Origin of the sequence: Streptomyces sp. NPDC058637 (assembly GCF_042717325.1) — a bacterium.
GTDB lineage: Bacteria > Actinomycetota > Actinomycetes > Streptomycetales > Streptomycetaceae > Streptomyces.
In genome coordinates this window covers 1-57,671 of record NZ_JBHXRD010000028.1, presented here as the reverse complement: position 1 = coordinate 57,671, position 57,671 = coordinate 1, and the positions used below count along the sequence as shown (strand labels likewise).

The following is a 57,671-nucleotide window of genomic DNA, read 5'->3' as shown; positions in this document are numbered from 1 at the left end:
GAGTTCGTGCAGGTTCCAGGCGGCGTCGACCTTGGGCCGGAAGACCGTGTCGACACGTTCGGGGGTGAGGGAGGCGAGCACGCCGTCGGCGAGGACGCCGGCCGCGTGGATCACTGCGGTCAGCGGCCGGTCGGCGGGGATCCCGGCCAGCACCCCGGCGAGGGCCTCGCGGTCGGCTGCGTCGCAGGCGACGCCGGTGACCTCGGCGCCCAGCTCGGTCAGCTCGGTGATCAGGCCGTCGTCGGCGCCGCTCCTGCTGAGCAGCAGCAGGCTGCGCACGCCGAGGCGGCCGGCCAGATGGCGGGCGATGATCCCGCCGAGGGCGCCGGTCGCGCCGGTGAGCAGGACGGTGCCGGATCCCAGGCCGACCCCGGCACCGGTGCCGGCGTCCGGGGCGACGGCCTCGGCTGCGGCGTCGGTGCGCGTGTCCGGGACACGGGCCAGCCGCGGCACGTACCAGGTGCCGTCGCGCAGCGCGAGGTGCGGTTCGCCGCTCGCGACGGCCTCGGCGAGACGGTCCGGGCCGGGGTCCGTCCCGCTCTCGACCAGGACGATGCGGCCGGGGTTCTCGGACTGGGCCGAGCGGACCAGCCCGCCTACCGCGGCGCCGGCCGGATCGGGCCCGGTGAGGACGACGAGAGCGCTGTCGCCGCCCTGGTCGTCGGCGAGCCGGTCGCGCAGCTCGTCGAGGACGGTGGCTACGGCCTCGCGCGTCTCGGCGGCGCCGACGCCCGCGGGGGCGCGCAGCACCTCTCCGTCCTGCGAGGTGTGCGCGGTCACCGCCGGGGCAGGTGCGGGGATCCAGTCGACGCGGTGCAGCGCGCCGGACCGGGGGGTCCTGGCTGCCGCGTCCACCAGGTCGGTGCGCAACGGGCGCAGGGTGAGGGAGTCGACCGTGGCGACGGCGGCGCCGGCCGGGTCGGCGAGGGTGAGGGCGACGGTGCCCTCGCCGGTGGAGCGGACCTTCACGCGCAGCGCGGTGGCCCCGCTTGCGTGCAGTCGAACCCCGGACCATGCGAACGGCAGCAGCGCCCGGTCACCGGCGGCGTCGGTGAGGCCGACGGTGTGCAGGGCGGCGTCGGAGAGGGCCGGGTGCAGTCCGAAGCCGTCGACCGGCGCGTCGGTCGCCACCTCGGCGTACACGGCGTCCTTGGTGCGCCAGGCGGCGCGCAGGCCCTGGAACAGCGGCCCGTAACCGAGTCCGAGGGCGGCGAGTTCGTCGTAGAGGCCGTCGAGAGGAATCGGTTCGGCATCGCGCGGCGGCCAGGACGTGAGGGGTTCCACGACGGCCGGGAGGGATCCGGTCGGAGCGAGCAGCCCGTCGGCGTGCCGGGTCCAGGGCAGTTCCTCGTCCGCGCTCTCGGGACGGGACCACAGGGTGAGCGGGCGGGTCGAGCCGTCGGGCGGGCCGACGACGGCCTGGAGCTGGACGGCTCCGTGGTCGGGCAGGACCAGTGGGGCGTGGAGGGTGAGTTCGACCAGGTCGCCGCAGCCGACCTGGTCGCCCGCGCGCAGGGCGAGTTCGAGGTGTCCGGTGCCGGGGAACAGCAGCCGGCCCCCGACCCGGTGGTCGTTCAGCCAGGGGTGCGTGCTCGCCGAGAGCCGGCCGGTGAGGACGGCCTCCTCGCTGCCGGCCCGTGCCATGGCGGCGCCGAGCAGGGAGTGGTCGGTGGCCGCCAGTCCGGCGGCCGTGACGTCGGCGCCGGTGGTGGTGCTGTCGAGCCAGTACCACTCGCGCTGGAAGGCGTACGCGGGCAGGGGGACCAGGCGGGTGCGGCGGCCTTCGGCGACCGCGGCCCAGTCGACGCCGGCGCCGTGGGTGAAAGCCTCGCCCAGGGCGACGAGCAGCCGGTCCCGGCCGCCTTCGTCGCGGCGCAGCGAGCCGACCGCGACGACCGCGTCGTCGGTCTCCTGGATACCGACGGTCAGCACCGGGTGCGGGCTGGACTCCACGAACAGGGTGTGTCCGCCGGCGACGGCGCCGCGCACCGCCTGCTCGAACAGCACGGTACTGCGGAGGTTGGTGTACCAGTAGTCGGCTCCGAGTTCGGCCGTGTCGATCGGGGCACCGGTGACGGTGGAGTAGAACGGCACGTCGGTGCTGCGCGACTCGATGCCGGCCAGGTCCTCGGCGAGGCGTTCGCGCAGGGACTCCACGTGGGCGCTGTGGGAGGCGTAGTCCACGGGCAGCCGCTTGGCGCGGACCTTCTCGGCGCGCAGCCCGACGATGAATTCGTCGAGGGCGTCGGAGTCCCCGGAGACGACCGTGGAGGCGGTGCCGTTGACCGCGGCGACCGACAGCCGGCCGTCCCAGGCGGCGAGCCGGGCGCGGACCGTGTCGGCGCCCTCGCCCACGGACATCATGCCGCCGGAGCCGGACAACAGCTCGGCGATGGCCTGGGAGCGCAGGGCGACCACGCGCGCGCCGTCCTCCAGGGAGAGCGCCCCGACCGCGCAGGCGGCGGCGATCTCGCCCTGGGAGTGGCCGATGACCGCAGCCGGGGTGACGCCGTAACCGCTCCAGGTGTGCGCCAGGGACACCATCACCGCCCACAGCAGGGGCTGGACGACGTCGACCCGGTCGAGCCCGCCGCGCAGCTCGGTGGCGAAGTCCCAGTCGACGTAGGGTCCCAGGGCGGCGGCGCACTCGGCCATGCGGGCCGCGAACACAGGTGATGCGTCGAGGAGTTCCGTGGCCATGCCGGACCACTGCGAGCCCTGGCCGGGGAAGACGAAGACGGGCCGGGCCCGGCCGGTGGTGGTGCCCTCGGCGAGGTTACGGGCCGTACCGCCTTCGGCCAGCGCGGTGAGAGCCGCGCGCAGTTCGGCGGGGTCGCTGCCGGTGACGGCGGCACGGTGCGCGAAGTGCGCGCGGCCGGTGGCCAGCGACCAGCCGATCTCGTCGGGGCCGAGTTCGGGGTGCGCGTCGAGGTGGCCCAGCAGCGCGGCGGCCTGTCCGGCGAGCGCTGCAGGCGACTTCGCCGACAACAGCCACGGGACCGGTGTCCCCGGGGTGACGCCGTCGTCCGGCGCCGCGGCGGACTCCGGGGCCGAGGGGACCTGTTCGAGGATGACGTGGGCGTTGGTACCGCTGATCCCGAAGGACGACACCCCGGCGCGGCGCGGTCGGCCCGTCTTGGGCCAGGACCGCTCCTCGGTCAGCAGGCGCACCTGCCCCGCCTCCCAGTCGACCTTGCCGGACGGCTCGTCGACGTGCAGGGTCCTGGGCAGGCTGCCGTGCCGCATCGCCATGACCATCTTGATCACACCGGCGACACCGGCCGCGGCCTGGGTGTGCCCGATGTTGGACTTGACCGACCCCAGCCACAGCGGCCGGTCCTCGGGCCGGTCCTGCCCGTAGGTGGCCAGCAGGGCCTGCGCCTCGATCGGGTCGCCGAGGGTCGTTCCGGTCCCGTGCGCCTCCACCACGTCGACGTCGGCGGTGGTGAGGCGGGCGTTCTCCAGGGCCTGGAGTATGACGCGTTCCTGGGACGGGCCGTTGGGCGCGGTCAGGCCGTTGGAGGCACCGTCCTGGTTGACGGCGGTGCCTCGGACGACCGCGAGGACCGGGTGGCCGTTGCGGCGGGCGTCCGAGAGACGCTCGACCACGAGGACGCCGACTCCCTCACCCCACACGGTGCCGCCTGCCGCGTCGGCGAACGCGCGGGTGCGGGCGTCGGGGGCGAGGGCGCCCTGCCGGCTGAACTCGATGAAGGTCTCCGGCGTGGCCATGACGGCGACGCCGCCGACCAGCGCGAGTGAGGACTCGCCCTGGCGCAGTGACTGCCCGGCCAGGTGCAGCGCCACCAGCGACGAGGAGCAGGCGGTGTCGACGGACAGCGAGGGGCCCTCCAGGCCGAGGGTGTAGGCGACCCGGCCGGAGATGATGCTGCCGGAGCCGAAGCTGCCGAAGTAGTCGTGGTACTGCACACCCGCGAACACGCCCGTCGGGCTGCCCTTGAGGGAGTGCGGGTCGATGCCGGCGTGCTCCAGGGCCTCCCAGGAGGCCTCAAGCAGCAGCCGCTGCTGCGGGTCGGTGACGAGCGCCTCCTTGGGGCTGATGCCGAAGAACGCCGCGTCGAACTCGCCCGCGTCGTAGAGGAACCCGCCCTCGCCGACGTAGGAGGTGTCAGGGCGCTGCCGCGTGGGGTCGACGACGCGGTCGACGTCCCAGCCACGGTTGGCGGGGAACGGGGCGATGGCGTCCGTCCCGTCGGCGACCAGCCGCCAGAGGTCCTGCGGCGTGCGTACGCCGCCCGGGTAGCGGCAGGCCATGCCGACGATCGCCAGCGGCTCGTCGGCGCGGACGCGCCCGGTGCGGCGGGTGCGGCGTACCGCGCCGCCGGATCCGGCGACCAGGGTGCCGAGGTGGAGGGCGAGCGCCTCGGGCGAGGGGTGGTCGAAGACGAGGGTGGCGGGCAGCCGCTGCCCCGTCTCGGCGGACAGGGAGTTGCGCAGTTCGATCGCGGCGAGCGAGTCGAAGCCGAGTTCCTTGAAGGCCCGGTCGGTCTCCACGGCGTACGGTCCGGCGTGTCCGAGTACGGCGGCCACATGGGCGCGGACGGTCTGCAGCAGCGCCTCCGCCCGCTCCGTCCCGCCGAGGGCGGCCATGCGCTCCGCGAAACCGGACCCGGTGCCCTCGGTGGCGGCCTCCCGGCGTGCCGGGCGCCCGGCCAGGGCACGCAGAACGGGGGCGAGTTCGCCCCCCTGGGCGCGCAGCGCGGACAGGTCGAGCCGTACGGGGGCCAGCACGGGGCGGCCGATGCGCAGTGCCCGGTCGAAGAGGGCGGTGCCCTCCTCGGCGGACAGGGGGATCATGCCGCCGCGGGACATGCGGGCGAGGTCGGCCTCGTCCAGGGCGCCGGTCATGCCGCCGGTCGGGGCCCAGGGCCCCCAGGCCAGGGCGAGGGCGGGCGATCCGTTCGCGCTGCGGTGCGAGGCGAGCGCGTCGAGGAAGGCGTTGGCGGCGGCGTAGTTGCCCTGTCCGGGCGCGCCGACGGTGCCGGCGACGGAGGAGAACAGCACGAACGCGGAGAGGCCGTGATCCCGGGTCAGTTCGTGCAGGTGCAGGGCGCCGAGTGCCTTGGGGGCGAGGACGGCGTCGAGGCGCTCGGGCGTCAGGGAGGACACCACTCCGTCGTCGAGGACACCCGCGGCGTGCACGACCGCGGTGAGCGGACGGTCCTGTCCGATGCCGTCGAGGAGGGTGGCGAGGGCGTCGCGGTCGGCGACGTCGCAGGCGTGCGCGGTGGCGTTCGCGCCGAGCGCGGCGAGTTCGGCGACCAGTTCGTCGGCGTGGCCGCGGCGGCTGACCAGGGCGAGGTGGCGTACGCCGTGGGCGGTGACCAGATGCCGGGCGAGTACGGGGCCGAGCCCGCCGGTGGCACCGGTCAGCAGCACGGTGCCCTCCGGGTCGAGGACTGGGGCCGCCGCGTCGTCGAGCGGCTCGGCGCGTACCAGCCGGGCCGCGCGGGCGGCGCCGGAGCGGACGGCGACCTGCGGTTCGCCGGAGGCGAGAACGGCGGGCAGCAGGGTGCCGGGGTCGGTGCCGGGTTCGAGGTCGAGCAGGACGCACCGGCCGGGGTTCTCCGACTGCGCGGAGCGCGCCAGTCCCCACACTGCGGCGCCGGCCAGGCCGGGCACGTCCTCACCGCCGGTGGAGACGGCGCCCCGGGTGACGACGGCCAGCGGCCGGGGGTCGTCGTCCTGGAGGGCGGTGAGGGCGGTGTGGAGCGCCGCGCGTACCGCCTCGGCATCGGAGCCGGACGGGATCTCCAGCAGGCGGTGGTCGGCGGCGGGGGCGTCGGTGTCGAGCGCCAGCGGCTGCCAGTCGAGGGCGAACAGGGCCGCGCCCGCGATGTCCTGCCCGGTCGTCAGCCGGGTCAGCGGACGGGAGGCCAGCGAGTCGACGGTGGCGACGGGGGCACCCGTGGCGTCGGCCAGGTCGACGGCGAAGGTGTGGTCGCCGGTGGGCGTCATGCGGGCCCGCAGGACCGAGGCGCCCACGGCGTGCAGGGTGACGCCGGCGAACATGAACGGCAGCCGGGCGGTGTCGTCTCCGGAGCCGTCGCCGAGCAGGGCCAGGGAGTGCAGGGCGGCGTCGAAGGCGGCGGGATGGAGGCCGAAGCGGGGGGCGTCCGCGGCAGGCCCCTCCGGAAGGCGCACCTCGGCGAGGACCGCGTCTCCGTCCCGCCAGGCGGCGGTCAGGGCGCGGAAGGCGGGCCCGTAGTCCAGGCCTGCGGCGGCGTGCCGCTCGTACAGGCCGGTGAGGTCGAGCTCCTCGGCGTCCTGCGGCGGCCAGACGTCCAGCCGGGCGCCGGGGGGCGGTGTGCCGTCGGTGAGCAGACCGGAGGCGTGCAGGGTCCAGGGTCCGTCGGCGGGCGTGCTCTCGGCGCGCGCGTAGATCTGGACCGTGCGGGCCCCGGCCGGGTCGGGGGTGCCTACGGCGACCTGGACACGGACGCCGTCGGCGGGCGGCAGCACCAGCGGTACCTCCAGGGCCAGTTCCTCCAGCCGGCCGCAGCCGACCTGGTCGCCTGCGCGGACCGCGAGTTCCACCATGGCGGTGCCGGGCACGACGACGGAGCCGCCGACGGCGTGGTCGGCGAGCCAGGGGTGGGTGCGCACGGACAGCCGGCCGGTCAGGACCGCGCCGTCGGAGTGGGCGAGTACGGTGGCGGCACCGAGCAACGGGTGGTCGGCGGAGTCCAGTCCGACGGAGCCGACGTCGCCGGCCGGGGCGGCCGTCTCGGGCCAGAACCGCTCGCGCTGGAAGGCCGTGGTGGGCAGGTCGACGGTGCGGGCCCCGGTGAACAGCGCCTCCCAACGCGGTCCGGCGCCGCCGGCGTGCAGCTGGGCCAAGGCGGTGAGCAGGGTCTCGGTCTCGTCCCGTCCGCGGCGGGTGGCGGCGGCCAGGACGGCGCCGTCGCCGGCGGTCTCGTCCTCCGTGGCGGCCAGGCACTCGCGGGCCATGGCGGTCAGTACCGCGTCGGGGCCGATCTCCAGGAACCGGGTCACGCCCTCGGCGGCGAGGGTGCGGATACCGTCGTGGAAGCGGACGGCCTCGCGCGCGTGCCGGACCCAGTACCCGGGGGTGCTGATCTCCTGGGTGGCGAGCCGGCCCGTGACGCCGGACACCAGGGGCACGGTCGCCCGCCGGAAGGTCAGAGACGACACCACCGACCGGAACTCGGCCAGCATCGGTTCCATCAGCGGCGAGTGGAATGCGTGCGACACCGTCAGCCGGCGGCTCTTCTCGAAGTGCGCGGCGACCGCCTCGGCCTCGGCGGCGTCGCCGGAGATCACGACGGAGTCCGGCCCGTTGACGGCGGCGACGTCGACCCCAGAGGTGAGCAGGGGGCGGACAGCCTCCTCGGAGGCGCGCAGGGCGATCATGGCCCCGCCCTCGCGGAGTGCCTGCATGAGCCGGCCGCGCGCGGCCACCAGCGTGGTGGCGTCCGCCAGGTCCAGTACGCCCGCGACGTGGGCGGCGGCGATCTCGCCGATGGAGTGGCCCGCGAGGTAGTCGGGCGCAAGGCCCCAGGACTCCACCAGCCGGTACAGCGCCACCTCGAAGGCGAACAGCGCGGTCTGGGTACGGCCGGTACGGTTCAGCGGCTCGGGATCGTCGCCGAGGACCAGCTCCCGCAGGCCGCCGTCGCCGGACAGCTCGCAGATCTCGTCGAAGGACCGGGCGAAAACCGGGAAGTGGGCGCCCAGTTCGCGGCCCATGCCGGGGCGCTGGGAGCCCTGGCCGGTGAACAGGAAGGCGGTCTGCCCCTTGCGGACGCGGCCGAGCGCGGTGGCCCGGCCGCCCTCGGCGACCCGGGTCACGGCGTCGAGCAGTGTGTCCCGGTCGGCGCCGAGGACCACGGCCCGGTACGGATGGGCGGTGCGGGTGACGGCCAGCGAGTGCGCCACGTCCACGGGATCGGCGTCGGTCACGGCCGCGGCCAGGCGGGCGGCCTGCTCGCGCAGGGCCCGCTCGCTGCGGCCGGAGAGCACCCACGGCACCAGCGGCGGCGCGGTGCGCGGCGCGGGTTCCTCCGCGGGTTCGTCCGCGGGCGCCTCTTCCAGGATGGTGTGGGCGTTGGTTCCGCTGGCGCCGAAGGAGGAGACCGCGGCCCGACGCGGGCGCCCGGGATCCGTCCAGGGGCGGTTGGCGGTGAGCAGGCGGACGTTGCCCTGGCTCCAGTCGACCTTGGCGGACGGCTCCTCGGCGTGCAGGCTCCGCGGCAGCACGCCGTGCCGCATCGCCATGACGACCTTGATGATGCCTGCGACGCCCGCGGCGGCCTGGGTGTGGCCGATGTTGGACTTCACCGATCCCAGCCACAGCGGTGCGTCCTGCGGCCGGTCCTGCCCGTAGGTGGCGAGCAGGGCCTGCGCCTCGATGGGGTCACCGAGCGTGGTGCCGGTGCCGTGCGCCTCCAGCAGGTCGACATCGGCCGCGGTGAGTTGCGCGCCCGCCAGCGCGGCGCGCACGACCCGCTGCTGGGACGGGCCGTTGGGGGCGGTCAGGCCGTTGGAGGCGCCGTCCTGGTTGACGGCCGAGCCCCGGATGACGGCGAGGACCTCGTGGCCGTTGCGGCGGGCGTCGCTCAGCCGCTCCAGCAGCAGCATGCCCACGCCCTCGCCCCAGCCGGTGCCGTCGGCCGAGTCCGCGAAGGACTTGCACCGGCCGTCAGGGGCGAGGCCCCTCTGGCGGGAGAAGGCGACGAACGAGTTGGGGGTGGACATGACCGTGGCGCCGCCCGCCAGGGCGAGGGTGCACTCCTTGCCGCGCAGGGCCTGGACGGCGAGGTGCACCGCCACGAGCGCCGACGAGCAGGCGGTGTCGATGGTGACGGCCGGGCCCTCCAGCCCGAGGGCGTAGGAGATCCGGCCGGAGATCACGGCTGCCAGGGCGCCGGTGCCGAGCGCCGCCTCGGAGTCCTGCGGCATCCGGGCCAGCAGGTCCCGGTAGTCCTGGCCGTTGGTGCCGGCGAACACCCCGACCCGGGCGCCGTGCACCGAGTCGGGGGCGATACGGGCGCGTTCCAGCGCCTCCCACGACACCTCCAGCAGCAAGCGCTGCTGGGGGTCCATCGCGACGGCCTCCCGCGGGCTTATGCCGAAGAAGTCCGGCTCGAACCCCGCGGCGTCGCGCAGGAAGCCGCCGCGCGTGGAGTACGTCTTCCCTGTGGCGTCCGGGTCCGGGTCGTACAGCGCGTCGACGTCCCAGCCGCGGTCACCGGGGAAGTCCCCGATGGCGTCGGTGCCCTCGTGGACCAGCCGCCAGAACTCCTCGGGGGTGGTGACCCCGCCGGGGAAGCGGCAGCTCATTCCGACGATGGCGACGGGTTCCCGGTCCTGCGTCTCCACCTCGCGCAGCCGCTGGCGGGTCTGGTGCAGATCGGCGGAGACCCGCTTGAGGTAGGAGAGCAGCTTTTCGTCGTTGGTCATCGGGTGTCGCCACTCCTGTGCGAAGAGGTGGGCCGCGGGCAGGCCGGGGTGTCGTGGGAGTGCGGGGTCACGCCGAGCCGAGTTCGTTGTCGATGAACGCGAAGACGTCGTCGGCGGAGGCTTCTTCCAGGCGGCCGGTGACGGCTGCCGCATCCTGGCCGAGGGTTTTGTCCAGGTCGTTGAGCAGGGTCTGCAGGCGGGTGGTGACCCTGCTCCGTTCCAGGTCCTCGGCGGTGAGGTCGCCGAGCCGGGCGGCGACCCGTTCGAATTCGGCGACCACGGCGTCCACGGAGGTGTCCGCGCCGGCGAGTTCGGTGCCCAGGTACTTGGCGAGGGCGGCTGGGGTGGCGTAGTCGAAGATGAGTGTGGCGGGCAGCGGCACCCCGGCGGCGCCGCTGATCCGGTTGCGCAGGTCGACCGAGGTGAGCGAGTCGAAGCCCAGGTCGCGGAAGGCGCTGGTCGGTTCGACGGCTCCGGCGTCGCCGTATCCGAGGACGGTGGCCGCCTGGCCGCAGACCAGGTCCTGCAGGGCGCGCTCGCGTTCCCCTCCGGTGAGTCCCGCGAGCTTCTCCGCGAAGCCGTCGGTCGCGTTCGCGCCGTCCGTCCCGGCGGTGCGCCGGGCCTCCGGGAGTGCGGAGAAGAGCGGGCTGGGCCGTGTCGCGGTGAACGCGGGGGCGAACACCGACCAGTCGACGTCGGCGACGGTGACCGTGGTGTCGCCGCCGTCCAGGGCGCGGCGCAGCGCGGTGAGGGCGGTGTCCGGGTCGAGCAGGGACATGCCCATCGCACGGGCCGAGGAGCGCACCGTGTCGTGCGCCGCCATGCCGTCGCCGCCCCAGGGTCCCCAGGCCACGGAGGTGGCGGGGAGTCCGGCCGCGTTCCGGTGTTCGGCCAGGGCGTCCAGGTAGGCGTTGGCGGCGGCGTAGTTGGCCTGGCCGGCGCCGCCGACGGTGGCGGTCAGGGAGGAGAACAGCACGAACGCCGAGAGGCCGAGGCCGGCCGTCAGTTCGTGCAGATGACGGGCGGCGTCCGCCTTGGGGCCGAGGACGCGGGCGAACCGGCCTGCGTCCAGGGCGTCCAGGACGCCGTCGTCGAGGGCGCCGGCCAGGTGCACGACGGCCGTCAGGGGGTGCTGCGCCGGTACGGAGTCCAGCAGGCCGGCCAGTGCCGACCGGTCGGCGACGTCGCAGGCGGTCAGGGTGACGCCGGTACCGGTGGCGGTGAGTTCACGGACCAGGTCGGCGGCGCCGGGCGCGTCCGGACCGCGGCGGGAGGCGAGCAGCAGGTGTTCGGCGCCCTCGGCGGCGAGCCGGCGGGTGACGGCTGCGCCGACCGCGCCGGTGGCGCCGGTGACCAGCACGGTGCCGGACGGCTGCCAGGGGGTGCCCGCGCGGGCCGGGGCACGCTCCAGCCGGCGTCCGTAGGCGCCGGATTCCCGGATCACGACCTGGTCCTCGCCTCCAGCGTCGCCGAGCAGCCCGGCGAGGCGGGCCACGGTCCGCGGACCGACCTCGGCGGGCAGGTCGACGAGGCCGCCCCACCGATCGGGGTGCTCCAGGGCGGCGACCCTGCCGAGGCCCCACAGGGCGGCCTGGGCGAAGCCGGTGACGGTGGCTCCGGCGCCGTGTGCGACGGCGTCCCGGGTGGCACACCACAGCGGGGCGTCGGCGCCGGTGTCCCCGAGGGCCTGGACGAGGGCGGCGAGGGCGTCGGGCCGTGTCGCCGGGGCGGACAGATACAGGATGCCGTCGGCCGTGCCCCGGCCGGTGAGTGCGGCGGCCAGTGCGGCACGGTCGGCGGTGTCCTGCACGGTCAGGGTGTCGACGTTCAGCCCGTGGCCGGCCAGGCCCCTGATCAGGCCGGTGGCCCACGGCGCGTCGGCGACGGACTCGGGGACGACGGCCAGCCAGGTCCCGCCGAGCGCCGGGGTGGCGGAAGGCGCCAGCGGTTCCCAGGTGACGCGGTAGCGCAGTCCGTCCGCCGCGGCGGACGCCTGTCGCCGCCCGTGCCAGGTGGCGAGGGCGGGCACGACGGCGGCGACGGATCGCTCGTCGTCGAGACCGAGGGTGGCGGCGACGGCGCTCACGTCCTGCTCGCGCACCAGGTCCCAGAACGGGTCGCCGGCGTCGCCGCCGGAGCCGGCCGCGGCCTGACGCTCGGCCTGCAGGATGGGGGCGTCCTCCCAGTGCCGGTCCCGCCGGAACGGATAGGTCGGCAGGTCGACGGTGCGGCCGCCGGTGAAGACCGTGCGCCAGTCGGGCCCGGTGCCGGTGAGGTGGAGGCGGCAGAGGGCGTCGACGAGGGCGGCGTCCTCGGCACGGTCGCGGCGCTGGGTGCCGATGGCGTCGGGGACCACGTCCTGCGCCATGGTGCTGAGCACGGAGTCGGGACCGATCTCCAGGAAGCGGGTGGCACCCTCGGCGGCGAGTGTGGTGACCCCGTCGTGGAAGCGGACGGCCTCGCGGACGTGCCGCACCCAGTAGTCGGCGCCGGCCAGGTCGTCGGCGATCCGGCCGGTGACGTTCGAGACGACCGGGAGCGCGGGCTCGTGGAAGGTGAGGCCGGCCAGGACCTCGCGGAAGGATTCGAGCATCGGGTCCATGCGGTGCGAGTGGAAGGCGTGCGACACCTTCAGCCGGGTGCTCTTCCCCGCCCTGGCGGCGACGGCGAGGACGGCCTCCTCGTCGCCGGAGACCACGACGGAGCGCGGGCCGTTGACGGCGGCGATGTCGACACCGCCGGTGAGGAGCGCGGTGACGTCGGCCTCGGGGGCGCGCAGGGACACCATCGCTCCCCCGGCCGGCAGGTCCTGCATGAGACGGCCCCGGGCAGCGACCAGGGTGACCGCGTCCTTCAGATCGAGCACGCCGGCGACATGGGCCGCGACGATCTCGCCGATGGAGTGTCCGGCGAGCAGGTCGGGACGGACGCCCCAGTGCTCCAGCAGCCGGTAGAGGGCGGTCTCGAAGGTGAACAGCGCCGCCTGGGTGTAGACGGTGCGGTGCAGCGGCGCGTCGGCGCCGTCGGCGTCCTCGTCGAACATGACGTCGGCCAGCGGCCGGTCGAGATGCGTGTCGAACGCGGCGCAGATCTCGTCGAAGGCGGCGGCGAACACCGGGAAGGCGGCGTGCAGGGTGCGGCCCATGCCGGGGCGCTGCGAGCCCTGGCCGGAGAAGAGCACGGCGAGGCGGCCGGGTTCGGGGGCCACGACGGGCGTGCGGGTGCCCGCGGCGACCTCGCGCAGGGCGGCCAGCAGTTCGTCCCGGTCACGTCCGGTCACGGCGGCGCGGTGGCTGAACAGGGAGCGGGTGGTGGCCAGCGAGTGCCCCACGTCGTACGGGTCGAGGTCTCCGGCGACCGCCAGCAGCCGTTCCGCCTGCCGCTGCACGGCGTCGGCGCCCTTGCCGGAGAGCAGCCAGGGTACGACGGGCAGTCCGGCGCGGTCGGGGGTGCTCTCGCCCGTCTCGGCGGGCGGGGCCTCCTCCAGGACGGTGTGCGCGTTGGTGCCGGAGATGCCGAAGGAGGAGACGGCGGCGCGGCGCGGCCGGCCGTCACCGTCCCAGGGGCGGGGTTCGGTGAGGAGTTCGACGTCTCCGGCGTTCCAGTCGACAGCGGTGCTGGGGGTGCCGACGTGCAGCGTCCTGGGGAGGGTGCCGTGGCGCATCGCCATGACCATCTTGATGACGGCGCCGACTCCGGCGGCGGCCTGGGCGTGGCCCATGTTGGACTTGATGGAGCCCAGCCACAGCGGCCGGCCCTCGGGGCGGTCCTGCCCGTAGGCGGCGATGACGGCCTGGGCCTCGATGGGATCGCCGAGCGTGGTGCCGGTGCCGTGGGCCTCCACCGCGTCGATGTGGTGCGGGGCCAGCTGGGCGTCGGCGAGCGCCTGCCGGATGACACGTACCTGGGCCGGCCCGCTGGGCGCGGTGAGGCCGTTGGAGGCACCGTCCTGGTTGACGGCGCTGCCTCGGACGACGGCGAGCACCGGGTGGCCGTTGCGGCGGGCGTCGGACAGCCGCTCGACGAGGAGCATGCCCGCGCCCTCGGCCCAGGCGGCGCCGGCGGCGTCGTCGGAGAAGGAGTGGCAGCGGCCGTCGGGCGACAGCGCGCGGCGCTCGCTGAACTCGACGAACATCTCGGGGCTGGCCATGACAGCGGCTCCGCCCGCCAGCGCGAGGGAGCATTCGCCCTTGCGCAGCGACTGGATCGCGGAGTGGAGGGCGACCAGCGAGGAGGAGCAGGCGGTGTCCATCGTGACCGCCGGACCCTCCAGTCCGAGGGTGTAGGCGATCCGGCCGGAGACGATGCTGCCGGAGATGGTGCCGCCGAGGTAGTCGTGGTGCATCAGGCCGACGAAGACACCGGTCTGCGTGCCCTTCACGGCCGTGGGGTCGATGCCGGCCCGCTCGAAGGCCTCCCAGGTGACCTCCAGCAGCATGCGCTGCTGGGGGTCGGTGCCGGGCGCGTCCTTGGGGCTGATGCCGAAGAAGGCGGGGTCGCACTCGGCGGCGTCGTGCAGGAAACCGCCGTGGCGCACATAGGACTTGCCCGGGGCCCCGGGTTCGGGGTCGTAGAGGGCGTCGACGTCCCAGCCACGGTCGGTGGGGAAGTCGGAGACGACGTCGACGCCCTCGTCGACGATGCGCCACAGGTCCTCGGGGGTGCGTATCCCGCCGGGGTAGCGGCAGCCCATACCGATGATGGCGACGGGTTCGTGGTCCTGCTCCTCCAGCTCCCGTACGCGGCGCCGGCTGCGCTCCAGCTCGGTCGTGGCCCGCTTCAGGTAGTCGCGGAGCTTGTCGGCCGTTGCCGGGTCTTCCATCACAGGGCTCCCAGTTCGTTGTCGATCGTCGCGAAGAGTTCTGCGTCGCTGGCCTCGCCGAAGTCCTGCGGCGACGCGGGCGCGGCGCCACCGCCGCGGGCGTCCTGCCAGCCACGGAGCAGTGCTTCGAGGCGCGCGGTGACGCGGGCGTGGCTGCTGTCCTGGTCGGGCAGGCCGAGCAGGGCGGCCTCGAGCCGGTCCACGTCGGCCAGGGCGGACCGGGCGAGGTCGGCCGGTCCTGGGACGAGTGCGGTCTTGAGGTGGGCGGCGAGTGTGCGGGGCGAGGGCTGGTCGAAGACCAGTGTCGCCGGGAGGGTGAGGCCGGTCGCGCCCGCGAGGAGGTTCCGCAGCTCGACGGCGGCGAGCGAGTCGAAGCCCATCTCCTGGAAGGCGCGTCCGGGGTCCACCGACTGCGGTGAGGGGTGCCCGAGCACACCGGCGACATGGGTACGGACCAGGTCCAGCAGGACACGGTCGCGTTCGGTGTCGGGCAGGGCGGCGAGCCGCTCGCCCCAGGAGACGGACGAGGGACCGTCCGCGGTGTCGGCGCCGGGCCTTCGGGCCGCGGGGCGGACGAGTCCGCGCAGCAGCGCGGGGACGCCGTCCGGCCTGGCCCGTACGGCCGCCCCGTCCAGCCGGACGGGAACCACGAGGGCGTCCTCGGCACCGAGGGCCGCGTCGAACATGCGCAGTGCCTGGGCGGGGGCCAGGGGCGGCAGGCCGAGGCGGCGCAGCCGCTCCAGGTCGGCCGATTCGATGCCCGCGCTCATGCCGCCGCCCGATGCCCACAGGCCGTAGGCCAGCGAGACGGCGGGCAGGCCGAGGGAGCGGCGGTGGACCGCGAGGCCGTCGAGAAAGGTGTTGGCGGCCGCGTAGTTGGCCTGGCCGCCGCCGACGAGCAGACCCGCGGTGGAGGACAGCAGGACGAAGGCGGACAGGTCCGACTCCCGCGTCAGGTCGTGCAGGTGCCAGGCGGCGTCCACCTTGGGCCGCAGGACCCGTTCGACGCGGTCGGCGTCGAGCGTGGCCAGGACCCCGTTGTCGACGACGCCGGCGGCGTGCACCACAGCGCGGACCGGGTGCCGGCCGAGCAGTGCGGCGAGGTCGGCGCGGTCCGCGACGTCGCAACGGGCGAGGGTGACCTCGGCACCGAGCGCGGCGAGTTCGTCACGGAGGCCGGCCGCGCCGGGGGCGTCCGCGCCGCGCCGGCCGGCCAGCAGCAGGCGGCGTACGCCGTGCTCGGTGACCAGGTGGCGGGCGATCAGGGCGCCCAGGCCCCCGGTGCCGCCGGTGATGAGCACGGTGCCGTCAGGGTCCCAGGCGAGGGGGCCGCCGGGCTTGGCGCGGGCCAGGCGCGGCACGCGTACCTCGCCGTCCCGTACGGCGATCTCCGGCTCGTCGGAGGCCAGCGCGGTGGCGAGGGCGGAGTCCGGCGCGGCGCTGCCGTCGGTGCCGATCAGCAGGAAGCGGCCGGGGTTCTCTGCCGCCGCGGCGCGCACCAGGCCGAACAGCGGGCTGTGCGCGAGCTGGTCGCCGCGCAGCAGTACGGCGAGCCGGCGGCCGGTGAAGCGTTCGTCGTCGAGCCAGTGGCGCAGGGTGTCCAGGGTGGTGCCGACCAGGTCCCGTGCCCGCTCCGGCAGGCCGGTGCCGGCGGCGGGGTCGGCGGGTACGGCCAGGACGACCGTGCCGGGCACATCGCCCGCGTCCGCCAGTGCGGCGAGGTCGCGGTGCCGGGGCACGTCGAGGCCGGCGTCGGCGCCGCACACGGCCAGGGCGGACGGGACCGGGTGCGCCGTGCCCGGGGCCGGGACGAGGTCGACCCGGTACAGGGGGTCGTCGGCGTCCGCGGTGAGCTGGTCGGCCGTGACGGGGCGGGCCACGAGGCCGCGGACGGTGGCGACGGGTGTGCCGTCCCCGTCGGCCAGGTCGAGGCGTACGGAGTCGTTCCCGGCCGGGGACAGGCGCAGGCGCAGGCGGTCGGTGCCCGCCCGGTGCAGGGTGACGCCGCTCCAGGCGAAGGGCAGAACGGCCTGTCCGCCGGCCAGGTCCAGCAGGTTGACGTGCAGGGCGGCGTCCAGCAGGGCCGGGTGGATGCCGAACGCGCCGGCGGTGGTGCGTGCCCCCTCCGGCAGGGCGGCTTCGGCGTACAGCTCTGCGCCCCGGCGCCACATGGCGCGCAGGCCCTGGAAGACCTCGCCGTAGCCGTATCCGGTGCGGGCCAGTTGGGTGTAGAGCCCGTCCAGGCCGACGGGTTCCGCGCCGGCGGGGGGCCAGGTGGCGGGGTCGGCGGGCGGCGCCCCGTCGGTGGGCGCCGTGGTCAGGACACCCCCGGCGTTACGGGTCCACGGGGTGTCCGGGGTGTCGGTGCGGCGGGACCAGACGGTGAGTTCGCGGCGGCCGTCCCGTTCCGCGCCGACGGCGACCTGTACGGCAACGGAGCCGTGTTCCGGCAGGGTGAGGGGGGCGTGCAGGGTGAGTTCCCCGACGGTGTCGCAGCCGGTCTGCGCGGCGGCCCGCAGCGCCATCTCGACGAAGGCGGTGCCGGGCAGCAGAACGGTGCCGTGGACGGCGTGGTCGCCGAGCCAGGGGTGGGAGGACAGGGACAGCCGCCCGGTGAGGACCGCGCCCTGGGTGTCGGGCAGTTCGGTCGCGGCGGTCAGCAACGGATGGCCGGTGGCCTGCTGTCCGAGCCCGTCGGCGTCGCCGGTGCCGCCCGCTGCGGCCTCGAGCCACAGGCGGGTCCGCCGGAAGGCGTAGGTGGGGAGGTCGGCGACCCGGGCGTGGTGCGGGGCGTGGAACGCCTCCCAGTCGACGGTCCCCCCGGCGGCGTGGAGCCGGGCGATCGCGCTGACGAATCCGTGCGGTTCGTCACCGTCGCGGCGCATGACGGGCAGACACACGCTGTCCGGGGGGAGGCACTCGGCTGCCAGGGCGGTCAGCGCCGCGTCCGGGCCGACCTCGAGAAACGCCCGGACGCCCAGGTCGTGCAGGGTGTCGAGAGCGGGGGCGAAACGGACGGTGCGGCGGACATGGTCCACCCAGTAGCCGGGGGTGGTGAGCTCGCCGGGGCCGGCGAGGGCGCCGGAGAGGGCGGAGACCACCGGGATCCGGGGCTCCTGGTAGTCGCACCGGGAGGCGGCCTCGGCGAAGGCTTCCAGCATCGGGTTCATCAGCGGCGAGTGGAAGGCGTGGGAGACCTTGAGCCGCTTGCCGCCTCCGAAGCGGGCGGCGAGTGCGTCGACGGCCTCCTCGGTTCCCGAGACCACCACGGAGCGGGGGCCGTTGACGGCGGCGAGGCCGACCCGCCCGTCGAGGTACGGGGCGACCTCCTCCTCGGTCGCCCGCAGCGCGGCCATGGCACCGCCGGCCGGGAGGGAGGCCATCAGGCCGCCGCGGGCGAGGACGAGGGAGACCGCGTCCGGCAGCGAGAACACCCCGGCGACGTGGGCGGCCGCCAGTTCACCGACGGAGTGACCGGCCAGGTGGTCCGGCACCGCGCCCCAGGACTCCAGCAGCCGGTACATGGCCACCTCGGTGGCGAAGATCGCGATCTGCGCGTAATCGGTGCGGGTGAGCAGCGTGGAGTCACCGTCGATCACCTCGCCGAGCGGGCGCTCCAGACGGGGGTCGGCGAGCGCGCACACCGCGTCGAACGCCTCGGCGTAGACCGGGTAGGCGCGGTGCAGGGCGCGGCCCATGCCGGGGCGTTGGCTTCCCTGCCCGGTGAACAGGAACGCCGTCCTGCCGCCGACCGGGGTGAGCGGGCTCGCGGCGGCCAGGGCGTCGAGCAGTGCGCCGGTGTCGCTGCCGACGGCGACGGCTCGGTACGCGAAGTGGGTGCGGGTGGTGGCCAACGACAGCGCGATGTCCGCCGGAGCGGCGTCGTCGTGTCCGGTGAGGTGATCGCGCAGGCGGGCGATCTGGCCGGTGAGTGCCTCGGAGCTCCGGCCGGTGACGATCCAGGGCACGGGCGTGGCGGCGGGAACGCTCGCACGGGGTTCGGCCACCGCGGCGGTGGGTGTCTCCTGGGTGCCGGGGGCGGCCGCAGGTCCTTCTTCGAGGGGGGCCTGTTCCAGCACGACGTGGGCGTTGGTGCCGCTGATGCCGAAGGAGGAGACGGCCGCGCGGCGCGGACCGCCGGTGTCGGGCCAGGGGCACCGCTCCAGGGCCAGTTCGACGGCTCCCGCGTCCCAGTCCACCTGGTCCGTGGGGGCGTCGACATGGAGGGTGGGCGGCACCTCCCCGTTGCGCATGGCCATGACCATCTTGACGACCCCGGCGACGCCTGCGGCGGCCTGGGTGTGACCGAGGTTGGACTTGACGGAGCCCAGCAGCAACGGCCGGTCGGCGGGGTGCTCGCGGCCGTACGTCGCCAGCAGCGCCTGTGCCTCGATCGGGTCGCCGAGTGAGGTTCCGGTGCCGTGCGCCTCGACCACGTCGACGTCGGCGGCGGTGAGTCCGGCGCCGACCAGTGCCTGGCGGATGACCCGTTGCTGGGAGGGGCCGTTGGGCGCGGTCAGCCGGCTGCTGGCGCCGTCGGAGTTGACGGCGCTGCCACGGACCACGGCGAGCACCGGATGTCCGTTACGCCGGGCGTCGGCCAGACGTTCAACGAGCAGCATGCCGACACCCTCGCCCCAGCCGGTGCCGTCGGCGGCGGTCGAGAAGGCCTTGCACCGGCCGTCGGGGGCGAGGCCGCGCTGCCTGCTGAAGTCGACGAACGTCTCGGGGGTGGACATCACGGTGACCCCGCCCGCCAGCGCGAGGGAGCACTCGCCCGCCTGCAGCGCGCGCACCGCCCAGTGCAGGGCGACCAGCGAGGAGGAACAGGCGGTGTCGACGGTGACGACCGGGCCCTCCAGGCCGAAGGTGTAGGCGATGCGCCCGGAGGCGATACTCGCTGCGCTGCCGTTGGCGAGGTAGCCGTCGAGGTCGTCGGGGACGGTGTCGAGGCGGGTGGCGTAGTCGTTGTACATCACACCGGCGAAGACGCCGGTGCGGCTCCCGCGCAGGGATGCCGGGACGATGCCTGCCCGCTCGAAGGCCTCGAAGGACGTCTCCAGCAGCAGGCGTTGCTGCGGGTCCATGGCGAGGGCCTCACGGGGGCCGATGCCGAAGAAGTCGTAGTCGAAGTCGGCGGCGTCGTGCAGGAAGCCGCCCGTGCGTGCGTAGGTCGTCCCGGGCCGGTCCGGGTCGGGGTCGTACAGGGTGTCCACGTCCCAGCCGCGGTCGCCGGGGAACTCCGACACGGCGTCGGTTCCCGTCGCCACCAGGTTCCACAGGTCCTCGGGCGAAGAGACACCGCCCGGGTAGCGGCAGCCGATCCCGACGATGGCCACCGGGCCGTGTGCGCGTTGTTCGTTCTCGCGCAGCCGGCGTCGTGCCTCGCGCAGATCCGCCGTCGTACGCCTGAGGTAGTCGAGCAGCTGCTCTTCGTTGTTCACCAGCGCGCCATCCGATCGGGATCGAAAGTGGGCCTCGGTCCTGCGGACTGTCTCCGGACGGGATCCCGGTCCGCTTCCCCCTCCGTTGACGGAGGCTAGGTAGGGGACGGTGGCGCTTGATACCCCTACGGCCCCCAGGGCCCGGGAGCCGGTACAGGGGGCGGCCGGACGGAGTGCCCGAACGGGCAGGCGCGATACGGGAAACGTGACCGGTTTCATGCGCGTCGCGGCCCGATTCTTTTCTTCACTTTCCGGTAAATCAATCGACCGGGAAAGCCGTCCCGCCAGGCATCATGAACAGGAAGTAACTTCCGGAAGGGCTTGGTTGACAACGTTGACAACGACCTATAGCCTCGCCATTCATTTGATTGAGTAGCTCTTTTCTCTCCCTCCGGAAAGGATTGCCGAACCGATCGAATCGCGCCACACAAAAGAATGACGCTTTCCTACTGCTCTCACATTCGGAACCGTCGTAGGGTTGGACCGCAGCCCCGACAGGCCGCCACCGCAACGACGCAGTGGCGACCCTCGGCAGCAGAACGCGGGCAGAACAAGGGACTCCGACCGGTCCCATATCGCCGTATTTCATCCCAGACTGGCGCGAATCCATGTGAGTTACTGGACACAGGGGGACCCCGTGCGCCTTTTCGACCGCTCCAAAGAATTACAGATACTTAACGAGTCGTTTACCGAATGCACTCGAAGATCCGGGCGGCTGGTGATAGTCACGGGTGGCCCCGGTTCCGGGAAGACCCAGCTCCTGCACGAATTCCTGGCCGCTCCGGACCGATCGGACGCACGCATACTCCACGGCACGGCACACCCGGCCCAGCGGGACCGGCCGCTGAGTCTGCTGCGGCAATTACTGCGCAACGGTGAGGTGCAGCCCCTACCGTTGAACCCCACGCAAGGGGTCGGCATACACGCAGAGGCATTCTCCCGGCATTCGGAGTACCGAGCCGGAACGGAATGCGAAGTTCCGGAGCCGGACACGACAGAGGCGCTGCTGAGGCTCGCAGAGGGCGACGGCCCCCTGGTGGTGGCCGTGGACGACGCCCACCTCATGGACGAGGCATCCCTGTGCGCCGTCGTCCATCTGCTGAGCAGGAGCCGCTTCCGGCCCGTCCTCGTGGTGTGCACCACATCCGGCCATTCCGGCACCGGCCGGTGCTCGGCCGCTCACGCCGAGCTGATCCGCCGACCGCACCGCCGGGCCCGTCTCGGTCCCCTGTCGGAGCGGGGTGTCGGCGAACTCCTCGGCGCGCAATCGGGTGCCGCCCTGCCGGCCGGGGTGGGCCGCGCCTTCCACCGGGCCACAGCCGGCAACCCCCTGCTGGTGCACGCCCTGCTGGACGACAGCACCCGCTTCGGCCACGACACCGACCGGCCCATCGCCGGCACCGCCTACCGCCAGGCGGTGCTGTCGCTCGTGCACCGCGGTGAGCCGCACCACCTACGGGTGGTCCGGACGCTCGCCGCCCTCGGCGCACCCGCTTCCTCCGGCACTCTGAGCGATCTGGCCGACACCTCGCCCACCGGTGTCGAGGAGGCCGTCGAGGCCCTCAACTCCGTGGGGCTGCTCGACGGTCACGTCTTCCGGCTGCCGGCGGCGGCGACCGCGGTGCTCGACGACATGGACGCCCCCGCGCGCACCGCACTGCACGAACGCATCGCCGACCTGCTGTACCGCTCCGGCGCGCCCGCCGGTGACATGGCCCGGCACCTGCGCGCCGCGGACCGGGTCCCGAACCCGTGGGGCCCTGGCGTGCTGCGTGCCGCCGCCGAGCAGGCCCTGGCCGCGGACGACGTGGAGCTGTGCAGCAGTTACCTGGAGCTGGTGCTGCGCGACTGCACCGACCCGAAGGAGCGCAACGCCCTGTCGGCCGCCCTGGCCCGGGCGGAGTGGCGCGTGAACCCAGCCGCGGCGGGCGCCCACCTGGAGCCGCTGCGCCGGCCCGCGCTGGACGGTGCGCTGAACATGCGCGACACCGCCACCGTCATGAGGCACATGCTGTGGCAGGGCGACACCGAATTGGCCGCCGAGACCGTGGCCACGCTGGTGCCCGCGCACTCTCCGGGCGACGCGCAGATCCTCGTCGAGGTCGAGTTCGTGCGGCAGTGGTTCTACGGCGTCGGGCTGCCCGCCAGGAGCCCGCAGGGCGCCGGCGAAGACCTGCGTCGGCGGGCTCCCGACAGCGGACTGGCCGCGCAGGTGGCGATACTGGTCGGCGGTGTCGCCACGGACGACTCCGCGGCGGCCGTGGCCCAGGCACTGCAGGGCAGCAGACTCGACCACCTCAACCTGGAGCTGGTGGCGATGGCGCTCCTCGCGATCGCCCACGCCGACCGGCCCGCGGTCGCAGCCGAGGCGTGCGACGCCCTGCTGGAGTCCGCGGTCGAGCGCCGGGCGACCACATGGCAGGCGCTGCTCGGCAGCGTACGGGCGGAGATCGCGCTGCTGCGCGGGGACATGACGAAGGCGGCCGAAGGGGCCGACACGGCGCTGAGCAGCCTGCACGACGAGAGCTGGGGAGTCCTCGCCGGGCTTCCGCTGTCGACGGCGATCTTCGCCCACACCGCCATGGGCGCCTACGACGAGGCCGAGCGGGTGCTCAAGCGGGACGTGCCCGAGCCGATGTTCCGCACCGTCTTCGGCATCCAGTACCTGCGGGCCCGGGGGCACCACTACCTCGTCACCGACCGGCCGTTCGCCGCGCTCAACGACTTCGAGACGTGCAGTCGGCTGATGCGGCAGGGAAACTCCAGCCTGCAGAAGGGCATCCCCTGGCGGTCCGACCTGGCCCTGGCGAATCTGCGGATCGGCAAGGCCCGCACCGCCCGGGAGTGCGCCGAGGAGCAGCTGCGACTGCCCGGCGGTCACAGTTCCCGCGCGCGGGCGATGGCGTTGCGCATGCTCGCCGCCACCAGCAAGCCCCACCGCCAGGCCTCGCTGCTGCGTGAGGCGATCGACCTGCTCAAGCTCTGCGGCGACCAGCACACCCTTGCCCAGGCCTACGCCGACCTGTCAGCGGCCCACTACGAACTGGGCGAGTACGCCCGCGCCCGGCTGGTCGCCCGCCAGGCGGCCCGTGAGGCGGAGGCCTGCAGCGTCGCTTCGCCGGTCGACGCGCACCTGCTGGAGGATCCGGGGCAGTCCGAGGGGGCCGAGGCCGAGGGCACGGCCATCCTGAGCGACGCGGAGTGCCGGGTCGCGGGCCTGGCCGCGCTGGGGTACACCAACCGCGAGATCAGCGGGCGGCTGCATGTCACGATCAGCACGGTGGAACAGCACCTCACCAGGGTCTACCGCAAGCTGAACGTGGCCAGCCGGTCCGAGCTGCCGCCGAAGATGCTGGAGCACCGCATCCCGAAACTGTCCGACCGCTGGGCTGCCACCCACTCCTCCGCGGGCTGACCTCCGACCCGGCCCGCCCGGTTCACCCCGCTCCCGTGGCGACGGGATGCCACTTCTGCCTGCACCGCACGGCCCTCTCCCCGAGTCCCCAGAGGCTCCGGAGGGGGCCTTTCGACCGACCGGGCCAAGTCGCCGACGGCGGCCGTGCGGCCCGTGCGGCTCCTCGGCAGGCTCGGCGCAGCCAGGCCCGGGGGCACGAGACGGGTGAAGCCCGGCCTCACGGGAGGGGTGAGGCTGGGGTGTATCCCACACCCCAGCCTCACCCGTCCCACCGTCCCGCCCGTCGTCGGGTCAGCCGAAGCTGCCGAGTTCGTCGTCGAGGATGCCGAAGAGCTCGTCGGCCGTGGCCGCCTCCAGCCCCTTCTCTCCGGCGTCGTCGGCCTTTCCGGGTTCCCGCCAATGCCCCGAACCGTCCCAGTGGGCGGTGAGGGCCCGGAGGCGCACGGCCACCCGGGCACGCCGCTCGTCGTCGAGCCCGTCGGAGCCCAGCGCGGCACCCAGCAGCGTCTCCAGGCGTACCACCTCGGCCTCGACGTCGACGAGTTCCTCGTCGGCCCCGGCCCCGCCCATTTCCTCGAACAGGTGCTCGGCGAGGGCGTCGGACGTCGGGTAGTCGAAGGTCAGCGTGGTGGACAGCCGCAGCCCTGTCTCGGCGCCGAGGCGGTTGCGCAGCTCCAGCGCGGCGAGCGAGTCCACACCGAGGTCGCCCAGCGGGCGTTCGGGGTCGACGGCACTGCCGGAGCCGTGTCCGAGGACGTCGGCCACGTGGCCGCACACCAGGTCGACCAGCAGCCGCCTGCCGTCCACGGCTCCGAGTGCGGCCAACCGCCGCGACAACGGCTCCGCCGCCTCCGGGGCGGCCTCCACCGCCCGGGCTGCCCGGCGGGCCGGCGCCGGCGTCCGTGCCAGCGCACGGACGAGGGCCGGTGCGTCCTCGGTGACCTGGACGCGCATCGGCAGCAGCAGCGAACCCTCGGTGGTCAGGGCCTGGTCGAACAGGGACAGCGCCCGGTCGGCGGGCAGCGGCAGGATGCCGTCGCGGGCCAGCCTTCGCATCTCGGCCTCCCCGAGCCCGGCCGCCATGCCGTCGCCGGTGTCCCACAGACCCCAGCCCAGCGACAGGGCGGGCAGCCCCTCCGCCCGCCGCCGCGCGGCGAGGGCGTCGAGGAAGGCGTTGCCCGCCGCGTAGTTGGCCTGGCCCGCCGCTCCCAGGGTGCCGGCGGCGGAGGAGAAGAGGACGAAGGCGTCCAGGTCAAGGTGTCCGGTGAGCTCGTGCAGGTGCCAGGCCGCGTCGGTCTTGGGCCGCATCACCGTCTCCATGCGCGCGGCTGTGAGGTCGGTGAGCAGACCGTCGTCCAGGACGCCCGCGGCGTGCACGACAGCGGTCAGCGGATGGGCTTGCGGTACGGAGGCCAGCAGTTCGGCCAGGGCGGCGCGGTCGGTGGTGTCGCAGGAGGCGACCCTGATCCGCGCGCCTGGGGCGACGGGGTCCTCGTACCCCTCCGCGTCCGGTGTCCGGCCGCCGCGGCCGACCAGCAGCAGGTGCCGGGCGCCGTGGTGCTCGGCCAGGTGCCGGGCGAGCAGGCGGCCGAGGCTGCCGGTTCCGCCGGTGATGAGGACGGTGCCCTCCGGGTCCAGTGGGATGGCAGGCGTCGTCCCCGGCCGGCCGGCCGGAATCAGCTCCGGTGTGTACACCGTGCCGCCGCGCAGTGCGAGTTCGGGCGCGCCGGTCGCGACGGCGGCCGGCAGGACCGCGGCCGAGGCGGCGTCACCGTCGGTGTCGGCCAGCACGAACCGTCCGGGGTGCTCGACGGCGGCCGACCGCACCATGCCCCAGATGACGGCCTGGGCCGGGTCCGGCGCCCCGTCGGGGGTGACGGCGACCGCGGAACGGGTGACGACGACCAGGGGGGTGCCGTCCGCGGGTCCGGCCAGGTGCTCCTGGAGCGCGGCGAGGGTGCGCACGGCGGTCTCGCGGGCCCGGGCCGGCAGGTCGGCGTCCGAGGCGTCGTCCAGGGCCACGGTCAGGGTGCGGGGCTCGGCCGCCGCCCCGTCGGCGGTCACCTCCCCCGGGGTCCAGCGCACGGTGAACAGGTCACCGGGGGCGGAGGCGGAGGCATTCAGCTGCTCGGCCGTCACCTGGCGGATGCGCAGCGACGCCGCCTCGGCGACCGGTGCGCCCGAGGTGTCGTACAGGGCCAGGGTCATGTGGTCGGTGCCGTGCGGGGTGAGCCGCAGCCGCAGGGCGGTGGCGCCGGTGGCGTGCAGGGTGACGCCCTCCCAGGCGAAGGGCAGGGTCATGACGGCCGGGTCCTGGCCGTCGAGCAGGTCGATGGCGTGGAGCGCGGAGTCGAGGAGTGCCGGGTGCAGTCCGAAACCGTCGGCCGCGTCGGCGTCGGGGAGGGCGAGTTCGGCGAAGACCTCGTCCCCGAGCCGCCAGGCGGCGCGCAGGCAGCGGAACAGCGGGCCGTAGCCGTACCCCTGCTCGGCGAGGTGGCCGTACAGACCGCTCACCTCGACGGGGACGGCACCTTCGGGCGGCCACACGGCGACGGGGGCCGGTTCGGGAGCGGTCTGCGGGGCGAGGACTCCGGTGGCGTGCCGGGTCCAGTCGTCGTCGGTGCCCTCGGGCCGGGCGTGCACGGCCAGTTGCCTGCGTCCGTCGGTGCCGGGAGCCTCGGCGGTCACCTGGAGGTGCACGGAACCGTGCCGGGGAAGTACCAGCGGCCGCTCCAGGGTGAGTTCCTCCACGTGCGGGCAGCCTGCGCGGTCGCCGGCCTGGAGGGCGAGTTCCACGAAGGCGCTGCCGGGGAGCAGGACGACTCCCGCGACGGCGTGGTCGGCCAGCCAGGGGTGGGTGGCCAGGGAGAGGCGGCCGGTCAGCGCGACGGTGTCGGCGGCGGCCAGGGTGAGGACGGCTCCGAGCATCGGGTGCCCGGCGGGCGACTGGCCGAGCCCGCAGGCGTCGGTGGCCGTCCCGGGCCCGTCCGTCAGCCAGAGCCGCTGCCGCTGGAAGGCGTACGTCGGCAGGTCGACGCGGCGGGCGTCGGTCCCGGCGTGAACTCCCCGCCAGTCGATGGGCAGGCCACGGACGTGCGCGGCGGCGACGAGCCCGGCGAGCGTCACCTCCTCGTCGCGCTCACGGCGCAGGGCCGGCACGAACACCGACCGCTCCGGGTCGGCGAGGGCGTGCGCGCCCATGGCCGACAGGACGGCGTCGGGGCCGAGTTCGAGGAAGGTGCGGACGCCGTCGTCCTCCAGGGCGCGGATCACGTCCCCGAAGCGGACCGTCTCCCGGACGTGACGCACCCAGTACTCGGGCGAGCACAGCTCGTCCTCGGTGGCGTACGTGCCGACGACGTCGGAGGCGACGGGGATCGTGGGCGTGGCGTAACTCAGTTCGCGAGCGGTCTTCTCGAACTCGGCCAGCATCGGGTCCATCAGGGGCGAGTGGAAGGCGTGGCTGACCCGCAGCCGCTTGGTGCGGCGGTCGGCGAAGGCGGCGGCGACCGCCTCCACCGCCGCCCGCGTACCGGAGACCACGACCGCGCGCGGGCCGTTGACGGCGGCCAGGGACACGTCGGGGCCGAGGTGCGGCAGCACCTCGGCCTCGGTCGCGTCCACGGCGAGCATGGCGCCGCCCTCGGGCAGGGCCTGCATGAGCCGGCCGCGCGCGGTGACCAGCCGGGCCGCGTCCGCGAGGTCCCAGACGCCGGCGACGTGGGCCGCGGTCAGTTCGCCGATGGAGTGTCCGGCCAGCCGGTCCGGGCGGATGCCGTAGGACTCCAGGAGGCGGTACAGGGCCGTTTCCACCGCGAACAGGGCGCTCTGGGTGTAGAGCGTCTGATCGAGCGACTCGGCTGCGTCGGTTCCCGGTGCGGCCCACATGACCTCGCGCAGCGGCCGGTCCAGGTGGGCGTCCAGGGCCTCGCACACCTCGTCCAGTGCCCGCCGGAAGGCGGGGTGGGCGTCGTACAGGCCACGGCCCATGCCTGCCCGCTGGGCGCCCTGCCCGGTGAACAGGAAGGCGGTGCGGCCGGCGACGGGCCGGCCGCGCACGACGGTGTCGCTGGTGGCACCGTCGGCCAGCGCGGTCAGGCCGGCCAGCAGTTCGTCCCGGTCACGGGCGACGACCGCGCCGCGGTGGGTGAGGGCGGCACGGCCCGTGGACAGCGAGTGGACGAGGTCGGTGATCCGCTCGTCGGCGACGGCGCGCAGCTGGTCGGCCTGGTCGGCCAGTGCCCCGGGGGTGGCGCCGGAGAGGACCACGGGCAGCAGGGGGGCCTGGATCCCGGCCTCGGTGTGGGGGCCGGTGTCGTCGTCTGGGGCCTCCTCCAGGATCACGTGCGCGTTGGTCCCGCTGATCCCGAACGACGACACCCCCGCACGACGCACCCGCTCACCCCGCACCCACAAACGCTCCTCCTCCAGCAACCGAACCCGCCCCACACCCCACTCCACCTTCCGCGACGGCACACCCACACCCAACGTCCGGGGCAACACACCCTCCCCCAACGCCAACACCATCTTCATCACACCCGCCACACCCGCAGCCGCCTGCGCATGACCGATATTCGACTTCACCGACCCCAACCACAACGGACGCCCCCCCGGCCGATCCTGACCATACGTAGCCAGCAACGCCTGAGCCTCGATCGGATCACCCAACTCCGTCCCCGTACCATGCCCCTCCACCACATCCACATCAGCACCCGACACCCCCGCCGACACCAACGCCTGCCGCACCACCCGCTGCTGCGACGGACCATTCGGCGCCGTCAGACCATTCGACGCACCATCCTGATTCACCGCACTACCCCGCACCACCGCCAACACCCGATGCCCCCACCGCCGAGCATCCGACAACCGCTCCAACACCAGCACACCGGCGCCCTCCGACAGGGCCGTGCCGTCCGCCTCCTCGGCGAAGGACTTGACGCGGCCGTCCGCGGCGAGATTGCGCTGCCTGCTGAAGTCGACGAACGTGTCGACGGTCGACATCACGGAGACTCCGCCCGCCATCGCCAGGGTGCACTCGCCCCGTCGCAGCGCCTGCGCGGCGAGGTGCAGCGCGACCAGCGACGAGGAGCAGGCCGTGTCGACGGTGAGGGCGGGCCCCTCCAGACCGAGGGCGTAGGCGACCCGGCCCGAGACGACGCTGCCGAGGCTTCCGTTGCCGAGGTAGTCGCGGACGGCCTCGGGGACGTCGCGCAGCCGGCTGCCGTAGTCGTGGTACATGACGCCGGCGAACACCCCGGTGCGGCTGCCGCGCACACTGTGCGGGTCGATGCCGGCGCGCTCCAGTGCCTCCCAGGAGGTTTCCAGCAGCAGCCGCTGCTGCGGGTCCATGGCGAGGGCCTCACGGGGGCCGATGCCGAAGAAGTCGTGGTCGAAGTCGGCGGCGTCGTAGAGGAATCCGCCCGAGCGTGTGCTGCAGTGGCCCGGCTTGCCGGGCTCCGGGTCGTACAGGGTGTCCAGGTCCCATCCCCGGTCGTCCGGGAAGTCGCCGATGCCGTCCCCGCCGTCGGCGAGCAGCCGCCAGAACTCCTCGGGGGTGGTGACACCACCGGGGTAGCGGCAGGCCATGCCGACGATCGCCACAGGTTCGTCCGCCGCGTACGCCGTCTCCGGTGTCGCGGTGCCGGGGGCGTCCGCGGCGTCGCCGAGGAGTTCCGTCCTCAGGTATCGCACCAGTGCGTCGGCGTCCGGGTGGTCGAAGACGAGGGTGGCGGGCAGCCGCAGGCCGACGGCGCCGCCCAGACGGTTGCGCAGTTCGACCGCGGTCAGCGAGTCGAATCCGGCTTCGCGGAAGGAGCGGCGCGGGTCCAGCACCATGTCGGTTCCGTGACCGAGGACCGCGGCCACCTGGGTGCGGATCAGCTCCATCAGCTCCGCGTCCCGTTCGGCGGGGCCCAGAGCGGCCAGCCGGTCGGCCAGGGAGACGCCGGCTGCCCTGGCGGCCGCGGACCGGCGGGCGGGGGCGGGCACCAGACCGCGCAGCAGGGCCGGGACACCGTCGGCGCCGCGCAGGGCACGCAGGTCCAGGCCGATGGGCAGCAGCAGCGGCTCGTCGGCGGCGAGCGCGGTGTCGAGCAGCCGCAGTCCCTCCTCGGTGGGCAGGGGCCGGACTCCCGCGCGCGTCATGCGCTCGACGTCGGCGTCGGTGAGGTGGGCGGTCATGCCGGTGCGCTGTTCCCAGAAGCCCCAGGCCAGCGAGAGCGCCGACAGCCCCAGGGAGACCCGGTGCGCGGCGAGGGCGTCGAGGAAAGCGTTGGCGGCGGCGTATCCGGACTGTCCGGCTCCGTCGACGGTGCCGGCGGCCGAGGAGAACAGCACGAACGCCGCGAGATCCATGTCCCGGGTGAGCTCGTGCAGGTTCCAGGCGGCGTCCGCCTTGGGCCGCAGCACGGCGTCCAGGCGTTCGGGTGTCTGGTCGGTGACCAGCCCGTCGTCGAGGACGCCCGCGAGGTGCACCACGGCGGTCAGGGGATGCGCCGCGGGTACGTCGGTCAGGAGCGCGGCCAGCTCGTCGCGTTCGGCGGCGTCGCAGCGGGCGACGACGACCTGGACGCCCTGCTCGGCGAGATCGGCGAAGTCGTCCGCGGCGGTGCCGCTGCGCCCGGCCAGGACCAGCCGGCGCACGCCGTGTCCGGTGGCCAGGTGCCGGGCGACCACGGCGCCGAGCACGCCGGTGCCGCCCGTGATCAGTACGGTGCCGTCGGGGTCGAGCGGGGTGGCGCTCCCCCGTACGACGGCGCGGGCCAGCCGGGGCACCCGGACGGTGCCCGCGCGCAGGGCCAGCTGCGGTTCGCCGCTCGCCGCGGCGGCGTGCACCGCGGCGGCGATCCGGTCACCGTCGTCGCCGTCCGCCGTGCCGGGGGCGCTGTCGACGAGGACGACGCGGTCCGGGTGTTCGCCCTGGGCGGCGCGGACGAGGCCCCACACGGCGGCACCCGCCAGATCGCCGGCGCCCTCCTCGCCGGTGGTGACCGCGCCGCGGGTGAGGACCAGCAGACGGGCGGCGACCGTCCGGTCGTCCGCCAGCCAGCCCTGCAGGGCGGTCAGGACCCGTCCGGTCGCCTCGCGCACCGAGGCCACCGGGTCGTCGCCGCCGGCCACCGGCAGTACCACCCAGTCGGGCAGCGGTGCGAGCGCGGCCGCGCCCCTCTCGTCCAGTACGGCGTGAGCGGGAGTCGCCGCATCCGGTACGGGTACCACGGGCCAGTCCAGCCGGTACAGGTCGTCGGCGTGGACCGGGGAGGCCAGCGCCCGGCCGTCGACCGGGCGGGAGACCAGGGCCTCGACGGAGGCGACCGGTGCGCCGGTGGGGTCGGCCAGTTCCAGGGAGAGCGTGTCGCCGCCGCGGAGGCGGACCCGCAGGGCGGTGGCCCCTGCCGCGTACAGCGACACACCGGTCCAGGCGAAGGGCAGCCGGGCCGTCTCCTGGCCGTGCGCGTCGAGGCCGTCGGCGTGCAGGGCGGCGTCGAACAGCGCCGGGTGGAGGCCGAAGCCGCCTGCCTCACCGGGCAGTTCGACCTCGGCGTACGTCTCGTCGCCGCGGCGCCAGGCCGCGCGCAGGCCCTGAAAGGCCGGCCCGTAGTCGTAGCCGAGGGCCGCCAGCCGGGCGTAGGCGTCGTCCACCGGGACCGGTGCGGCGCCGTGGGGCGGCCAGGCCGCGAGGTCGAAGGCGGGCGGCGCGGTCTGCGGGGCGAGCAGGCCCGAGGCGTTCAGGGTCCAGGCTGCCTTGTCGGTGCCTTCGGGGCGTGAGTGAACGGTCACCGCGTGGTGCCCGTGGTCGTCGGCAGGGGCCACATGCAGCTGGAGCTGGGCGGCGCCGCGCTCGGGCAGCATCAGGGGTGTCTGCAGGGTGAGTTCGGCGATGTGTCCGCAACCGAGGTCGTGGCCCGCGCTCAGCGCCAGCTCCACGAGCGCGGTACCGGGCAGCAGGACGGCGCCGGAGACTGCGTGGTCGGCCAGCCAGGGTGTGGTGGACAGCGAGAGCCGGCCCGTGAACAGGGTGCCGCCGCCCGCGACCGGGACGGCCGCGCCGAGCAGCGGATGGCCGGCGCTCTCGAGCCCGGCGGCGGTGACGTCCCCGGCGGCCGCGGACCGGCCGAGCCAGTAGCGCTCACGCTGGAAGGCGTAGGTGGGCAGGTCCGCGGGCCGCACCGGCATCCCTGCGAACGCCGGGGACCAGTCGACCGGGACGCCCGCCACGAACGCCTCGCCCAGCGAGGTGAGCAGGCGTTCGGCGCCTCCGTCGTCGCGGCGCAGCGAACCGAGACCGGTGACGACCGCGTCCGCGGCGTCGGCGGTCTCCTCGATGCTGTTGAGCAGGACGGGGTGCGGGCTGCACTCGACGAACACCCCGTAGCCGGCGTCCAGCAGGGACCGGGTGGTCGGCTCGAACAGGACGCTCCGGCGCAGGTTGGTGTACCAGTAGCCGGCGTCCAGCGTGGTGGTGTCCAGGACGCCGTTGGTGACGGTGGAGTAGAACGGCACGTCCGCGGCTCGCGCCCGTACGTCCGCGAGGTCGGTGAGGAGCCGTTCGCGGATCGACTCGACGTGGGCGCAGTGCGAGGCGTAGTCCACCGGCAGCCGCTTGGCGCGTCCGCCGTCGGCGACGATCGTCTCGCGCAGGGCGTCGAGGGCGTCGGTGTCCCCGGAGAGCACCACGGAGGAGGCGCCGTTGACCGCGGCCACGGAGACCCGCCCCTCGTGGGCGGCGACGAGTTCGCGTGCCCGGGACTCGGGCAGGGCCACCGACATCATGCCGCCCCGGCCGGAGAGCGCCTCGGCGATGGCCCGGCTGCGCAGGGCCACGACGCGCGCGCCGTCGGAGAGGCTGAGCGCGCCGGCCACGCAGGCGGCGGCGATCTCACCCTGGGAGTGGCCGATGACGGCGGCGGGACGCACCCCGTGGGCGCGCCACACCTCGGCCAGCGACACCATGATCGCCCACAGCGCGGGCTGTACGACGTCCACCCGGTCCAGCGGGCGGCGTTCGCGCACGGTCTCGATGAGATCCCAGTCGGTGAAGGGGGCGAGCGCCTCGGCGCAGTCGGCCATGGTGGCGGCGAACACCGGAGAGGCGTCCAGGAGGTCGGCTGCCATGCCGGCCCACTGGGAGCCCTGCCCGGGGAAGACGAACGCGACGCGGGACTCCCCCGCCGGAGTGCCGCGCACCGCACCGGACGCAGGGTCGCTCTCGGCCAGGGCGGTGAGGCCGGCGGTCACGGCGCTCAGGTCCGCGCCGACGACGACGGCCCGCCGGTCCAGGGCGGCGCGGGCGGTGGCCAGGGCGTGGGCGACGTCGGGCACGGGATCCGTGCCGGTGGCGAGGTGGTCCAGAAGGCGGCGGGCCTGCGCGGCCAGTCCCGGCTCGTCACGGGCGGACAGCACCAGCGGCAGCGGCCGGTCCCAGACCGGCTCCTCGGCGCGCGGCTCGGGGTCGGGGGCCGCCTCGACGATGACGTGGGCGTTGGTGCCGCTGATCCCGAAGGAGGACACCGCGCCACGGCGGGGCTCGCCGGTGGCGGGCCACTCGCGCGGTTCGGCGAGCAGCTCGACGGCGCCGGCCTCCCAGTCGACCTGGGAGGTGGGCCGTTCGGCGTGCAGGGTCCGGGGCAGCCGGCCGTGGCGCATGGCCATCACCATCTTGATGACGCCGGCGACTCCGGCGGCGGCCTGCGTGTGCCCGATGTTGGACTTCACCGAGCCCAGCCAGAGCGGTTCCTCGCGGTCCTGGCCGTAGGTGGCCATGAGGGCCTGCGCCTCGATCGGGTCGCCGAGCGGGGTGCCGGTGCCGTGCGCCTCCACGGCGTGCACCTGGTGCGGTTCCAGGCGGGCGTTGGCGAGGGCGGCGCGTATGACGCGCTGCTGGGAGGGGCCGTTGGGGGCGGTCAGCCCGTTGGAGGCGCCGTCCTGGTTGACGGCGGTGCCCTTCACCAGGGCGAGCACGCGGTGGCCGTTGCGGCGGGCGTCGCTCAGCCGCTCCAGCAGCAGCATGCCCACGCCCTCGCCCCAGCCGGTGCCGTCCGCGCCCTCCGCGAAGGACTTGCAGCGGCCGTCCAGGGCGAGGCCGCGCTGACGGGAGAAGTCGATGAACGTGTCCGGGGTGGACATGACGGTCACCCCGCCGGCCAGGGCGAGACCGCACTCACCGGTGCGCAGGGCCTGGACGGCCAGGTGGAGGGCGACCAGTGAGGAGGAGCAGGCGGTGTCGACGGTGACGGCCGGGCCCTCCAGGCCGAGGGTGTAGGACACGCGACCGGAGGCGACGCTGCCGAGGTTGCCGTTCCCGAGGTAGCCCTCGACGCCCTCGGGAACGTCCGTGAGCCAGCTGCCGTAGTCGTGGTACATGACGCCCGCGTAGATGCCGGTGCGGCTGCCGCGCAGGGTGTGCGGGTCGATGCCGGCGCGTTCGAACGCCTCCCAGGCGGTTTCCAGCAGCAGCCGCTGCTGCGGGTCCATGGCGACGGCCTCGCGCGGGCTGATACCGAAGAATCCCGGGTCGAACCGCGGCGCGTCGTGGAGGAATCCGCCCTCGCGCACATGGGTGCGGCCGGGAGCGTCGGGGTCGGGGTCGTAGATGGCGTCGACGTCCCAGTCGCGGTCGGCGGGGAAGTCGCCCACGGCGTCCGCTCCGGCGTCGACCAACTGCCACAGCTGTTCGGGTGTGCTGACGCCGCCGGGGTAGCGGCAGCTCATGGCGACGACGGCGACGGGCTCGTGCGCGGCTTCGGAGATCCGGTCGTTGTGCCGGCGGAGCCGCTCGTTCTCGAGCATGGCCTCGCGCAGCGCCTCGACGATCTGCTCGACGGATGTGTCCACGGTCGGTGTCGCTCCCTGCTGACTCGACGGCGCTGATGATGCGATGGGGTGGAGGTGCGCCGGGCGCGGATCGCCGGTGCCGGACGCGGCGCGTCGTCCGGCACCGGGGCGGGTCACCGGGGACTGCTGCGGTTCAGGGCGGCGCGCACCAGGTCGGCCACGGCCATGGACTTGATGTCCATGGCCGGCTCGGCGGCGGCCTCGGCCGGCGCCGGGCCGGACAGCTTCAGCAGTCCGTCGAGCAGTCCTGCCTCGCGCATCCTCGCGACCGGGATCCTGGCGATGAGGTCCCGCACCTCGTCGTCGGGCCGGTGCCCGGCCGGTTCCGGGCCGGAGTCCGGGGCGAGCCGGTCGAGCAGGTGGTCCGCCAGGGCCGTCGGGGTGGCGTAGTCGAAGATGAGGGTGGAGGGCAGGCGCAGTCCGCTGACGGCGTTGAGCCGGTTGCGCAGTTCGACCGCGGCGAGTGAGTCGAAGCCCAGCTCGGTGAAGGCGCGCCGGGGGTCGACGGCCGCGGGACCGTCATGGCCGAGGACCGCGGCGACCTCGCTGCGGACCGCTTCGAGCACGGTGTGCCCGTGGTCGGCCTCCGGCAGCCCGGCCAGGCGCTCCCCGAGGGTGCGGGCCCGGTCGTCGTGCGCGACGCGGGCGGTGACACCGGCCAGGGTGCGCAGCACGGGGGGTACGTCGTCGCCGCGGCGGCGCAGGGCGGCGTCGTCCAGCCGGACCGGCACCAGGGCGGGGATCCCGGACTCCAGGGCCGCGTCGAACAGTTCCAGCCCCTCGGCCGGGTCGAGCGCGCCGATACCGGACCGTTCGATGCGCTGTACGTCGTCCAGGTCGAGGCCGGCTCCCATGCCGCCGCCGGACCACAGGCCCCAGGCGAGCGAGGTGGCGGGCAGGTTCCGGGCGGCGCGGTATGCGGCCAGGGCGTCGAGGAAGGTGTTGGCGGCGGCGTAGTTGCCCTGGCCCGCGGCGTCGATGGTGCCGGCGGCCGAGGAGAACAGCACGAAGTGGGACAGGTCACGGTCGAGGGTGAGCTGGTGCAGGTGCCAGGCGGCGTCCGCCTTGGGCCGGAGCACGGTGTCCAAACGCTCGGGGGTCAGGGAGGGCACCAGCCCGTCGTCGAGGACGCCGGCGGTGTGCACGACGCTGTCGACGGGGTGGGCCGCCAGCAGCGCGGCTAGTGCGGCCCGGTCGGCGACGTCGCAGGCGACGAGGTCGGTTCGGGCGCCCAGGGCGGCCAGTTCCTGTGCCAGTCCGGCGGCGCCGGGGGCGGAGGGTCCTCGCCGGCCGGCGAGGACCAGGCGGGTGACGCCGTGCCGGGTGACGAGGTGACGGGCCACCAGGGCGCCGAGTCCTCCGGTGCCGCCGGTGACGAGTACGGTGCCCCAGGGGCGGGCGGGGCGCGGTGTGTCCGGATCCGCGGCGCGCGTCAGGCGGGGGGCGTGGGCCCGGCCGTCCCGCCACAGCACCTCCCGCTCGCCGGAGTCGAGGACGGCGGCCAGCGCGGCACGGTCGGGTACGGGGCTGTCGGGCCCGTTCCGGCCGACGAGGACGATCCGGCCCGGGTCCTCGGCCTGCGCGGCCCGTACGAGTCCGTGCACGGCGGCGTCGGTGAGGGTGCCGGCAGTGAGCACCATCAGCACCGAGTCGGCCCACCGCTCGTCGCCCAACCACTCCTGGACGGTCGCGAGCGTCGCGTCCAGCGTGGTGCGCAGGTCCAGCGGCAGCTGCTCCCCGTCGGTGTGCGGGGCGCGCACCGGGAGGACGACGACCTCGGGCGCGGAACCGTCGATCGCGGACAGGCTCGGGTGGGCGGGGGCGTCGAGGCCGGCGTCGTCCGGGCCGAGCACGGCCCAGGTGCGGCGCTCGGGCCGCCCGGCGGACTCCGGCAGCGGTTCGTGCTCGGCGACGTAGAGGGAACGCGCGCGTCCGGTGAGCCGGTCGGCGGTGACGGGGCGGGTGACGTAGGACTCGACGGTGGCCAGCGGCCTGCCCTCGGTGTCCGTCAGGTCGAGCCGTGTGCCGTCCTCGCCCCGGGTGACGCGGACGCGGGCGGTGAGCGCCCCCCGGGCGTGCGCGGTGACACCGGTCCAGGCGAAGGGGAGGGCGATCGTGCCGGGGGGCGTGTCGTCGCCGGGGCCCTCCTCGGTGAGGGACGTGGCGTGCAGGGCGGAGTCCAGCAGCGCGGGGTGCAGGGTGTGCCGGGCGGCGTCCTGCCGGGCGTCGGCGGGCAGTTCCAGCTCGGCCAGGACGGTTTCGCCGAGCCGCCAGGCGGCCCGCACGCCGCGGAATACGGGGCCGTAGTCGTAGCCCGCGCCGTGCAGGCCCGGGTAGAGGCCGTCGGTGTCGAGCGGGACGGCTCCCGGTGGCGGCCAGGCGGCGGTTTCGGTGCCGGTGAGAGTGCCGGTGCCGGTTTCGGTGCCGGTGAGGGTGCCGGTCGCGTGCCGCGTCCAGTCCTCGTCCTCGGCGGCGTTCTCGGGCCGGGAGTGGATCTCCACGGAGCCGTCGGGCCGCGCGGCGACCTGGAGGCGTACGGCGTGGTCCCCGGGCAGCGCCAGCGGGGCCTGGAGGGTGAGTTCCTCCAGGACGGGCCGGCCGGTCAGCCGGCCGGCGTGCAGGGCGAGGTCGACCAGGGCGGCGCCGGGTACCAGCACCGAGCCGAGCACGGCGTGCTGGGCGAGCACCGGGTGGGTGGCGGTGGAGATCCGTCCCGTGAGCAGCAGTCCGGCGTCACCGGGCAGGTCCAGGCGGGCACTGACGTACGGGTGGTCGGCGGTGGCGAGACCGTGCCCGGCGGCGTCGCCCCGGGCGGCGGTGGTCGGCAGCCAGTAGTGGCGGTGCTCGAAGGCGTAGCTGGGGAGTTCGGTGCGGCGTCCCGCGTAACCGTCGTACAGGACAGACCAGTCGACGTCCGTGCCCCGCGTGTGCACGGCGGCCAGGGCGGCGAGCAGGCCGGGGACCTGGGCGGTGTCCTTGCGGGCCGTGGGGACGAACGCGGTGCCCTCGGCGTCGGCGAGGCAGTCCGGGCCCATCGCCGACAGGACGGGCGCGGCGCCCAGTTCGAGGAAGGTGTCGACGCCCTGTGCGGCCAGCGTCCGGACGGCGTCCGCGAAGCGCACGGTCTGCCGTACGTGCCGCACCCAGTAGTCGGCGGAGCCCAGTTCGGCTGCCGTGGCCTGGACACCGGTGAGGGTGGAGACGATCGGCAGGGCCGGGTCCGCGGCCGGGAGGGCCGCCATGACCCGGCGGAACTCCTCCAGCATGGGCTCCATGCGGGGCGAGTGGAAGGCGTGCGAGACGCGCAGCCGCCGGGTGGTGGTGAAATGTGCGGCGACGGCGGTGACTGCGTCCTCCTCCCCGGAGAGGACCACGGCGCGCGGGCCGTTGACTGCGGCGATGCCGCACCGTTCGTTCAGCAGCGGCGCCACCTCCTCCTCCGAGGCCTGTACGGCGATCATCGCGCCGCCCGCGGGCAGCGCCTGCATGAGGCGTCCGCGTGCCGCGACCGCGGTCACCGCGTCCTGCAGTGACCAGACCCCGGCGACGTGCGCGGCGGCGAACTCACCGACGGAGTGGCCGGCCAGCCAGGCGGGCCGCACCCCGAAGGACTCCAGCAGGCGGTAGAGAGTGACCTGGGTGGTGAACAGGGCTGCCTGGGTGTAGGCGGTCTGCTCCAGTACGGCGGGGTGGTCGCCGAGGACCACCTCGGCGAGCGGCCGCTCGAGGTGCTTGGCGAAGAGTTCGGCGACTCGGTCGAAGTGTTCGGCGTAGACCGGGTAGGTGTCGTACCAGTCGCGGCCCATGCCGGGCCGCTGGGCGCCCTGTCCGGAGAACAGGTGGGCGAGGGTGCCGTCTGTGGCGGCGCCGGTGACGAGCAGTCCGGGCGCCTCGTGTCCACGGGCCAGGGCATCCAGCGCTTCGGTGGTCCTCCGCCCGTCGGCGGCCAGGACGACGGCGCGGTACGGGTGGGTGCCGCGGGTGGTGGCGAGGGCCAGGCCGACGTCCGCGGGCACGGCGGTCAGGTCCCGGAGACGGGCGGCCTGGCCTCGCAGCGCCATGGAGGAGCGCGCGGAGACCGCGAGGGCGAGCACAGGCGGCACGGTGGCCGGGTCTGGCTCCGCGGTCTCCGGATCGCCTCCGGTGAACTCCTCCAGGATGACGTGGGCGTTGGTGCCGCTGATCCCGAAGGAGGAGACCCCGGCGCGGCGCGGCCGGTCCGGGGCCCGCCAGGGCCGCTCCTCGGTGAGGAGCCGCACCGCGCCCGCCGTCCAGTCCACCTGGGGCGAGGGCGCGTCGACGTGGAGGGTGCGCGGCAGGGTGCCGTGCCGCATCGCCATGACCATCTTGATGATGCCGGCCACCCCCGCGGCGGCCTGGGTGTGGCCCATGTTGGACTTGACGGAGCCCAGCCACAGCGGCTCGTCGTCGGGCCGCTCCTGTCCGTAGGTGGCCAGCAGTGCCTGGGCCTCGATCGGGTCGCCGAGCGTGGTGCCGGTGCCGTGCGCCTCGACGGCGTCGACGTCGGCGGGGGTGAGCCCGGCGGCGCTCAGCGCGGCGCGGATCACGCGCTGCTGGGAGGGGCCGTTGGGAGCGGTCAGTCCGTTGGAGGCCCCGTCGGAGTTGACGGCGGAGCCGCGCACCGTGGCCAGCACCCGGTGGCCGTTGCGGCGGGCGTCCGAGAGACGCTCGACGACGAGCATGCCGACGCCCTCGCCCCAGCCGGTGCCGTCGGCGGCCGCGGCGAACGACTTGCAGCGGCCGTCGGCGGCCAGGCCGCGCTGCCGGGCGAAGTCGACGAAGGTGTCGGGGGTCGACATGACGGTGACGCCGCCGACCAGGGCGAGATCGCACTCGCCCTGCCGCAGGGCCTGCGCGGCCAGGTGCAGGGTGACCAGCGAGGAGGAGCAGGCGGTGTCGACCGTGACGGCCGGGCCCTCAAGGCCGAGCGCGTAGGCGACCCGGCCGGAGACGACGCTGCCCAGACTGCCGTTGCCGAGGTAGGCGGCGAGGTCGTCGGGGACCTCGGTCAGCCAGGTGCCGTAGTCGTGGTACATGACGCCCGCGAACACGCCGGTGCGTGAGCCGCGCAGAGTCGCCGGGTCGATGGCGGAGCGCTCCAGGGCCTCCCAGGAGACCTCGAGGAGCAGGCGCTGCTGCGGGTCCATGGCGGTGGCCTCGCGCGGGCCGATGCCGAAGAAGCCGGGGTCGAAGTCGGCCGCGTCGTAGAGGAAGGCGCCCTCGCGGGTGTACGTGCGGCCGGGGGTGCCGGGCTCGGGGTCGTACAGGCTGTCGGTGTCCCAGCCGCGGTCGGCGGGGAAGCCGCCGACCGCGTCGACGCCTTCGGCGACCAGTCGCCACAGGTCTTCCGGGGAGCGGACGCCGCCGGGGTAGCGGCAGCCCATGCCGACGATGACGACGGGGTCGTCGCCCTCGGCGGGGCGCGGTCCGGCGGCGGGCTCGCCGGCCGGCCGTGCGGTGCCGAAGAGGGCGTCCCGGATGTGCTCGGCGAGTGCACGGGAGGTGGGGTGGTCGAAGACGAGGGTGGCAGGCAGCCGCAGTCCGGTGACGGTGTTGAGCCGGTTGCGCAGTTCGACGGCTCCCAGGGAGTCGAAGCCCAGCTCGGTGAAGGCCCGCCGGGGGTCGATGGCGGACGGGGAGTCGTGCCGCAGGACCGCGGCCACCTCGGTGCGGACCAGGTCCAGCAGGGCGCGTTCCCGGTCGGCGGGCGGCAGTTGCGCCGGCCCGCGCTCCTGGTGGGGCGCCGTGTGGGCGGCGGCCCGGCGGGGGACGGGACGGACGAGAGCGCTCAGCAGCGGCGGCGGGCCGTCGGGCCGGCGGCGTACGGCGGCGGCGTCGATCTCCACGGGGACGAGGTGGGGACTGCCGGAACGGACGGCGGCGTCGAAGAGCCGCAGGGAGTGCTCGGCGGACAGTCCTGGGACACCGTACGCGGCCACTCGCTCCAGGGCGGCGGCGTCCAGCGCGGCGCCCATGCCGGTGCCGGTGGCCCACAGGCTCCAGGCGAGGGCCGTGGCGGGCAGTCCGTGCGCCTCCCGGTGCACGGCGAGGGCGTCCAGGTAGGCGTTGGCGGCGGCGTAGTTGCCCTGGCCCGGTCCGTCGAGGACGGCGGCGAGGGAGGAGAACAGCACGAAGTGGGACAGGTTCCGGTCGAGGGTGAGTTCGTGCAGGTGCCAGGCGCCGGAGGCCTTGGCGTGGAAGACCTCGTCGATCATTTCCTCGGTGAGGCTCTCGACGATGCCGTCGCGCACGGTGCCCGCGGCGTGGACGACGGAGTCGACCGGGTGCCGGGCCAGCAGGTCGCGCAGCGCGTCCCTGTCTCCGACGTCGCAGGCGGCGACGGTCACTTCGGCCCCCAGCCCGGTCAGCTCGGCGTGCAGTTCGGGAGCGTGCCCCCGGCGGCCGGCGAGGACCAGCCGGCGCACACCGTGGGCGCGCACCAGGTGGCGGGCGAGCAGGGCTCCGAGCCCGCCGGTGCCGCCGGTGATCAGGACCGTGCCCCAGTCGGCGGCCGGCCGGGGTGCGGCGGTCGCTTCGGCGGTCAACCGCGGTACGGCGAACCGGCCCTCGGTGAGGGAGAGTTCGGGTTCTCCGGTGGCGAGCACCTGGCGCAGCTCGGCCTCGGAGGGCAGGCTGTCGTGTTCGACGAGGACGTAGCGGCCGGGGTTCTCGGCCTGTGCCGAGCGGACCAAGCCGCGTACCGCGGCGTGGGCGGGACTGCCGGGCCCGGTGATGAGGACGAGGCGGGCACCGGCCGCCCGCTCGTCCGACTGCCAGGTCTGCAGCAGGCGCAGGGTTCCCAGCACGTGGGCGCGCGCGTCGGCGGCGTCGGGGCCCGCCGGGCCGGCCGGGCGGTACACCACGGCGTCCGGCGCGGGGGCGTCGAGCAGCGCGTCCACGGCACGGGCGAGCGGGTCCTCGAAGGGATCGGCGTCCGGCGGTCCGTCCGGGCGGGGGACGCCGTCGAGGACGGCGGTGCGCAGGGGCGCGGTGGTCAGCGGCCGGGGGTGCGACGACCACCGCACGGAATACAGGACGTCGTCGTCCGGTACGGGCAGGGAGGTCATGGCCTCGATGTCGGCGACGGGGGCGCCGGCGGTGTCCGCGAGGTGCAGACCGATGGTGTCGCCGTCGCCACGGGTGATCCGTACGCGCAGAGCAGAGGCTCCGGTGGCGTGCAGGCGGACGCCGGTCCAGGCGAACGGCAGCAGCACCTCTCCGCGCGGCGGGGCGTCGAGGTCGGCGGCGTGCAGCGCGGCGTCCAGCAGCGCGGGATGGAGCCCGAAGCGCCCGGCGTCCGCGGTGGCGTCCTCGGGCAGGGCGACCTCGGCGAGGACGTGCTCGCCGTGCCGCCAGGCGGCGCGCAGGCCCTGGAAGACGGGGCCGTAGGCGTAGCCCTGGCCGGCGAGGTCCGCGTAGACCTCTGTGGTGTCCAGGGGTTCGGCGTCCGGCGGCGGCCATGCGCCCGGCTCGGTGCCGGCGGCAGGCGGAGCTGTGTCGGTGAGCACCCCGGCCGCGTGCCGGGCCCAGGGTGCGTCCTCGTCGGCGCGCGAGTGGACGGTGACGGTACGGCGACCGGTGTCGTCGGGTTCCCCGACAGCCACCTGGACGGCGACGTCCTCGTCCGGGGCGAGCACCAGCGGTGCGCCGAGGGTGAGTTCCTCCAGGTCGGTGGCGCCGACCTGGTCGCCGGCCCGCAGGGCGAGTTCGACGAAGGCGGTGCCCGGCATCAGCACACGGCCCGCGATCACGTGGTCCGCGAGCCAGGGGTGGGTACGGGTGGAGAGGCGTCCGGTCAGGACGACACCCTCCGCGCCGACCGCGACCACGGCCGCCAGCAGCGGGTGTCCGGCCGCGATCTGCCCCAGGCCGGACGCGTCGGCGGAGGTGCCTGGTTCCAGCCAGAAGCGACGCCGCTGGAAGGGGTAGCCGGGCAGCTCGACGCGGCGGGCGTCCTGGCCGGCGTAGTGCCGTGCCCAGTCGACGGGGACGCCGCGGGCGTGGGCCGCGGCGAGCGCGGTGACGGCCTCGCGGGCCTCGGGCCGCTCACGCCGCAGCACCGGCAGGAAGGCGGTGCCGGGCGCGTCCGTGCAGTCCGGTCCCATGGCGGTCAGCACCGCGTCGGGGCCGATCTCCAGGAACGTCCGGACGCCGGCGTCGGCGAGCCACCGCACGGCGTCGTGGAAGCGGACCTTGGCCCGGACGTGTTCCACCCAGTACTCGGGGTCGCACAGTTCGCGGCCGACGGGGGCGCCGGTCACGGTGGACACGATCGGCACGGTGGGTTCGGCGTAGTCCAGCACCTGTGCGACCCGGCGGAACTCGGCCAGCATCGGTTCCATCAGCGGTGAGTGGAAGGCGTGGCTGACGCGCAGGCGCTTGGTGTCGTGTCCGCGGGCGGCGAGTTCGCCGGCGACGCGCTCCACGTCGTCCAGGTCACCGGAGATCACGACGGAGGCGGGGCCGTTCACGGCGGCGATGCCGGTGCGCTCGGTGAGCAGCGGCGCGACGTCGCTCTCACCGGCGCGGACCGCGACCATGGCACCGCCCTCGGGCAGCGCCTGCATGAGCCGGCCGCGGGCGGAGACGAGGATCGTGGCGTCCTGCAGGGTGAGGACCCCGGCCACGTGCGCGGCGGCGATCTCGCCGACGGAGTGCCCGGCCAGGTGGTCGGGGCGCATCCCCCAGCTCTCCAGCAGGCGGTGGAGGGCGACTTCGACGGCGAACAGGGCCGGCTGCGCGTACTCGGTGCGGTGCAGCAGTTCCGCGTCGGGTGTGCCCGGCGCGGCGAACAGGACGCTCTTGAGGGGCTTGGGCAGCTGGAGGTCGAAGTGGGCGCAGACGTCGTCGAGTGCGTCGGCGAACGCGGGATACGCGGCGTCGAGTTCGCGGCCCATGCCGGGGCGCTGACTGCCCTGCCCGGTGAACAGGAAGCCGAGTTCGCCGCCCGCCCGACCGGTGGCGGGGGTGCTGCCCGAGGCCACGCCGGTGAGCGCCTCCCGCAGCTCGGCCCGGTCGGCGGCGACGAGGACGGCCCGGTCGGGCAGGGCCGCCCGGGTGGTGGCCAGGGCGTGGGCGAGGTCGGCCGGTTCCGTGGCGTCGGCAAGGGACAGCAGGCCGGCCGCGCGGGCCCGCAGGGCGGCTTCACCGCGGGCTGACAGCGGGAAGACGAGCGGGACCGGGGCGGCTCCGGGGGCGTGGGTGGTCTCCCTCCCGGGGGTGGTGCGCACTGCCTCCGTGTACGGGTCCCGGGCGCGGCCCGTGTCCTCGGCCCTGTCCCCCGCGTCCGGCTGTTCCAGGATGACGTGTGCGTTGGTGCCGCTGACGCCGAAGGAGGAGACGCCCGCCCGGCGAGGGCGGCCGGTCCGCGGCCAGGGCCTCGGCTCGGTGACGAGTTCCACGCTGCCGGACGCCCAGTTGGCGTGCGGGGTGGGGGCGTCGACGTGCAGGGTCGCGGGCACCTGACCGTGACGCATGGCGAGGACCGTCTTGATCACGCCGGCCACACCCGCGGCGGCCTGGGTGTGCCCCAGGTTCGACTTGACCGAGCCGAGCAGCAGAGGGGCCCCGGCGGGGCGGCCCTGCCCGTAGGTGGCCAGGAGCGCGGTCGCCTCGATGGGGTCGCCGAGGCGGGTGCCCGTACCGTGCGCCTCCACCACGTCGACGTCGGCGGGACCGAGCCCGGCGACGGCAAGCGCCCGGCGGATCAGCTTCTGCTGCGCCGTTCCGTTGGGAGCGGTGAGCCCGTTGGAGGCACCGTCCTGGTTGACGGCGGAGGACCGGACGACGGCGAGCATCCGGTGGCCGTTGCGGCGGGCGTCGGAGAGCCGTTCCAGGACGAGGACGCCGACGCCCTCCGCGAAGCCCGTGCCGTCCGCGGCGGCGGAGAACGCCTTGCAGCGGCCGTCCGCGGACAGCCCCCGCTGCCTGCTGAACGCGGTGAAGACGCCCGGCCCGCCCATCACGGCCACCCCGCCGGCCAGCGCCAGCGACGACTCGCCCTGCAGCAGCGAGCGGCAGGCCAGGTGGACGGCGACCAGGGAGGCGGAGCAGGCGGTGTCGACGGTGACCGCCGGTCCCTCGGTGCCCAGCACGTAGGCCACCCGGCCGGAGATGACGCTGGAGGCGTTGCCGGCCAGCAGATGGGCGTCGAGTCCGTCCGGCGCGTCGTGCAGGCGCGGACCGTACTCCTGCACCTCAGCCCCGAAGAACATGCCGGCCGCGGTGCGTCGCAGCGTGGTGGGGTCGATACCGGCGTCCTCCAGGGCCAGCCAGGAGGTCTCCAGTACCAGCCGCTGCTGGGGGTCCATGGCCAGCGACTCACGCGGGCTGATGCCGAAGAACTCGGCATCGAACTCGGTGGCCGTGTCCAGGAACCCGCCGGTGCGGGCGTAGGAGCTGCCGGGGACGTCCGGGTCCTCGTCGAAGAGCTGCTTCAGGTCCCAGCCACGGTCCTGGGGGAAGCCCGAGAGCACCTCGCCGCCGTCGGCGAGCAGACGCCACAGGTCGCCCGGCGTCTCGATGCCGCCGGGGAAACGGCAGCCGATGCCGACGATCGCCACGGCCTCGTCGGCGGGGCCGTCACCGGCCGGCTCCGGCGGAACGTCGTCCGCGGCCCGGTTCCCGGCCAGCAGCCGGTCGGCCAGGTCCCGCACGGTGGGGCAGTCGTAGGCGATGCCGACCGGCAGGTCGAGGCCCGTCCGCTCGGTCAGCCTCCGGTGCAGGTCCACCGCCGCGAGCGAGTCGAGTCCCTGTTCCGCCAGCGGTACGGAGGGGTCCAGGGCCCGCGAGGTGCCCGGCCGGGCCGCCTCGACCGCCTCGGTGACGGCGGTGCGCACCAGATCCGTCACCAGCCTGCGGTGCTGCGTCGGTGCGGCCTCGGCGAGCAGTCGCGCCAGGGCTGATTCGGATCCGGGCCCGTTCATCCACGCATCTCCACTTTCGACCGACACCGTTTCCCACCTTTTTTCTCACCGTAATGACGACCCCGGAAAGGCCACACCCTTAGGCACCCCTAGGGGCCGGGCCGGGCGAGCCACCCGCCTGCGGGGGTGCGTCGCGGTCGAACGAACGCCGGACGAAAGACAGGGAATCGAGCAGTTCCGTCGAGGTGACCGTGTGGGCCGGGCGGGCGTCGGTGACGCCGGCCAGCGGCATCTTTCCCACGTCCGACCAGCGCAGCCGGCCGTCCTCGGCGATGTAACTCCGGCTCAGTCCCGCGTTGTCCGGATGCAGGCAGTAGGGCACGTCCAGCCGGCCCTCCGCGAACGCCTTCAGCAGTGCGGTGCCGAGGTCGTCGTCCAGGTTCAGCACCCCGTCGACCAGCGCGTACGCCTCGGCGTACGTCTCCGTCCCGGCGCCCTCCAAAGGGGCCGGCCCGGTGCGCGCGGCGACCGCGGCGGCGTATTCCAGTGCGGCCACGTTCTCCGCCACCGACGGGATGCGCCGGGATTCCGCGACGGTTTTCACGATGAGGCGCTCGGAACCACTCTCGACCGCCAGTTCGGCGGCCTGCGCGAGCAGTCGACGGGCGCCGTACTCGGTTTCCGGGAACAATCCCATGTACGCGTAGACGACCACGTGCCATTCGGTGTCCGCGAGGAACCGCGCGCACAGGCTGCGCAACGCGGCGACCGCTTCGGAGTCCTGCCGCCGATTCGTCTGCTGGGCGTAACTCACCGAAATGCTCCGGATTCCGTGTCGGCGGAAGAACAGCGCCTCGAGCACACTGACCGCCACGAGCAGGCCGGGCGGGCAGAGCTGGCCGAGCAGACACCCCCCGAAGGTCTCCAGGTGCGGTTCGGTGCCGGTTCCGCGGAGCGCGGCGAGCAGTTCGCAGGATTCCGTCCAGTGGGCGACGGACTCCCGCAACGGAACCCTGCCATAGGGGAGGCAGTAGGAGACGGGCCCGCCCTCCGAGGCGTCGAGCCCCACGGACAACAGCGCCCGGAAGATGTGCTGGGGCGCTGCCGAGCCGTGCCGCACCTGCACCGGGAACCCCGGGCCGTGGATCCGGTCGAGGACCCGGCGGGTGGTGGCCGCCTCGTGACCGACCAGCGGATAGCCGTTGAGGTCGGCTCCTTCCAGAACGGCGAGTTGAGCGGACTCCAGGTCACCGACCCGGGTGTAGCTGTCCAGGGTGAGAGTCCCGACGGTCGTCGCGTCGGCGTCCCGGGTGGCGAGCAGCCCCGCCCGCATGCGCTGCGGGCTGCTCATCCCCATCCGGGGCTGCACCACCAGCCGGCCGGCGTCGTGGGCCCGGCGCACGAACCCTCCGAACCCGGCACCGGTCACACCAGGGCCCGCTGGGGCAGCGCGTCGAGCATCCGCCGGAAGGTGGCGACACCTTCGGAGGTGTCGTCGAACACCGCGTCGTAGCCGGCGGCACGCAGCGCGGCCGACTCCTCCCCACCGCAGGGTCCGGCGATCCCGAGCTTGCCGCCTATGAAGACGGGCACGGCGGTGAGGCCGGGGTGCTCGCGCAGCCGGGTGACCGTGCGCATACCGTCGTGGTAGCCGTGCCCATTGACGCTGCTGATCACGATGAGCGCGGGGTCCTGCGCCAGGGCCTCGCCTATCAGCAGGTCCTCGGGGACGCAGGGGCCGAGGTTGACCACGCGGTGGCCGTGTTCCTCGATGAGGAGCTGGAGGTAGACCAGGTTCCAGGTGTGCGAGTCGGAGATGCCGCCCGCCACGAGCACGGGCTGCTCGCCGGGGGTGGGGGTGAGGCGGTTGCTCATCACAGGGCCTGTCCGTGTTCGTAGGTTCGGGTGTGCTCGATGCGGGAGACGGAGACGAGTTCCTCGCCGCGGACGACGATCTCCGCGGGGGCGGGCCTGCCGAGGAACATCAGGAGGCTGGCGGTGGGCCCGTACGACCCGGCGTTGGGGACGGTCAGCAGGTCGCCGGGGGCCGGGTCCGGCAGCGGAACCTGCCGTCCGAGCAGGTCGCCGGGCGTGCACAGCGGTCCGGCGAGGTGGGCCGGAACGCCGTCCGTGCCGACGGACTCGTGCGGTTCGACGGAGACCGGCAGGATGAGGCCGAGACCGGACATGCCGCCGAAGGTGTTGATGCCCGCGTCGAGGACGACGTAGCGGGTGCCACGGCTGTCCTTGACGTTGACGACGGAGGTGAGCAGGGTGCCGCTGTCGGCGACCAGGTACCGTCCCGACTCGCAGGCGATGCGCGGGGCGCCGTCCCGCCAGCCGGGGAAGTGCTCGTCGAGCGACGTGGCCAGGGCGTCGCCCAGTTCGCCGTAGACAGGCCGCCGTCCCTGGACCGCGTACGGTGCGGCGAAGCCGCCGCCGAGGTCGACGATGCGGAAGGTGACGCCCAGTTCCCGCTGGAGGGCGGCGGCGGTGGCGATGGTGTGCCGGAACTCGGCGATGAGGCTCGCCTCGTCCTTGGCGTTGCTCAGCGGGAAGAAGTGCAGTCCCGCCAGGTTGGTGCCGGGTACGTCGCGCAGTTCGGCGGCGAGGCCGGGCAGGGTCTCGCCGTCGAACCCGAACTGCGAGGGCACCCCGGTCATACGGATGCTGGTGGCCGCGGCTCCGGTGGCGTTGTTGACCCGGATCAGGCAGTCGGCGGTGATGCCTAGCCGGACGGCGGCCTCGCCGACGTGGCGCAGATCGCCGGGTGACTCCACGGAGAACGTCCGCACGCCCCGGGTCATGGCCTCGGCCAGTTCCTCGGCCGTCTTGCCGGGGCCGGTGTACAGGATCTCGGTGCCCTGGAAGCCGGCCCGCAGAACGGCGTCGAGTTCCCCGACGGAGCTGATCTCCGCGTGGCAGACGCGGTGGCCGCCCGCCCGCATCTCGCGCAGGATCTCGGGGTGCGGGTTGGCCTTGGCCGCGTAGTACACGGCGATCTCGTCGGGCAACGCGGCGAACAGTTCGTCCCGCGCCGCCGCGACCCGGTCCAGGTCGTAGACGTAGGAGGGGGTGCCGAAGCGCCGGGCGAGGTCGGTGGTGCCGGTCACGGCGTCGTTCCTTCCAGAAGGCTGACGAGCTGTTTGCGGTCGTGCTTGCCGTGCGCGGTCAGCGGCAGTTCGCCGACGACACGGCTGACGCCCGGCACCTTGGCGGGCTCCAGCCGGAGGGACAGCTCCCTGAGAAGCACGTGCGGGTCGATGTCGCCCTCGGCGAACACCGCGAGGTCGCGGCCGGGGGCGGGCGGCAGGACCGCGGCGGCGCGGACACCGGGTACGTCCGCGGCCGCGGCCTCGATCTCGGTGGTGCTCATGCGGACGCCCTTGTGCTTGAACATGTCGTCCCGCCGGCCCTCGTAGTAGAGGAACCCGTCCTCGTCGACGTGTCCGAAGTCGCCGGTGTGCAGCCGCAGTCCGCCGTCGGGAGCGGGCCGGAAGGCGCGTGCGGTCTGCTCCGGCGCGCGCCAGTAGCCGGGCATGACGTGGGGGCCCTCGACGACGATCTCCCCTGTCTGCCGGGGCGGCAGCCGGTTGCCCTCCACGTCCACGGCGAAGGCCCGGGTGCCGGGCAGCGGGCGGCCGACCGACTCGGGCCGGGCGTCCTGCTGGTCGGGCGGCAGGACGGAGACGCGCTTGCACTCGGTCTGGCCGAACTGGATGACCACCTCGGATCCGGGGAAGGCCGCGCGGAGCCCGTCGGCGGTGGCCTTCGGCAGCGCGGCCCCGGTGTTGGTGAACATGCGGACGGTGGAGTCCTGCCGCGGTTCGCGTGCGGCCAGCGCGCAGACCATGGTGGCCAGGGACGGCACGATGGGGACGACGGTGGCCCCGGTCTCCCGGATACGGCGCAGAAGTACCAGGTCGGACTCGCCGTCGGCGAGCACGAGTTCGCTGCGGCCGGCCGCGGTGAGCAGCACCTTGTAGAGGCCGTAGTCCCACGAGATGGGGAAGCGGCAGAAGACCACGTCGTCGGGTCGGTAGCCGAGTTCGAGGTTGATGGCCTCGGTGGCGAAGACCATCCGGCCGTGCGGGCAGACGACGGCCTTGGGGGCCGCCGTGGAGCCGGAGGTGTAGACGAGGACGGCGAGGTCGTCGCTGTGGACGGGGGCGCCGTCGCCCCGGGCCTCCTTGTCGCGCAGGTCGGTGACCGCCTGCCACACCTCTTCCAGGCCGAGGACGGAGACCGGATCGGCGAGCGCGGATACCCGGGAGACGGCGGGATCGGCGACGATCACCAGCGACGGCTCCGAGTTCCCGACGACGGCCTCGAGGTGAAAGTCCTTCATGCCGGTGTTGACGGGGACGAGAACGGCGCCGCGGCGCGCGGTGCCGTACAGCAGGGCCACCAGCTCGCGGGTGCTGGCCAGTTGCACCAGGACCCGGTCACCGTGGCAGACGCCCTGGGCCTGGAGCCACGCGTCGACGGCGTGGCTCCAGGCGGTGAGCTCCCGGTAGGTCCATCGCCCGGTGCCGTCGGCGACCGCCGGCGCGTCAGGGTGCTCGGCGGTGGCCTCGTCGAGCAGGTCGTGCACCCGGGCATCGGTGCGGGCCCGTGTTGTCGGTTGACCGTTCACTACGACTCCTGCCGTCCTTCGGTCCTGCTCCCGGTTCCGGCGTGCTGCTCACGCAGGGCCGTGGCGCGGGAGGTGAGCTTCCTGCGGTCGGTCTTGCGGTTGGGGTTGAGCGGGAGCGCGTTCAGGTGGTGGTAGGCCCGGGGGACGACCGCGGCCGGCAACAGTTCCCGCAGATGACGGGCGAGCCGGGCGGGCGGCACCGGGTCCCCGGTGTGGAAGACGGCGAGCTCGACCGTGCCGTCCACGGGGACGGCGACGGTCGCGGCGTCCTCCACGCCGGAGCAGGTGCGCACCGCGGCGTCGACCTCGGCCAGTTCCATCCGTATGCCGTGCACCTGGACCTGGGCGTCCTGGCGGCCGAGGTACAGCAAGGCGTCGTCTCCGGCGCGGCGGACCCGGTCCCCGGTCCGGTAATAGCGCAGGCCGTCCAGCTCCAGGAAGCGCCCGGTGTCGTCGGCCGGGTCGAGGTAGCCGGGGGTCAGCTGAGGTCCGGCGATGCACAGTTCGCCCTCGCCGGTGGTGCTCGGCGAGCCCGCGTCGTCCAGCAGCAGCACCGGGTGGCCGTCGTGCACGGCCCCGATCGGCACCATGCCGTGGAGGTGTCGGCTCCCCGGCACCCGGCGGTGGGCGGTGATGGTGACGGTCAGCTCGGTCGGCCCGTACAGGTTCTCCAGCACGGTGCCGGGAGCGGCCACCGTCCAGTCGTCGGCGTCCCGGCAGCTGAGCGCCTCCCCCGCGAAGAAGCTCCGACGCAGCGAGGACAGCGCACCGGGTGCGAGTCCGCCGGTGCGCCGCACCAGGGCGATCGCGCTGGGTGTGGAGAACCACACGGTCACCCCTCGCTCCGCCACGAACTCGGGCAGGCGCGCGTACGCCCGCGCCGGGACCGGCACGACGGTGGCCCCGGCGCCCCAGGCGCAGAACAGGTCGAACATGGCGCAGTCGAAGTTGAGGTCGAAGGTCTGCGAGAAGACGTCCTCGGGACCGAAGTCGTATCGCTCGTCGAGCAGGGAGAAGTAGTACGCGGTGTTCGCGTGGGTGACCGGCACACCCTTGGGGCGCCCGGTGGAGCCGGAGGTGAACAGCACGTAGGCGATGCCGTCCGGGCGGGCGGGCATCGGCGCCTTCAGCACACTGTCGGGGTCGACGGTGAGCTCCGGCATCGGCTGGCCGCCGGGGGCGAACAGGGTGGGCAGGGTGACGCCGTTCCCGTGCAGCGCGGTCAGCGCCGGCAGGGCGTCGTCGTCGGCGAGCAGGGCTCCCACACCGGCGGCCTCGATCATCTGCCTGGTGCGGGCGGCGGGAAAGGCCGGCTGCAGGGGGACGACGGTGACCCCGCTGTAGAGGCCTGCCAGCAGGCTCGTGTACGCCGACGGGCCCTTGCCGGCGAGCACGCCCACGGCGGGCGGCCGGTCGGGGAGCCCGGCCAGCAGGGAGCCGGCGAGCAGGAGGGCCCGCTCGTGGAGCTCGCGGTAGGTGAGGGCGGCGCCGTCGGCCCACAGCGCGGGCCGGTCGGGCGCCAGGGCCAGCCCGCGCAGGAACCGTCCGGACAGGGCTCCGTCCATGGTGAGGTCCAAGGGATCCGTCCCGTCAGCTCTTGGCGCGCTGGAGCGTGCCCTCGACGGTCTCCCACAGCACGCCCGCGCTGCGGAAGGTGCCCATGGTCAGCGCGCTGTCACGGAAGCGCACCTGGTACGCCTCCTCCAGCATTCCGAGCAGCTGGACCATGCCCAGCGAGTCCAGACCGAGGTCCTTCAGCTCGACGTCGGCGGTCAGCGGTTCCTGCGGGGGCAGGAACGGCAGGAAGGTGCGGAGTATCTCTTCGAACTGCTCGTCCCACATGGGTGTGCCTCCTGCGGATAGGGCGGATGAACGGGTCAGGCGGCGCGCGGACGGCGCCGGGGGGTCATCGCCAGGCGGGGATGCGCGGCGACGACCTCGAAGGTGCGGATGGTGCGGGGAACCCGGCCGAAGAGGCTGTCGGGTCCGGCGACGCACATCCGCCGGACTCCGGCGTCACGCAACGCCGTGGTGACGCTCGGCCAGTTCATGGGGTGGTCGAAGCTGTCGAGCAGCATGGTGCGCAGTTCCTCACCGGTGTGCAGCAGCCTGCCGTCCTGGTCGGCGACGACCGGCAGTGCGGGATCGGCGAAGGTGAAGCGGGAGATGACCTCGCGTTCCGCCTTGGCGCGCAGGGGCGCGAACGCCGACGCGTGCATGGGCGGCCGCATGGTGTAGAGGGGAAGGCTGCCGATGCCGCGCAACCGCTCCCTCATCCACTCCACGCGCCGTTCGGCCAGGGAGACCATCCAGAAGCCGTCGTCGATGTGGCAGGAGATCTCGTGCCACTCACCACCGTCGTCGAGTTCGGCGAGGATCGCGTCCAGCTCCTCGCGCGGGGCGCGGACGAAGGACAGGGTGACGATGTCCCGGTGGTGGTCGGCGAAGTACTCCTCGAGGCACCGCGCGATCCCGGCGGTGAGCCGGATCGCGTCGGGCAGGTCGAGGGCGCCGGTGTAGGCGAGGGCCGCCTTCTCCCCGAAGCTGGGGCCGGCCACGATGTCGGGGTCGATGTCCAGGTGCTCGCGGGCCCAGTAGGCACTGGCCAGGCAGTTCACGAAGAACGCGACCTGGGCGGCCTCCGAGTAGTCGCCCTCGGCGCTGCGGTAGGTGTCCACCAGCGAGTAGCCGAGGACGTCGTCGGCGACGGCGACCAGCTCCCGGGCCCAGCGGCTGGCGACCATGAAGCGGCCCACCTCGGCGAACGGGACGGGTCCCATACCGGGAAAGACGAGAGCGGTGTCGTACGCCATGGCGGTGTCCCCGCCCCCTTTCACAGTGGTGCGCGACGCTCGGGCAGGCGACGCGGCGCGGAGCGTCACAGGCCGGCGAGGAAGTCGGTGAGCACCTCGAAGAACCGCTCCGGTTCCTCCAGGTGCGGCAGGTGGCTGGACTCCTCGAAGATCTCCCAGCGGGCCCCGGGGACACGGTCCATGTAGGGCTGGACGACGGCCGGGGTGGCCTCGTCATGGCGTCCGCTCAGGAGCAGGGTGGGAGTGCGGATGGTGTCCAGTTCGTCGACGATCGACCAGTCCTTGAGGGAGCCGATCACGTGGAACTCGGTGGGCCCGTTCATCGCGTAGTAGACCGTCGGGTCGTTGTAGATCTCCATGAAGGAGGAGAGGAAGTCGCGGGGCCACGGGGTGAGGCGGCACACGTGGCGGTCGTAGAAGACACGCATCGCGGCCAGGTACTCCTCGGTGTCGTACGTGCCGGCCGTCTCGTGCCGCACCAGGGTCTCCTGCACGTCCGGCGGCAGGGAGGCCCGCAGCCTGGCCATCTCCTCCAGCCAGATGGGGTACGAGGCGGGCGCGTTGGCGACGACCAGGCCGCGCAGGCCCGGCGGACGGCCCATCGCGTGCCGGGCGCACAGCGGGCCTCCCCAGGACTGGCCGAACAGGACGTAGTCCTCCGCGATGCCCAGTTCCCGTACGAGGTTGTCGAGTTCGTCGAGGAAGAGGTCGACCGTCCAGAAGTCCGGTGCGCTTTCCGGCAGATGGGTGGAGCCACCGTTGCCCAACTGGTCGTAGTGGACGACCGGCCAGCCGTCCTCGGTCAGGCGGGCCAGCGGCAGCAGGTAGTCGTGCGTGCTGCCGGGTCCCCCGTGCACGACGACGACCGCCGGGCGGCCCGTACCGAGTTCGCCGGTCACCCGGTACCAGGTCCGGTACTCCCCGAAGGGGACGGTGCCCTTGACGCTGGGTACAAGACCCTGCGCACTGGGTTTCGGGGCCACGCTGATCACCTCTACTCGGCTGCGGAGTGCGGCGGCCGTCCGGTCAGGGAGATCCGGCCGGGACCGCGGAACGTGGTGGCGCCGGGCGAACGGTGCTTCCGCCGTGGTCCGCAGCCGACGCTAACCGTCGCCCTGACGTTCGACGGACCCCTAACCGCCCCTAGTGGTAGGGGGGTGACGAGGGCCACGGCCGCACCCCACAGGGGCCCGTGCCGCTAGGGGCGCGTAGGGGTGGGCCGCCCCCGGCCGCGCTCCCTAGCGTGCGGGAAACGGCCGGCGGACCGCGCCGGCGCCGAGCCCGGAGCCTCCCCGGGTGAACGGCGCGTCCCGCTCCCTCCCGTGCGAAGAGGACACCATGACTGCACCTGCCGAAGCGGCCGACCAGGACGCCCTCCCGGAGTTCCCGATGCGCCGGGCCTGCCCCTTCAGTCCGCCCGCCGCCTACACCGGACTGCGCGAGAACGAACCGGTCTCCCGGGCGCAGCTGAAGGTGAACGGCAAGCCGACCTGGCTGGTCACCCGCCACGACCTGTACAAGAAGCTGCTCGGAGACCCGCGGGTGAGCGCCAACCTGAAGCTGCCCGGCTACCCGCTCCAGGTGCCGGTGCCGGAGGAGACGCTCCAGTCGGTGCCGCTCACCTTCCTGTCCATGGACCCGCCCGATCACACGGTGCAACGTCGCATGCTGGCGCCGGAGTTCAGTGTGCGCCGCATGCGCGAACTACGCACCCGGGTGCAGCAGCTCGTGGACCAGCAGATCGACGACATGCTCGCCAAGGGCTGCGACAGTCCGGTGGATCTCGTCACGGCCGTCGCGCTGCCGGTGCCGTCCCTGGTGATCTGCGAACTGCTCGGCGTCCCCTACGAGGACCACGCCCGGTTCGAGCAGTGGGCGTGGGCCATCATGAACCACGAGGTCAGCGACGAGGAACGGGGCATCGCCCACTACGAACTGGACCGCTACGTCGACGGGCTGGTCACCGCCAAGGAGAGCGAGCCCGGCGACGACATGATCAGCCGGCTGATCGAGTTCAACCGGGAGACCCCGGCGGTGGAGCACTCGGACATCGTCAGCATGTCCAAGCTGATGCTGGTCACCGGTCACGAGACCACCGCGAACATGATCGCACTGGGTGTGCTGGCCCTGCTGGAGCACCCGGACCAGCTCGCCGACGTGCGCGAGGACCCCGACCTGATGCCGCGCGCGGTCGAGGAACTCCTGCGGCTGTTCTCCATCTCGGACGCCGGCACGGCACGCGTGGCCATGGAGGACATCGAGCTGGGCAATGTCACCATCCGCGCGGGTGACGGCATCCTGCCGCTGAACAACGCCGCCAACCACGACGAGGCCGTCTTCCCCGATGCGGACCGGCTGGACGTGCGCCGCGAGGCCCGCAGTCATGTGGCCTTCGGGTACGGCGTCCATCAGTGCGTCGGTCAGAACCTGGCCCGAATGGAGCTCGACGTCGTCTACTCCACGCTGCTGCGCCGGGTACCGACGCTGCGCCTGGCCACGCCGGCCGAGGAACTGCGGTTCAAGGACGACGCCATCGTCTGGGGCCTGTACGAGCTGCCCGTCACCTGGTGACGCCGAACGCCCGGCCGCGCATCCCCTTCCCCACCGTTCCGTTCGAGAGGCTTCCCGATACTGATGTCAAGCCGCTGCCGTGACAGCGGGTGTGTCTTGATGGCACGCGCCGTCACGGATCATGGCCCACAGGACATTGATGCGGCGGCGCGCGAGTGCCGGCAGCGCCTGCTTGTGCCCTTTCCCCTCGGCGCGTTCGCGCGCGTAGTGAGACCTGGAGGCCGGACAGCTCTCAGGCTCGACAGCGCGGAAAGACACATCGCGTCGAGCAGCGCACGGTGGAAGCGCCGGGGTCCGGTAGCCCGTCAGCAGGACGACGGGACCCTTGGTGGTCAGTTCCAGTTCGCGTTCCATTGCTGGAAAGATCTACAGCAGTTGAGCCCTCAGCCGGTTGAACTGGCGAGTGCGGTCACACATCAGGTCGGTGCGGCGGCCGGTCAGGGTCCGGTGGCCGACGGCGATCTCGTCGCCGGGCCGCAGCGGGCCCAGGTCGCGGCGCACGCGGGCCTGATCGGCGATGGCGAAGGCGTCCTCGGCGTCCGTCCTGCCCTCGCCCCGCCAGGAGGCCGAGGCGCGGTGCACGGTCAGGCCGGTGATGTGAACCATCGGCTGATCGTGGCTGAGCAGCAACCCGATCAGCGGAGCAGCTCCGCCGTGGTTCAGGTCGACGGCCCGCAGCACGTCGGTGTCGAGGGTCAGGACGTCCCCGATCAGTTCCAGCAGTACCGTCTCGTCGTTCAGGACCCGGCGGGACAGCAGGCGTTCGCCGTCCGCGTAGATCACCCCGCAGTGGTGGTGCTCCTCGCCGGTGTCCACTCCGGCCCCTGTCCGGGGCACGGTCACCTCCGCCGGCTCGTCGCCCATCACATGCCCAGCAGACGACCTCGCCGACGTTGCCCCGCACAGCGATCGAGTCGCATCTTCCACTTGGCGGTCGAGTCGTCGCGGAGCTCCGGGCGGCCAAGCCTCTCCAGCCATCTCACGGCGCTGCCATGACAGCGATACCCAGAGCCCCTGGGTCCCGCTGATCTTACGGGTGACCAGTTCGAACCACGATCAAGAAAGTAGGGCACACCATGACCCAGCCCGCCGACCCGGCGCCCGACACGGCGTCGCCGCATCCCCAGTTCCCGATGCGACGCGCCTGCCCGTTCAGCGAGCCGGGCGAGTACGCCGAACTGCGCGCGAAGGAGCCCGTGTCCCGCGCCTCGCTCAAGGTGAACGGCAAGCCGACCTGGCTGGTGACCCGGCACGAGCACGTCAAGCAGGTGCTCGGCGATCCGCGGGTGAGCAGCAACCTCAAGCGTCCCGGCTACCCGCACCAGTTCCACATCTCCGAGGAGATGCTGGCCCATGTCCGACTGATGATGCTGTCCATGGACCCGCCGGACCACACCGCACAACGCCGCATGCTGATACCGGAGTTCACGGCGCGGCGGGTGAAGGAGATGCGACCGCGGATCCAGCAGATCGTCGACGAGCGTATCGACGCCATGCTGGCCGAGGACGGCCCCGTGGACCTGGTCGCGGCCCTCGCCCTGCCGGTGCCGTCCCTGACCATCTGCGAACTGCTCGGCGTCCCCTACGAGGACCACGCCCGGTTCGAGGAGTGGTCGGCGGCCATGATGAACCACGACCTCGGCCCCGAGGAGTACGGGGCGGCGGTGCAGGCCCTGGACATGTACCTCGACGAGCTGGTCACCCTCAAGGAGACCGAGCCGGGCGACGACCTGATCAGCCGGTTCCTGGAGAAGAACCGCGCCGAGCAGGCCGCCGACCACGCCGACGTGGTGACCATGGCCCGGATGATGCTGGTGGGCGGCCACGAGACGACGGCCAACATGATCGCGCTCGGTGTGCTGGCGCTGCTGGAACACCCGAACCACCTGGCGGAGCTGCGGGCAGACGACACGTTGCTGCCGAACGCGATCGAGGAGTTGCTGCGCGTCTTCTCCATCTCGGACTCGGGCACCGCCCGTGTCGCCGTCGAGGACATCGAGGTGGGCGGGGTCACCATCCGCGCCGGTGAGGGCATCCTCGCGCTGAACAACGCCGCCGACCACGACGAGGCGGTCTTCGCGGACCCCGGCACCCTCGACTTCCACCGCAAGGAGGTGCGCAGCCACCTCGCCTTCGGATACGGGATCCACCAGTGCATGGGCGCGAACCTCGCCCGCGCGGAGTTGGAGATCGTGTACGGCACCCTGCTGCGCCGCGTTCCGGGTCTCCGGCTGGCCGTGCCGAGGGAGGAACTACGTTTCAAGGACGACGCCATGGTCTACGGCGCCTACGAACTGCCCGTCACCTGGTGACGGCCGAACCGATCGGAATCCCTGTCATGCGTGTCACCACGGACCACGACCGGTGCGTGGGCGCCGGCCAGTGCGCGATGCTCAGCCCCGAGGTCTTTGACCAGGACGACGACGGTCTCGTCGTCGTCCTCCAGGACAGGCCCGCGGCGGAGCTGCTGGACGACGTGCACCGTGCGGCGGAACTGTGCCCGTCACAGTCCATCCACGTCACCGGCTGACCTGTTCCGCGCTCTCGGCGCGGTCCCGTACGGGCCGGGCGCCAGGTACCGCGGGGCGCCCGGCTCACGTACGGGAGGGGCAGCGTCGTCCGCCCCGCACGACGACGACAACTGAGGACGTGAACCCGTGGTGACGAACCGACCTCGTTCCTCCGAATCCGGACTGCCCATCGAACCGGTCCACGGGCCCGGCGCCCAGGCGGGCTGGGACCCGGCCGAGAAGCTGGGCGAGCCGGGTGCGTACCCCTTCACGCGTGGCGTCTACCCCACGATGTAC

General features: G+C 74.0%; 17 protein-coding genes and 1 pseudogene (1 of these 18 running past the window's edge). 4 read left to right on the top strand and 14 right to left on the bottom strand.

Annotated elements, in window-relative coordinates; genetic code table 11:
• The 3 genes from ACFWVP_RS25590 to ACFWVP_RS25580 all read right to left on the bottom strand — a co-directional run.
• Positions 1 to 9,444, bottom strand: the 5' portion of a protein-coding gene (locus ACFWVP_RS25590) for an SDR family NAD(P)-dependent oxidoreductase (RefSeq protein WP_384500051.1). The gene continues 6,027 nt to the left of window position 1, outside the view; the window shows 9,444 of its 15,471 coding nt (coding positions 1–9,444); it begins with the start codon at positions 9,442 to 9,444; its stop codon lies off the left edge, out of view.
• 67 nt (positions 9,445 to 9,511) lie between these two features.
• Entirely contained in the window at positions 9,512 to 14,269 is a 4,758-nt protein-coding gene (locus ACFWVP_RS25585; protein WP_384500050.1) for a type I polyketide synthase, read from the bottom strand.
• On the bottom strand, positions 14,266 to 19,710 hold the full coding sequence (locus tag ACFWVP_RS25580; protein ID WP_384500049.1) for an SDR family NAD(P)-dependent oxidoreductase: 5,445 nt from the start codon (positions 19,708 to 19,710) through the stop codon (positions 14,266 to 14,268). The genes ACFWVP_RS25585 and ACFWVP_RS25580 overlap by 4 nt, the downstream gene beginning before the upstream one ends.
• Positions 19,711 to 20,347: 637 nt before the next feature.
• On the opposite strand from ACFWVP_RS25580, the gene ACFWVP_RS25575 reads away from it, so the two are divergent.
• Positions 20,348 to 23,125: an AAA family ATPase gene (locus ACFWVP_RS25575; RefSeq protein WP_384500048.1), complete on the top strand. Its 2,778-nt coding sequence runs from the start codon at positions 20,348 to 20,350 to the stop codon at positions 23,123 to 23,125.
• A 291-nt stretch (positions 23,126 to 23,416) separates the two neighbouring features.
• Here the strand turns inward: ACFWVP_RS25575 and ACFWVP_RS25570 are convergent, their stop codons facing one another.
• The 10 genes from ACFWVP_RS25570 to ACFWVP_RS25525 all read right to left on the bottom strand — a co-directional run bounded on the left by ACFWVP_RS25570 (position 23,417) and on the right by ACFWVP_RS25525 (position 53,276).
• Positions 23,417 to 33,958, bottom strand: a complete 10,542-nt coding sequence (locus ACFWVP_RS25570; protein WP_384500047.1) for an SDR family NAD(P)-dependent oxidoreductase — start codon at positions 33,956 to 33,958, stop codon at positions 23,417 to 23,419.
• Between the two features lie 113 nt (positions 33,959 to 34,071).
• The gene (locus tag ACFWVP_RS25565) at positions 34,072 to 44,904 is read right to left on the bottom strand and encodes an SDR family NAD(P)-dependent oxidoreductase (protein WP_384500045.1); all 10,833 of its coding nucleotides are present in this window, start codon (positions 44,902 to 44,904) and stop codon (positions 34,072 to 34,074) included.
• A gap of 79 nt (positions 44,905 to 44,983) precedes the next feature.
• On the bottom strand, positions 44,984 to 46,273 hold the full coding sequence (locus tag ACFWVP_RS25560; RefSeq protein ID WP_384500043.1) for a methylaspartate mutase: 1,290 nt from the start codon (positions 46,271 to 46,273) through the stop codon (positions 44,984 to 44,986).
• Complete coding sequence (locus tag ACFWVP_RS25555; RefSeq protein ID WP_384500041.1) at positions 46,270 to 46,719, bottom strand: cobalamin B12-binding domain-containing protein; 450 nt, start codon at positions 46,717 to 46,719, stop codon at positions 46,270 to 46,272. The genes ACFWVP_RS25560 and ACFWVP_RS25555 overlap by 4 nt, the downstream gene beginning before the upstream one ends.
• Positions 46,719 to 47,957 carry a type III PLP-dependent enzyme gene (locus ACFWVP_RS25550; RefSeq protein WP_384500039.1) on the bottom strand — a complete coding sequence of 413 codons (1,239 nt, stop codon included), beginning with the start codon at positions 47,955 to 47,957 and terminating at the stop codon, positions 46,719 to 46,721. The genes ACFWVP_RS25555 and ACFWVP_RS25550 overlap by 1 nt, the downstream gene beginning before the upstream one ends.
• Positions 47,954 to 49,480 (bottom strand): AMP-binding protein, encoded by a 1,527-nt coding sequence (locus ACFWVP_RS25545; RefSeq protein WP_384500037.1) that lies wholly within the window; start codon positions 49,478 to 49,480, stop codon positions 47,954 to 47,956. The genes ACFWVP_RS25550 and ACFWVP_RS25545 overlap by 4 nt, the downstream gene beginning before the upstream one ends.
• Positions 49,480 to 51,045 (bottom strand): AMP-binding protein, encoded by a 1,566-nt coding sequence (locus tag ACFWVP_RS25540; RefSeq protein WP_384500097.1) that lies wholly within the window; start codon positions 51,043 to 51,045, stop codon positions 49,480 to 49,482. Before ACFWVP_RS25540 ends, ACFWVP_RS25545 begins: the two co-directional genes overlap by 1 nt.
• A gap of 25 nt (positions 51,046 to 51,070) precedes the next feature.
• On the bottom strand, positions 51,071 to 51,322 hold the full coding sequence (locus ACFWVP_RS25535) for a phosphopantetheine-binding protein (RefSeq protein WP_384500035.1): 252 nt from the start codon (positions 51,320 to 51,322) through the stop codon (positions 51,071 to 51,073).
• A gap of 35 nt (positions 51,323 to 51,357) precedes the next feature.
• The gene (locus ACFWVP_RS25530) at positions 51,358 to 52,293 is read right to left on the bottom strand and encodes an ACP S-malonyltransferase (protein WP_384500034.1); all 936 of its coding nucleotides are present in this window, start codon (positions 52,291 to 52,293) and stop codon (positions 51,358 to 51,360) included.
• Positions 52,294 to 52,358: 65 nt separating this feature from the next.
• On the bottom strand, positions 52,359 to 53,276 hold the full coding sequence (locus ACFWVP_RS25525; RefSeq protein WP_384500033.1) for a proline iminopeptidase-family hydrolase: 918 nt from the start codon (positions 53,274 to 53,276) through the stop codon (positions 52,359 to 52,361).
• Positions 53,277 to 53,631: 355 nt separating this feature from the next.
• Between ACFWVP_RS25525 and ACFWVP_RS25520 the strand changes: the two genes are divergently transcribed.
• On the top strand, positions 53,632 to 54,864 hold the full coding sequence (locus ACFWVP_RS25520) for a cytochrome P450 (protein ID WP_384500031.1): 1,233 nt from the start codon (positions 53,632 to 53,634) through the stop codon (positions 54,862 to 54,864).
• A 66-nt stretch (positions 54,865 to 54,930) separates the two neighbouring features.
• Here the strand turns inward: ACFWVP_RS25520 and ACFWVP_RS25515 are convergent.
• Positions 54,931 to 55,728, bottom strand: a pseudogene (locus ACFWVP_RS25515) (IS110 family transposase).
• Between the two features lie 212 nt (positions 55,729 to 55,940).
• Between ACFWVP_RS25515 and ACFWVP_RS25510 the strand changes: the two are divergent.
• Together ACFWVP_RS25510 and ACFWVP_RS25505 are read left to right on the top strand one after the other, a co-directional pair.
• Complete coding sequence (locus ACFWVP_RS25510) at positions 55,941 to 57,176, top strand: cytochrome P450 (protein ID WP_384500029.1); 1,236 nt, start codon at positions 55,941 to 55,943, stop codon at positions 57,174 to 57,176.
• A 26-nt stretch (positions 57,177 to 57,202) separates the two neighbouring features.
• Positions 57,203 to 57,394 (top strand): ferredoxin, encoded by a 192-nt coding sequence (locus tag ACFWVP_RS25505; RefSeq protein ID WP_384500027.1) that lies wholly within the window; start codon positions 57,203 to 57,205, stop codon positions 57,392 to 57,394.
• The last annotated feature ends 277 nt before the right edge of the window (positions 57,395 to 57,671 follow it).

What these genes read in the sequence shown, in the direction of transcription:
- ACFWVP_RS25510 (WP_384500029.1), top strand. Translation starts at nt 55,941, where the DNA reads ATGACCCAGCCCGCCGACCCGGCGCCCGACACGGCGTCGCCGCATCCC.
- ACFWVP_RS25505 (WP_384500027.1), top strand. Translation starts at nt 57,203, where the DNA reads ATGCGTGTCACCACGGACCACGACCGGTGCGTGGGCGCCGGCCAGTGC.
- ACFWVP_RS25565 (WP_384500045.1), bottom strand. Translation starts at nt 44,904, where the DNA reads ATGAACGGGCCCGGATCCGAATCAGCCCTGGCGCGACTGCTCGCCGAG.
- ACFWVP_RS25540 (WP_384500097.1), bottom strand. Translation starts at nt 51,045, where the DNA reads ATGGACGGAGCCCTGTCCGGACGGTTCCTGCGCGGGCTGGCCCTGGCG.
- ACFWVP_RS25520 (WP_384500031.1), top strand. Translation starts at nt 53,632, where the DNA reads ATGACTGCACCTGCCGAAGCGGCCGACCAGGACGCCCTCCCGGAGTTC.
- ACFWVP_RS25530 (WP_384500034.1), bottom strand. Translation starts at nt 52,293, where the DNA reads ATGGCGTACGACACCGCTCTCGTCTTTCCCGGTATGGGACCCGTCCCG.
- ACFWVP_RS25535 (WP_384500035.1), bottom strand. Translation starts at nt 51,322, where the DNA reads ATGTGGGACGAGCAGTTCGAAGAGATACTCCGCACCTTCCTGCCGTTC.
- ACFWVP_RS25555 (WP_384500041.1), bottom strand. Translation starts at nt 46,719, where the DNA reads ATGAGCAACCGCCTCACCCCCACCCCCGGCGAGCAGCCCGTGCTCGTG.